General features: G+C 34.8%; 54 protein-coding genes, 1 pseudogene, 1 riboswitch and 3 other annotated features (2 of these 59 cut by a window edge). Of the genes and pseudogenes, 44 read left to right on the plus strand and 11 right to left on the minus strand.

Annotated elements, in window-relative coordinates:
• A protein-coding gene (locus ILS93_RS17250) for a putative polysaccharide biosynthesis protein (protein ID WP_064476445.1) crosses the window boundary here: on the minus strand, nt 1–426 show its 5' portion. 1,209 nt of this gene lie to the left of the window's left edge; only the first 426 of its 1,635 coding nucleotides appear in the window; the start codon lies at nt 424–426; its stop codon lies beyond the left edge, outside the window.
• Between the two features lie 221 nt (nt 427–647).
• Nucleotides 648–870: a binding site (T-box leader), on the plus strand.
• Between the two features lie 302 nt (nt 871–1,172).
• On the opposite strand from ILS93_RS17250, the gene ILS93_RS17255 reads away from it, so the two are divergent.
• Nucleotides 1,173–2,510 (plus strand): sodium-dependent transporter, encoded by a 1,338-nt coding sequence (locus tag ILS93_RS17255; RefSeq protein ID WP_222660976.1) that lies wholly within the window; start codon nt 1,173–1,175, stop codon nt 2,508–2,510.
• A 150-nt stretch (nt 2,511–2,660) separates the two neighbouring features.
• Here ILS93_RS17255 and ILS93_RS17260 read toward each other — a convergent pair whose 3' ends face one another.
• Nucleotides 2,661–3,365 carry a polysaccharide deacetylase family protein gene (locus ILS93_RS17260; RefSeq protein WP_222660978.1) on the minus strand — a complete coding sequence of 235 codons (705 nt, stop codon included), beginning with the start codon at nt 3,363–3,365 and terminating at the stop codon, nt 2,661–2,663.
• 328 nt (nt 3,366–3,693) lie between these two features.
• Between ILS93_RS17260 and ILS93_RS17265 the strand changes: the two genes are divergently transcribed.
• The 5 genes from ILS93_RS17265 (at nt 3,694) to ILS93_RS17285 (ending at nt 7,021) form a co-directional block, all read left to right on the plus strand.
• On the plus strand, nt 3,694–3,957 hold the full coding sequence (locus ILS93_RS17265) for a CD3324 family protein (protein ID WP_064476442.1): 264 nt from the start codon (nt 3,694–3,696) through the stop codon (nt 3,955–3,957).
• 179 nt (nt 3,958–4,136) lie between these two features.
• Nucleotides 4,137–4,823, plus strand: a complete 687-nt coding sequence (locus ILS93_RS17270; protein WP_064476441.1) for a DUF421 domain-containing protein — start codon at nt 4,137–4,139, stop codon at nt 4,821–4,823.
• A 110-nt stretch (nt 4,824–4,933) separates the two neighbouring features.
• On the plus strand, nt 4,934–5,575 hold the full coding sequence (locus ILS93_RS17275) for a FusB/FusC family EF-G-binding protein (RefSeq protein ID WP_222660980.1): 642 nt from the start codon (nt 4,934–4,936) through the stop codon (nt 5,573–5,575).
• A gap of 164 nt (nt 5,576–5,739) precedes the next feature.
• A complete protein-coding gene (locus ILS93_RS17280) occupies nt 5,740–6,624 on the plus strand; it encodes an RCC1 domain-containing protein (RefSeq protein ID WP_064476440.1) in 885 nt (294 codons plus the stop codon).
• Between the two features lie 196 nt (nt 6,625–6,820).
• The gene (locus ILS93_RS17285; RefSeq protein ID WP_222660982.1) at nt 6,821–7,021 is read left to right on the plus strand and encodes a hypothetical protein; all 201 of its coding nucleotides are present in this window, start codon (nt 6,821–6,823) and stop codon (nt 7,019–7,021) included.
• 163 nt (nt 7,022–7,184) lie between these two features.
• On the opposite strand, the gene msrA is transcribed toward ILS93_RS17285, so the two are convergent.
• A complete protein-coding gene (gene msrA / locus ILS93_RS17290) occupies nt 7,185–7,721 on the minus strand; it encodes a peptide-methionine (S)-S-oxide reductase MsrA (protein ID WP_064476439.1) in 537 nt (178 codons plus the stop codon).
• 247 nt (nt 7,722–7,968) lie between these two features.
• On the opposite strand from msrA, the gene ILS93_RS17295 reads away from it, so the two are divergent.
• The 4 genes from ILS93_RS17295 to ILS93_RS17310 are packed head-to-tail and all read left to right on the plus strand — an operon-like array spanning nt 7,969 to nt 13,081.
• Nucleotides 7,969–9,597 (plus strand): multicopper oxidase family protein, encoded by a 1,629-nt coding sequence (locus ILS93_RS17295; protein ID WP_098111632.1) that lies wholly within the window; start codon nt 7,969–7,971, stop codon nt 9,595–9,597.
• Nucleotides 9,598–9,613: 16 nt separating this feature from the next.
• The gene (locus ILS93_RS17300) at nt 9,614–10,858 is read left to right on the plus strand and encodes a copper resistance CopC/CopD family protein (protein WP_222660984.1); all 1,245 of its coding nucleotides are present in this window, start codon (nt 9,614–9,616) and stop codon (nt 10,856–10,858) included.
• Between the two features lie 27 nt (nt 10,859–10,885).
• Complete coding sequence (locus ILS93_RS17305; RefSeq protein WP_064476436.1) at nt 10,886–12,376, plus strand: sensor histidine kinase; 1,491 nt, start codon at nt 10,886–10,888, stop codon at nt 12,374–12,376.
• A gap of 15 nt (nt 12,377–12,391) precedes the next feature.
• Complete coding sequence (locus ILS93_RS17310) at nt 12,392–13,081, plus strand: response regulator transcription factor (protein WP_064476435.1); 690 nt, start codon at nt 12,392–12,394, stop codon at nt 13,079–13,081.
• A 50-nt stretch (nt 13,082–13,131) separates the two neighbouring features.
• On the opposite strand, the gene ILS93_RS17315 is transcribed toward ILS93_RS17310, so the two are convergent.
• Nucleotides 13,132–13,890: an SDR family oxidoreductase gene (locus ILS93_RS17315; protein ID WP_064476434.1), complete on the minus strand. Its 759-nt coding sequence runs from the start codon at nt 13,888–13,890 to the stop codon at nt 13,132–13,134.
• Between the two features lie 260 nt (nt 13,891–14,150).
• Nucleotides 14,151–14,396 (plus strand) — a binding site (T-box leader).
• Nucleotides 14,397–14,463: 67 nt separating this feature from the next.
• Nucleotides 14,464–14,702: a binding site (T-box leader), on the plus strand.
• Between the two features lie 152 nt (nt 14,703–14,854).
• Between ILS93_RS17315 and ilvE the strand changes: the two genes are divergently transcribed.
• The 6 genes from ilvE to ilvA are packed head-to-tail and all read left to right on the plus strand — an operon-like array spanning nt 14,855 to nt 21,752.
• On the plus strand, nt 14,855–15,754 hold the full coding sequence (gene ilvE / locus ILS93_RS17320; RefSeq protein ID WP_088048511.1) for a branched-chain-amino-acid transaminase: 900 nt from the start codon (nt 14,855–14,857) through the stop codon (nt 15,752–15,754).
• Between the two features lie 22 nt (nt 15,755–15,776).
• Nucleotides 15,777–17,489 (plus strand): acetolactate synthase large subunit, encoded by a 1,713-nt coding sequence (ilvB, locus tag ILS93_RS17325; protein WP_064476432.1) that lies wholly within the window; start codon nt 15,777–15,779, stop codon nt 17,487–17,489.
• Nucleotides 17,486–17,716: an ACT domain-containing protein gene (locus ILS93_RS17330; RefSeq protein ID WP_064476431.1), complete on the plus strand. Its 231-nt coding sequence runs from the start codon at nt 17,486–17,488 to the stop codon at nt 17,714–17,716. Before ilvB ends, ILS93_RS17330 begins: the two co-directional genes overlap by 4 nt.
• A 14-nt stretch (nt 17,717–17,730) precedes the next feature.
• The gene (gene ilvC / locus ILS93_RS17335) at nt 17,731–18,738 is read left to right on the plus strand and encodes a ketol-acid reductoisomerase (protein ID WP_064476430.1); all 1,008 of its coding nucleotides are present in this window, start codon (nt 17,731–17,733) and stop codon (nt 18,736–18,738) included.
• A 46-nt stretch (nt 18,739–18,784) separates the two neighbouring features.
• Nucleotides 18,785–20,458: a dihydroxy-acid dehydratase gene (ilvD, locus tag ILS93_RS17340; protein WP_064476429.1), complete on the plus strand. Its 1,674-nt coding sequence runs from the start codon at nt 18,785–18,787 to the stop codon at nt 20,456–20,458.
• A 31-nt stretch (nt 20,459–20,489) separates the two neighbouring features.
• A complete protein-coding gene (gene ilvA, locus ILS93_RS17345; RefSeq protein ID WP_064476428.1) occupies nt 20,490–21,752 on the plus strand; it encodes a threonine ammonia-lyase IlvA in 1,263 nt (420 codons plus the stop codon).
• An 80-nt stretch (nt 21,753–21,832) separates the two neighbouring features.
• Here ilvA and ILS93_RS17350 read toward each other — a convergent pair whose 3' ends face one another.
• Both ILS93_RS17350 and ILS93_RS17355 read right to left on the minus strand, forming a co-directional pair.
• Entirely contained in the window at nt 21,833–22,060 is a 228-nt protein-coding gene (locus ILS93_RS17350; protein WP_033657814.1) for a hypothetical protein, read from the minus strand.
• Between the two features lie 52 nt (nt 22,061–22,112).
• Entirely contained in the window at nt 22,113–23,213 is a 1,101-nt protein-coding gene (locus ILS93_RS17355) for a CapA family protein (RefSeq protein WP_098111529.1), read from the minus strand.
• Nucleotides 23,214–23,429: 216 nt separating this feature from the next.
• Here ILS93_RS17355 and ILS93_RS17360 point away from each other — a divergent pair, with 216 nt between their 5' ends.
• The 3 genes from ILS93_RS17360 to ILS93_RS17370 all read left to right on the plus strand — a co-directional run bounded on the left by ILS93_RS17360 (nt 23,430) and on the right by ILS93_RS17370 (nt 26,398).
• Nucleotides 23,430–24,146, plus strand: coding sequence for a DUF554 domain-containing protein (locus ILS93_RS17360; RefSeq protein WP_064476426.1), 717 nt, complete (start codon nt 23,430–23,432; stop codon nt 24,144–24,146).
• A gap of 18 nt (nt 24,147–24,164) precedes the next feature.
• Nucleotides 24,165–25,016, plus strand: coding sequence for a GNAT family N-acetyltransferase (locus tag ILS93_RS17365; protein ID WP_222660986.1), 852 nt, complete (start codon nt 24,165–24,167; stop codon nt 25,014–25,016).
• 167 nt (nt 25,017–25,183) lie between these two features.
• On the plus strand, nt 25,184–26,398 hold the full coding sequence (locus ILS93_RS17370; protein ID WP_000179291.1) for a multidrug efflux MFS transporter: 1,215 nt from the start codon (nt 25,184–25,186) through the stop codon (nt 26,396–26,398).
• Nucleotides 26,399–26,451: 53 nt separating this feature from the next.
• On the opposite strand, the gene ILS93_RS17375 is transcribed toward ILS93_RS17370, so the two are convergent.
• Nucleotides 26,452–27,213 carry a DODA-type extradiol aromatic ring-opening family dioxygenase gene (locus tag ILS93_RS17375; protein WP_000982936.1) on the minus strand — a complete coding sequence of 254 codons (762 nt, stop codon included), beginning with the start codon at nt 27,211–27,213 and terminating at the stop codon, nt 26,452–26,454.
• Between the two features lie 204 nt (nt 27,214–27,417).
• Between ILS93_RS17375 and ILS93_RS17380 the strand changes: the two genes are divergently transcribed.
• The 13 genes and pseudogenes from ILS93_RS17380 to ILS93_RS17440 all read left to right on the plus strand — a co-directional run.
• Nucleotides 27,418–28,341 carry an alpha/beta hydrolase gene (locus ILS93_RS17380; protein ID WP_001102603.1) on the plus strand — a complete coding sequence of 308 codons (924 nt, stop codon included), beginning with the start codon at nt 27,418–27,420 and terminating at the stop codon, nt 28,339–28,341.
• Between the two features lie 55 nt (nt 28,342–28,396).
• A complete protein-coding gene (locus ILS93_RS17385) occupies nt 28,397–29,002 on the plus strand; it encodes a pentapeptide repeat-containing protein (protein WP_048561151.1) in 606 nt (201 codons plus the stop codon).
• An 81-nt stretch (nt 29,003–29,083) separates the two neighbouring features.
• Nucleotides 29,084–29,728, plus strand: coding sequence for a LytTR family DNA-binding domain-containing protein (locus ILS93_RS17390; protein WP_000389704.1), 645 nt, complete (start codon nt 29,084–29,086; stop codon nt 29,726–29,728).
• 127 nt (nt 29,729–29,855) lie between these two features.
• Nucleotides 29,856–31,370: a succinyl-CoA:acetate CoA-transferase ScpC gene (gene scpC / locus ILS93_RS17395; RefSeq protein ID WP_064476424.1), complete on the plus strand. Its 1,515-nt coding sequence runs from the start codon at nt 29,856–29,858 to the stop codon at nt 31,368–31,370.
• A 230-nt stretch (nt 31,371–31,600) separates the two neighbouring features.
• Nucleotides 31,601–32,044 carry a GNAT family N-acetyltransferase gene (locus ILS93_RS17400; RefSeq protein WP_064476423.1) on the plus strand — a complete coding sequence of 148 codons (444 nt, stop codon included), beginning with the start codon at nt 31,601–31,603 and terminating at the stop codon, nt 32,042–32,044.
• A 27-nt stretch (nt 32,045–32,071) separates the two neighbouring features.
• Complete coding sequence (locus ILS93_RS17405) at nt 32,072–32,431, plus strand: YunG family protein (RefSeq protein ID WP_064476422.1); 360 nt, start codon at nt 32,072–32,074, stop codon at nt 32,429–32,431.
• Nucleotides 32,432–32,484: 53 nt separating this feature from the next.
• Entirely contained in the window at nt 32,485–33,810 is a 1,326-nt protein-coding gene (locus ILS93_RS17410; protein WP_141669141.1) for a bifunctional S-methyl-5'-thioadenosine deaminase/S-adenosylhomocysteine deaminase, read from the plus strand.
• Nucleotides 33,811–33,964: 154 nt separating this feature from the next.
• Complete coding sequence (locus tag ILS93_RS17415; protein ID WP_064476420.1) at nt 33,965–35,593, plus strand: peptide ABC transporter substrate-binding protein; 1,629 nt, start codon at nt 33,965–33,967, stop codon at nt 35,591–35,593.
• Between the two features lie 441 nt (nt 35,594–36,034).
• Complete coding sequence (locus ILS93_RS17420; protein ID WP_000726954.1) at nt 36,035–36,244, plus strand: hypothetical protein; 210 nt, start codon at nt 36,035–36,037, stop codon at nt 36,242–36,244.
• Nucleotides 36,245–36,303: 59 nt separating this feature from the next.
• Entirely contained in the window at nt 36,304–36,684 is a 381-nt protein-coding gene (locus ILS93_RS17425; RefSeq protein ID WP_000771817.1) for a BA_1872 family lipoprotein, read from the plus strand.
• A gap of 45 nt (nt 36,685–36,729) precedes the next feature.
• Nucleotides 36,730–36,960: a hypothetical protein gene (locus ILS93_RS17430; RefSeq protein ID WP_064476418.1), complete on the plus strand. Its 231-nt coding sequence runs from the start codon at nt 36,730–36,732 to the stop codon at nt 36,958–36,960.
• A gap of 51 nt (nt 36,961–37,011) precedes the next feature.
• On the plus strand, nt 37,012–39,057 hold the full coding sequence (locus ILS93_RS17435) for a class I SAM-dependent methyltransferase (protein ID WP_222660988.1): 2,046 nt from the start codon (nt 37,012–37,014) through the stop codon (nt 39,055–39,057).
• 27 nt (nt 39,058–39,084) lie between these two features.
• A pseudogene (locus tag ILS93_RS17440) lies at nt 39,085–39,231 on the plus strand (radical SAM/SPASM domain-containing protein); the annotation flags it as partial.
• 166 nt (nt 39,232–39,397) lie between these two features.
• Here ILS93_RS17440 and ILS93_RS17445 read toward each other — a convergent pair.
• On the minus strand, nt 39,398–39,922 hold the full coding sequence (locus ILS93_RS17445) for a GNAT family N-acetyltransferase (protein ID WP_064476416.1): 525 nt from the start codon (nt 39,920–39,922) through the stop codon (nt 39,398–39,400).
• A gap of 142 nt (nt 39,923–40,064) precedes the next feature.
• Between ILS93_RS17445 and ILS93_RS17450 the strand changes: the two genes are divergently transcribed.
• The 3 genes from ILS93_RS17450 (at nt 40,065) to ILS93_RS17460 (ending at nt 42,811) form a co-directional block, all read left to right on the plus strand.
• Entirely contained in the window at nt 40,065–40,763 is a 699-nt protein-coding gene (locus ILS93_RS17450) for a response regulator transcription factor (RefSeq protein ID WP_064476415.1), read from the plus strand.
• Nucleotides 40,753–41,820, plus strand: a complete 1,068-nt coding sequence (locus ILS93_RS17455; protein ID WP_064476414.1) for a sensor histidine kinase — start codon at nt 40,753–40,755, stop codon at nt 41,818–41,820. Before ILS93_RS17450 ends, ILS93_RS17455 begins: the two co-directional genes overlap by 11 nt.
• Before the next feature lie 82 nt (nt 41,821–41,902).
• Nucleotides 41,903–42,811, plus strand: coding sequence for a M23 family metallopeptidase (locus ILS93_RS17460; protein WP_222660990.1), 909 nt, complete (start codon nt 41,903–41,905; stop codon nt 42,809–42,811).
• Here ILS93_RS17460 and ILS93_RS17465 read toward each other — a convergent pair.
• Complete coding sequence (locus tag ILS93_RS17465) at nt 42,801–44,096, minus strand: Nramp family divalent metal transporter (RefSeq protein ID WP_064476413.1); 1,296 nt, start codon at nt 44,094–44,096, stop codon at nt 42,801–42,803. The two genes, ILS93_RS17460 and ILS93_RS17465, sit on opposite strands and share 11 nt — an antisense overlap.
• A gap of 492 nt (nt 44,097–44,588) precedes the next feature.
• On the opposite strand from ILS93_RS17465, the gene trhO reads away from it, so the two are divergent.
• The gene (gene trhO, locus ILS93_RS17470) at nt 44,589–45,548 is read left to right on the plus strand and encodes an oxygen-dependent tRNA uridine(34) hydroxylase TrhO (RefSeq protein WP_000246220.1); all 960 of its coding nucleotides are present in this window, start codon (nt 44,589–44,591) and stop codon (nt 45,546–45,548) included.
• A gap of 173 nt (nt 45,549–45,721) precedes the next feature.
• On the opposite strand, the gene ILS93_RS17475 is transcribed toward trhO, so the two are convergent.
• Entirely contained in the window at nt 45,722–47,197 is a 1,476-nt protein-coding gene (locus tag ILS93_RS17475; protein ID WP_064476412.1) for a hypothetical protein, read from the minus strand.
• A gap of 174 nt (nt 47,198–47,371) precedes the next feature.
• Between ILS93_RS17475 and panE the strand changes: the two genes are divergently transcribed.
• Nucleotides 47,372–48,316 (plus strand): 2-dehydropantoate 2-reductase, encoded by a 945-nt coding sequence (panE, locus tag ILS93_RS17480; RefSeq protein ID WP_078183608.1) that lies wholly within the window; start codon nt 47,372–47,374, stop codon nt 48,314–48,316.
• A gap of 55 nt (nt 48,317–48,371) precedes the next feature.
• Here panE and ILS93_RS28725 read toward each other — a convergent pair whose 3' ends face one another.
• Nucleotides 48,372–48,500 carry a hypothetical protein gene (locus ILS93_RS28725; RefSeq protein WP_000031869.1) on the minus strand — a complete coding sequence of 43 codons (129 nt, stop codon included), beginning with the start codon at nt 48,498–48,500 and terminating at the stop codon, nt 48,372–48,374.
• Between the two features lie 138 nt (nt 48,501–48,638).
• Nucleotides 48,639–48,785: riboswitch (cyclic di-AMP (ydaO/yuaA leader) on the plus strand.
• 143 nt (nt 48,786–48,928) lie between these two features.
• On the opposite strand from ILS93_RS28725, the gene ILS93_RS17485 reads away from it, so the two are divergent.
• The 7 genes from ILS93_RS17485 to deoC all read left to right on the plus strand — a co-directional run.
• The gene (locus ILS93_RS17485; RefSeq protein ID WP_222660992.1) at nt 48,929–50,755 is read left to right on the plus strand and encodes an APC family permease; all 1,827 of its coding nucleotides are present in this window, start codon (nt 48,929–48,931) and stop codon (nt 50,753–50,755) included.
• A 593-nt stretch (nt 50,756–51,348) separates the two neighbouring features.
• Nucleotides 51,349–52,509 (plus strand): non-hemolytic enterotoxin NHE subunit A, encoded by a 1,161-nt coding sequence (gene nheA, locus ILS93_RS17490; protein WP_046959101.1) that lies wholly within the window; start codon nt 51,349–51,351, stop codon nt 52,507–52,509.
• A gap of 37 nt (nt 52,510–52,546) precedes the next feature.
• Nucleotides 52,547–53,755, plus strand: a complete 1,209-nt coding sequence (nheB, locus tag ILS93_RS17495; protein WP_064476410.1) for a non-hemolytic enterotoxin NHE subunit B — start codon at nt 52,547–52,549, stop codon at nt 53,753–53,755.
• A gap of 107 nt (nt 53,756–53,862) precedes the next feature.
• Entirely contained in the window at nt 53,863–54,942 is a 1,080-nt protein-coding gene (nheC, locus tag ILS93_RS17500) for a non-hemolytic enterotoxin NHE subunit C (RefSeq protein WP_222660994.1), read from the plus strand.
• Nucleotides 54,943–55,175: 233 nt separating this feature from the next.
• The gene (locus tag ILS93_RS17505) at nt 55,176–55,802 is read left to right on the plus strand and encodes a LysE family translocator (protein WP_064476408.1); all 627 of its coding nucleotides are present in this window, start codon (nt 55,176–55,178) and stop codon (nt 55,800–55,802) included.
• Between the two features lie 365 nt (nt 55,803–56,167).
• Nucleotides 56,168–57,115: a DNA-binding transcriptional repressor DeoR gene (locus tag ILS93_RS17510; RefSeq protein ID WP_064476407.1), complete on the plus strand. Its 948-nt coding sequence runs from the start codon at nt 56,168–56,170 to the stop codon at nt 57,113–57,115.
• A gap of 305 nt (nt 57,116–57,420) precedes the next feature.
• Nucleotides 57,421–57,671, plus strand: the beginning of a protein-coding gene (gene deoC / locus ILS93_RS17515; protein WP_064476406.1) for a deoxyribose-phosphate aldolase. It continues 421 nt past the right edge of the window; 251 of the gene's 672 nt are visible here — the first part of the coding sequence; its start codon is at nt 57,421–57,423; its stop codon lies off the right edge, out of view.

Here is a 57,671-nt window from a genome sequence, read left to right on the forward strand (position 1 = left end):
TACGATAATAAGTGCGAAACTTAATGCTCGCATCGTAAGTGTTACATCGGCGATAAATTGTGGATCTGGCGTTTTCGAGCGAATAATAAATTGTGATATGTATGGTGCCCCAATAAATAAAATTAAAAATCCTAAAAAGCCCATAAACAGCATTAATTTTACACTAGAGTTGTATAATTTTTTGCTTGTACTATAATCACCGAGCGCATTATGCTTTGCAACAAATTTGGAAACGGCAATAGGAATACCAGCTGTTGAGAAGCTTAATAAAATACCGTACCAAGAGTATGCATATCCATATAAAGCGACCCCTTGTGTTCCGACTAATAGTTGAAAAGGGAAGAAGTATATAAAACCTAATATACGTGAAATCATTGTTGCACCACTTAATAAAGCAGTACCTTTTAAAACTTTTGAAGTAGACAAAATTCTTTCCTCCTACTCGTGCTGTCTTGCATTTATCGTATACTACTATAAACCTGTTAGAGAAGTTAATATAGTATGGAACATAAATATTCTAATATTATTCATTTAAAAGTCATATTTTACATTTTTTAAATAGAATGTAATACATAAAAATTCAAAATATAAGTTGACACTATTTTTAATGTGTGATAAAAATGATAGTAATCAATTCGGAAAATAATATTTGGGCAATGAAAGGGTATAGTAGTGAATATCTCCCTATTTCAGAGAGCTGATGGTTGGTGTGAATCAGTATATAGATTATTCATGAAGTTCGTCCTGGAGCATCTTTCATAAATCTCATATTTTGAGGAAATGAAAGACGGTAGTTTATACCGTTATCAAATAAAGTGGTGAAGATTGTTTCACAACTAGGGTGGTACCGCGATATTTATCGTCCCTACGTATTTACGTAGGGACGTTTTTTATTTAGGTCCTAACTTTGTTGTGGCTTCATAACTAGGGTGGTACCGCGATAATTTATCGTCCCTACGTATTTGCGTAGGGGCGTTTTTTATTTAGGTCCTAACTTTGTTGTATCTTCATAACTAGGGTGGTACCGCGATATTTTTGTCGTCCCTACGTATTTACGTAGGGGCGTTTTTTTATGATTAGGGAGGAAGTGAACGTATTAGAAAAGAGTATTGATAGAACAATATAAATACTGAACTGAAACAAAGAAAAAGAGACAGAGAGGAGATTAACAAATGAATTCACAGCAATGGACATCAAAATTAGGTTTCGTATTAGCTGCAGCAGGTTCAGCAATTGGTCTAGGGGCGATTTGGAAATTCCCATATATGGCCGGCATCGGAGGAGGCGGGGCGTTCTTCCTTATTTTCATCGGTTTCACATTATTAATTGGTTTACCGCTATTATTAGCTGAATTCGTTATCGGAAGAAGTACACAAAAAGAGGCTGTTGATGCGTATAGAGAAATTGCACCAAAAACACGATGGCCGTGGTTAGGGAAATTAGGGATTGTAACTTGTTTCATATTACTTTCTTTCTACAGTGTTGTAGGAGGCTGGATTTTATTATACTTATGGAATGCAATTACAGGTAGACTATGGGAAGGGAATGGGGCATACGAAGCTACGTTTGGTGAAATCATTTCCAATCCGTATTTAGCAGTTGGATCACAGCTATTATTCATCTTTATTACTATTTTCATCGTAAGTAAAGGTGTACAAAATGGTGTTGAAAAAGTAAATAAATATTTCATGCCAGCATTATTCGTTTTATTCTTTGTATTAATCGTTCGTGCCCTTACATTAGACGGCGCAGGAGAAGGCGTTCGTTTCTTCTTACAACCTGATTTCTCACATGTAACATCAGAAGTTATTTTATATGCGATGGGTCAATCATTCTTCTCATTATCGGTCGGTGTAGCAGTAATGGTAACATATAGTTCATACTTACCGAAGGAAGAAAGTTTACCGCGTTCAGCATTTTCTATCGTAGCTTTAACATTAGTAATTACATTACTTGCAGGACTTGCAATTTTCCCAGTAGTGTTCGCATTTGGTATGGAACCATCTCAAGGACCGGGGCTATTATTTATCGTATTACCAGCTATTTTCAGTAAAATGGCATTCGGAAAATTATTCTTCATCGTTTTCTTATTACTATTCTTCTTTGCTACTATTACATCAGCAATTTCAATGTTAGAAATTAGCGTTGCATCTTTAACTGCAAAAGGTAAAGGGAAACGTGAAAAAATGGCTTTAATTGTAGGATTATTAATCTTCATTGTTGGAGTACCATCAGCATTATCATTTGGTATATTAAGTGATCTGAAGATTTTCGGAAAGACAATCTTTGATTTAGCGGACTATGCAGTGAGTAACGTACTAATGCCACTTGGTGTTTTATTAGTTTCCATCTTTGTTCCTTTAAAAATGAAGAAAGATGTATTAATGAAAGAGCTTGGTGTAAGTAAAAATAAAGGCTATAAACTGTTCGTATTATGGTTATTCTTACTTCGCTTTATCGCACCAATTGCGATTATTATCGTATTCTTAAATGTACTTGGCATTATTTAAAAAGAAAGGTAGCGTATCGCTCTATGATACGCTACCTTTTTATCCCGTATTAACGGGAAGTAAGACCCCCGCCTCAAAACTCAGCGAAAGTGAAGAATTTAGGTGGAGGATCAACTGCCCGTAAAAGCCCCCACTGATTAAAGTTTTACTTTATTTTGCTCTTTTTTGCAGTTCGTTTACTGTTACGAACTGATAGCCCTTCTTAGATAAAGAGTCTAAAATACCTTGAATGGTCTGTAAATTTTCATTAGCCCCATCATACATAGAGTGTAATAAAATGATAGAACCTGGTTTTACATTTTTATTAATATATTCAATTTTATCGGACGCAGATTTATAAAAAGTATCAGGTTCCAGGTCCCATATGATTGTTTCGATATTATTTTTATTTAAATAATAGGGCAGACCAATTAGCTTTTTACCGTTAGGTGGTCTAAAATCAATTTCGCCTGTATATCCTGTTTGGCGGATTAATGCATTCGTTTTTTCTATTTCTTCTTTAATAAAAGAAGGTGTTTTAAAAACCATTCTGTTATGAGAGTATGTATGGTTTCCAATTTGGTGTCCAGATTGTACGATATTTTCTCCTAACGATAAGTTTTTCTCTAGTTCATTTCCGATTAAAAAGAAAGTAGCTTTTGCATTGTATGTATCTAGTAGCGGTAATATTTGTTTTACATTGTTCGTAGGGCCATCATCAAAAGTTAAAGCAATCACTTTTTCATTTGTTTCTACTCGGTTTGTTAAATCTCCAAACAATTGAAAACTTCTTGCGTTCATCAATTTGTATGTTCCGAACAATGCTACAGTAATAATGAATAATGTAACGATTGTAATGATTATTTTCTTTTTCATAAAGTAACCTCACTATATTTTTGGATTGGACTAAAAAGTATTATATCAAACTAAGTAATTTCATGCTTTAAAAAGGATGTGGATGCAAGGGGAAGGGATTTATCATATAATAAAATGCAAAAGGTATATTAGGAGGTGTTTATATGGCGATTACAATTCAATTGCCGGACACTGCAGCGTCTCATGCAAAGCCAAGTATGGAAATGGCGATACTTTGCGTGAGGTAGAAAAGTAATATACAATCGCCTAAAATGAGCTCGTATCATTTTTTTATATTTGGCTTTGCACCTTATTGAAATGAACCATAAAAAATAAGGGGCGAGCAGAAATGAAATACGTTAAAGCTGCGACGGTTTTACCAGAAAGTTTAATTACTGAAATTCAAAAGTATATACAAGGTGAAACAATTTACATTCCAAAACAAGAAACGAAACATTATAAATGGGGTACACGATCTGGAGGAAGAAAACAATTAGATGAAAGAAATAAAACAATTAAAGAAGCGTTTAAAAGTGGAGTTTCCATTCATCAACTTGCAGAGGAGCATTTTCTTTCCGGAGAAACGATTAAAAAGATTGTGTATTCTAAATGAAAATAAAAGAGTCTAGTTCAATTATAAAATTGAACTAGACTCTTTTTTTCTTTGTATATATTGGATATATTGGTTTTAAATGGGAATGATAATAGTAAAAGTGAATCGTGATTGTACGGCATAGAAATGTGAATAGGAATAAAAATGTTATATTTCATATGACAGAAAGGTGACTACATATGAATCATTTAGGACAAATAACGATAGAACTGTTTGTTGGTTTTTTTGTTCTATTGGTTGCGACTAAAATATTAGGGAAAACACAAATATCTCAGTTAACGCCATTTGATTTTATTTCTGCCATTGTTCTTGGGGAATTAGTCGGAAATACGATATATGACCCTGAAGTGAGAGTATGGTCTATTTTATATGCGGTACTTGTATGGACAGTGTTAATTTACGCAATAGAAGTGATAACACAAAAATTTAGGGGGACAAGAAGGTTTTTTGAAGGATACCCTTCTATTATCATTCGAAATGGACGTATTGACAGAGAGCAATTAAAATCGAATCATTTGGATATTAACCAATTACAACAAATGCTAAGACAACAAAAAGATATATTTTCAATCCGAGAAGTTGAGTATATGATTTTGGAACCAAATGGAAACATAAGTGTATTGAAAAAAAGTAAATATGAATCTCCCACTATAAATGATTTAAGTTTAAAACATAAGCCTGTTTACTTACCTATTTCATTAATTAGTGATGGGAAAGTAGTGAAAGATAATTTGAGGGAAGCAGGTTTTGATGAAGGATGGCTTTATAAACAAATAAAGCAAAAAGGGATTACTAAATTTGAAGATGTATTATATGCAGAATGGAAAACAGATGATGGCTTCTTTTGTCAAGAAATGAAGCAGTAGAACATAATTGATGTATGTAATATTCGTTTCTAAGTTATCTTTTACATATCAAAAAGCTGAATCTATGTATACAATAACACTAGATCAACAATTTGTATGGAGTGATAAAGATGGAAGCTTTTATTAGAAGTGATCAATACAATTTTATAAAGTCACAAGCTTATATTTTAGCAAACGGGCATGCAACGGCAAATGATAGAGGTGTAATTCAAGCGTTAAAATCACTAGCGATTGAAAAGATAATACATGTATTTGAGAGTTTAACGGATGAACAAAAAGAGTTAATTGATACGGTATTAACAGTTCAAAATAGAGAAGATGCAGAATCGTTTTTAATGAAAATAAATCCGTATGTAATTCCATTTCAGGAAGTTACAGCGCAAACATTAAAAAAATTATTTCCTAAAGCGAAAAAATTAAAACTTCCTGATATGGAAGAACTGGACATGAAAGAATTATCTTATTTAAGCTGGATTGATAAAGGGTCAAGCAGGAAATTTATTATAGCGAAAAATGATAAAAATAAGTTTGTTGGTCTGCAAGGAACGTTCCAAAGTTTAAATAAAAAGAGTATTTGTTCATTATGTCATGGACATGAAGAAGTAGGGATGTTTTTAGTTGAAATTAAAGGTGATGTACAAGGAACTTTCGTTAAAAAGGGAAACTATATTTGTAAAGATGGTGTAGCTTGTAATCAGAATATGAAATCTCTTGATAAATTGAACGATTTTATCGAACGATTGAAGAAATAAAGAAAAAACCTCTAGTATTTAAACTGGAGGTTTTTATTTTTTGAAGAAGTAGTAATAGGCTTCTTTTATAGCTGTAAATTTATAAAAAAAGTCGGGTCATTTATAATGAAATTAGATAAAAATATCTATTTGGATACAGTTGCTTATATGCAAGGAGGTAAAACATGAATTACGAAGAGATATTAAAAGTGAAACGGTGGCCTAAAGGTACGATAGCGGCAGGTCGTGGTCATACAGTTGCTCTTAAATCGGATGGCACAGTTGTGGCAGTGGGGCGAAATAAAGAAGGAGAATGCAATGTAAGCCGTTGGTGTGATATTGAAGCAGTCGCAGCGGGCAATGTTCATATGGCGACGAACACGGGTAATGCTCATACAATCGCTCTGAAAAGTGATAATACTGTGGAAGCGGTGGGGTGGAATAAGCATGATCAATGTGATGTAAACGAATGGCATAATATTGTATCGGTTGCGGCGGGATGGCGTCGTACCATTGGACTTAAACCGGATGGCACGGTAATAGCGGTGGGGCGAAATAAAGAAGGAGAATGTAATATAAGTAGCTGGAGAAATATTGTGGCGGTCACGGCGGGTGATTGGCATACAGTCGGTCTTAAATTGGACGGCGCAGTGACGGCAGTGGGGAATAATCGATATGGCCAATGCAATGTAAGTGAATGGCGTGGAATGGTGGAGTTGGCCGCAGGTTACCTTCATACTGTTGGTTTGAAAACGGATGGAAAAGTGATGGCGGTGGGTAATAATAAACTTGGTCAATGCGATGTAGGCAGCTGGAGAGATATTATGGTAATAGCAGCTGGTACGAATCATACAATCGGACTTAAATCAGACGGTACCGTGGTGGCAGTAGGCTGGAATGAGTATGGTCAATGTAATGTAAGTGATTGGCGCGATATTGTAGCGGTAGCAGCTGGTTGTGCGCATACGGTCGGTCTTAAATTAGATGGCACGGTGGTAGCAGTAGGTGATAATACATACGGTCAATGCGATGTAGGTAGTTGGCGCAACATTCGATTGCCTGGCAAATAGTTAATGTACAACAAATCATTAGTAATATTATTCTATTTTAGGAGTAATTATGGAATAGAACATGTACATAAGAGTCCCTTTTCAAAAGGGGGTCTTATTCTTTTCCGTAAAATGAAGGTCTAAATGGAGTTTTTAAACAAATCTTATTTCAAAGCTACAGTAGAAGAGATAAATAAGACATAGGAGAGCTGAAGAAATGCTTAAAAAGTTTTTGCTTTCTTTACCGGATGTTTTACTTGTATGCGTTGTTCTCTACATAACATACAAAACTACTTTTAGTTTTGGACAGACATTAGTAATTTCAATTGCAATCGGAATCATTGGTGGTCTTGTTATAAGAATTTGTATGGATGTATTCACGTATATAAGATGGACAATTAAACAGAGGAAATCTTGAATATGTTGTATTGCTATTAGGAAGGAATGAAATGACTAAGAAGAAGAGTAGAGTGAAAAATGAAATCGCACTTTGGACATTGACAGCGGTTGTTCTCATCATTGCATGGTACTTTTTTCAAAGATAAAAATGCATCGTACTTAAAAGGTACGATGCATTTTTATTATTTTTTTTGCCAATTTTCTTTTATAAAGTCTTCACGGCCAGATTCTTTTTGCTCAGTAGCATATTTTTCTGGGTTCTTTTTATAGAAATGTTGATGGTATTCTTCAGCCTCATAAAAAGGTGCAGCCGGGCGAATTTCAGTTATGATTGGCTCTTTAAACATACCGCTTTCTGCAAGAGCTTGTTTTGATTTTTCAGCAAGCTCTTTTTGCGTTTCATTATGATAAAAAATAGCAGTGCGATAAGAGGGACCACGGTCAAAGAATTGTCCGCCATCATCAGTTGGATCGATTTGTGGCCAATATAAATCTAGTAATTTTTCATATGGAAAAATAGAAGGATCGAATGTAATTTGTACAACTTCTAAATGACCAGATGTACCAGCTTTTACTTGTTCATATGTTGGGTTTTCTACATGACCACCTGCATAGCCAGAAAGTACTTTATGAATACCAGGAAGTTCATCAAATGGCTTTACCATGCACCAAAAGCAACCGCCTGCGAAGGTTGCGAGTTCGTATGTTTTTTCGGACATTGTTGTAATCCTCCTAAATATATATGTTTTATATAGTATTATACAATCTTTTTTATTACGCAATAAAAAAGATTTAGAAGTAAAGAAAAATTGAAATATATTTCTTTATAAAGTCTTTAAAATTCCTTCAAAGTTTCTTTTTTTCTGAGTGTTATGATGTAAATCGAAGTGAATATGTGAGGTGATAGGCAATGAATCCACGTATGAAAATTAATAGTTTACAACAAAAAATGAAAGAGAGACTAATATGAAAAAGGAATTTATACAAAGCGATTTAAGAAATATATTGATTGCGGCATGCTTACTATTAGGGTTAGTTATTTTTGGATATTTTTTAATAAATAATTACCCAGGTACAAATGAAAAAAAGAAGTTAACAGATGCAACATCTACTTCAGAATCAATTACATCTATTGCTAATTCAGATGCCAAAAAAAGGGTTACAAAAACTTTTAATATTACGGCGAAAGTAGCAAGTTTAGATTTGGGAGATGGGAAAAAGGTAGATGCATGGACCTTTGATGGAACATCACCGGGTACTCAAATTCGAGTTAAACAAGGTGAACGTATTGTTGTAAATTTGAAAAATGAATTGCCAGAACCGGTTACAATCCATTGGCATGGATTAGATGTTCCTGCGGCGGTAGACGGTGTTCCAGGTGTTACGCAAAATGCTATAAAACCAGGTGAAACATATACATACGCATTTAATGCTAATCAGGTAGGGACATATTGGTATCATTCACATCAAAAAAGTGCAATACAAACGGAACGGGGACTATTTGGAACCATTGTTATTGAACCGAATAAACCAGCTGTAAAATATGAAAAGGATTATACAGTGGCGATCCATGAATGGAAAACAGGAGCCATAAAAACCGGTAAGCATAATGGCGAACAAGATAAAGATTGGGATAGCTATCCTAGCAATCATATTCGAAATGAAAAGGCGCAAACTTTAGAAGGACCGTTAATGATGCCAAGTAATGATCAACTCAAAGATTTATCTGATGGAGATGATTACGATGTATTTACATTAAATGATACAAGTGAGGGACTACGATTGGATGCAAAACCAGGTGAAACAGTACGCCTTCGCTTAATTAATGCTGGGAATAATACGCATTTAATGACATTAGTTGGGGCGCCATTTCAAATTATCGCATTAGATGGTCGTGATATAAAAGGTGGGGACGAGCTAGATAAAGCAATTCTTCCGATGGGAGCTGCACAACGTTATGACCTTGTTTTTAAAATGCCGGAAACAACGAGTGTAAAACTTATTAATGTGGATCCATCTAAGAAAATGAATCGAATGTTAACGGCGACTATTGGGAACGGTTCTTTGCCGAAAAAACCTATTGATATAAAGAGTTATCCATGGTTTGACTTTACGAAATATGGAGAAAAAGAAGTTGGCAAGTTTACGATAGATTCAAAGTTTACAAAGGTCTATGATATGGATTTGGCAGAAGGTGTGAAAGATGTAAATGGACAAGAAAAATGGGTGTATACGATTAATGGAAAGACATCACCTGATATTCCACCCATTAAAGTAGAGAAAGGAGATAAAGTTAAGATTCGCTTTAAAAATAAGGGAGAAGAAATTCATCCAATGCATTTGCATGGACATACATTCCAGGTTATTTCTAAAAATGGTAAACCAATGGAGGGAAGTCCGATTTACTTAGATACAGTTAATGTTTTTCCGGGAGAAGAATATGAAATTGCTTTAGAGGCAAATAATAGTGGACTATGGATGGTTCATTGTCATCATCTCGTTCATGCGGAAAAAGGAATGCATACGATGATGAATTATGAGGGGGTAACTACTCCATTTTCTACCGGAGATCACTCAGGTAATCATCCAGAATAATAATACGGAGGTTTTCATGCTTTATAGAATGATAGTATTTATTTTAACAAGTGTAAGTATATTTTTATTTTCTCATAGTAGTGTATTTGCTCATACAAGTGTTGTAGGAGCCACCCCTAAAGAGGGGGAGGTTCTTACAGTACAACCGGAACAGATTATTCTTGAATTTAGTGAACCAGTTACAGGAAATGTAGTCAATATTGAACTGCTAGATCCAAGTGCAAAGAGAGTGCAAGTATCAAAGGTTGAAATATTAGATAACCCCAAAAAAATAAAAGTGAAATTACCAAACTTAAATAATGGTACTTACACAGTAAGGTGGTCTATGATTTCTGCAGACGGACATCCGAGTGAGGGAGGCTATCCCTTTTCAATTGGAGAAGAATTACAAACTAATGTAGTGGTAGAGGGAAATGCGAGTGGGAGTGGCTCAGTATTTTCAGATGTTATGATAGTAACACTACGCTATATTGTAGAGGGAATGATTTTAATTGGAGCAGGAGTAAAGTGGATCGATATGTTTGTAAAACGTTATAGATTACCTTCCATATTGCAAAGAATGAAGAATATGAAAAAGATTTTCTTCTCTATACTTGTAGTAGGATTAATAGCCGAATTAATAGTATATAAGTCAGTTATTCCGAAGGGAAGTTTACTTATTCATTCGCCATTTTCAGTTATTATTATGATTCAACTGCTATTATTAGTTCTTATGTCTTTACAGCATATGGGGAACGAATGGTATGCGCTAGTTTGGGGATTTCTTGTTGCGAGTTTTTCTTTCACAGGTCATGTATGGATTACGAATCCAAATTGGGCAGCAGTTATAATTAGAATGGTCCACGTTATGAGTATTGCAGTGTGGCTAGGAGCACTTATTTATTTAGCTCTTGTTATAGCGTGGACAACATTATACAAAATTACATTTGATCAAAAGCGTTTCCGTAAACATTTTAGTATTATTGCTGGTATTTCATTTATTCTAGCATTTCTTTCTGGGGAATTAATTGTGTTTTTACAGACGAGGAATTGGGTACTTTTTAATTTTAATTCAATATGGACGAACCTTTTAAATATAAAGATTCTTACTGTATGTATAATTACAATTGTAGCATGGAGACAAACGAAAACATGGGGTAACGATATTGGAACAGTTAATCGCCGTTTATTGCTCTTAGAAATTGTTCTAGCTATACTCGTATTATTAGCTGGTATTTGGATGAGTCAAGTTTCGTTTCCGGTGAATTCTGTAACAAGCTAAAATTATAATGTTCATAGGAGTTCTGTAATGTCAATCCGTATTAGATTGCTGTTGTCGTATGTTGCGATGGTAATTATTCCAATCGTTTTTTGCGGTATAGCAGTTATTTTAATTAGTGTTACTTTATTTGGTGATATTCGTATTGCAAAAGCAATCATTGGTCTTAATCAAAATAGTCATTCTCTCATTGATAAAGAGCAGGAGGGAGCTATTCGTACAAAAGAAGATGAAGATGATATTTTTAGTAGGTTGAAAATTCTTTCATCGTATGCTCCAGATAAATTGGAGGATATAAATTTTTTAAAGGAAACTGATAAAGAATTAAACGATAATCAAGCAGGATTACTAATTCGAAAAAATGATGAGCTTACATATTCATCCCCATATTTTAAAATCTCTTCGTTTGATAAATACCTACCCGCATTTGAAACGGAAGGACAAAGAAAGGGAATGGATGTGAAAATAGAGGGTAATTCTTTTTACTATAAGCAATTTGATTACTACGATGAAGAGAAGGATAAGGTTAGTATTTTTGTATTTGAGTATGTAAATCCTTTAGAAGAAATGATTAGAGAATTTTTCCCGTATTTCGTATTCTCTTTAATACTTGGGTTAATTATTACGAATGGAATATTAACATATTTTATATCACGGAGTATTATTAAACCATTGCATTCATTAAAGCAGGCAACGGAAAGAATTCAAAAGGGTGATTTAGATTTTCAAGTAAAGCCACTTGCGAAAGATGAAATAGGTGAATTAAGTTTATCGTTTGAAGAGATGCGTGGCAGGTTGAAGGAATCGGTCGAGTTGCAAATGCAATATGAAAAAAATCGTAAAGAGTTGCTTTCAAATATTTCTCATGATTTACGGACGCCAATTACGGCTATTAAAGGTTATGTACAAGGAATTAAAGAGGGTATCGCTCGAACTCCAGAACAATTAGATAAATATTTAACGATTATTTATCATAAAGTGTTTGATATGGATCAATTAATTGACGAGCTTTTTCTCTTTTCAAAACTTGATTTAAAAGAGGAACCGTTTCAATTTGAAGAGGTTGAAATTAATCAATACTTATCTGATTGTATAGAAGAACTACAGCTTGAATTACAAGATAAGGGAATTGCAGTGAGATGGGATGCTCAAAAGGATACTTCTATTTTGGTAAAAGGTGATCGTGAAAAATTACGACGCGTTATTACAAATATCATTTGGAATAGTGTGAAGTATATGGATAAAGAAGAGGGCTATATAGGAATTCGCATGACTGAATCTATTGATTATGTAACGATTTACATAAAAGATAATGGGGTAGGAATAGAAGAGAAGGCGTTGCCTCATATATTTGAAAGGTTTTATCGTGCAGATTATTCTAGAAATTCTAAAACAGGTGGAAGCGGACTTGGTTTGTCAATTGCACATCAGATTATCACACAACATGGTGGTGATATTTGGGTAGAAAGCAAAAAAGGTAAAGGAACGACGCTGGCATTTACATTACAAAAAATCAATTAGAAAAAGGAGAGCATCTTGAAAAGAATTTTAATTATTGAAGATGAAGCAATTATAGCAGAGTTAGAAAAGGATTATTTAGAGGTTGCTGGGTATACAGTAGATATTGATTACTCTGGCGAAAAAGGTTTACAAAGAGTTCTTCTGGAGGATTATGACTTGTTAATTTTAGACATAATGTTACCGGGAATAGATGGATATGAAATTTGTAAACAAGTTCGATTGAAAAAGGACATCCCAATACTTATGGTATCCGCAAAACAAGAGGAAATCGATAAAATTAAAGGGTTAGGTTTTGGAGCAGATGATTATATTATAAAACCGTTTAGCCCGAGTGAAATGGTGGCACGTGTAAATGCTCATCTAGCTCGTTATGATCGTTTAACAGGAAAACGAGAACAAATAAAAGATGAAATTCGTATTCGAGGATTGCTTATTGATAAATCGGCCCGACGTGTATTTGTAAATGGAACTGAGGTCATGCTAACAGGAAAAGAATTTGATTTATTAACTTGTATGGCAGAACATCCAAATCAAGTATTTAGTAAAGATCGTCTCTTTGAAACTGTATGGGGGATGGATGTAATTGGTGATGCAGCAACGGTTGCTGTACATGTGAAAAATATTCGTCACAAAATTGAACTCGATCCATTCGATAAATCATATATCGAGACAATTTGGGGAGTAGGGTATCGTTTTACACAATGAAAAAGGCCAGCAAAAGTGCTGGCCTTTTTTTGCGTAAGTAGATTAAGAAATTACAAACAAGATCCTCCGCTCACATCAATTAATTGTCCAGTAACCCAGCGGCTGTCTGGAGAAGCGAGAAATGCCGCGGTATCGGCAATATCTTCTACTTCACCTAAGCGATTAAAAGCGGAAATGGTAGTAGCGTACTGTTTCATCATTGGGTCGCTCAAGAGTTCCGCATTCATATCTGTTTTAATAAATCCAGGAAGTATTGCATTCACTGTTATTCCTCGTGCTCCGAGCTGTTTTGCTAGTGTGAAAGTCATCGTATTAATAGCGCCTTTCGTCATACTATATGCAACGAAATCAGGTAAAGAAATACGAGTGGCAGCGGATGAAATATTAATAATTCGGCTATTGTCACGTAAACGAGATAGAGCTTGTTGGATGATAAAGAATGGTGCTTTTGCATTTACTGAAACCATTCTATCAAAAAATTGTTCAGTCGTTTCTTCAATAAAAGCACCAGGACCAATTCCAGCGTTGTTTATTAAAATATCGAATTTAGTACTACCAGTTCTTTTTTGTAATTCGTTATCTAAAGAACTATAAAGGGTTTCTACACCATGTAAAGATTCAAGGTTTGCACCGATAGAAAAAGCAGATCCGCCATTTGATTGAATTTCATAAACAGTTTCTTCAGCATCTTCTTTTCGATTTCCGTAATGAATAGCAACTAATGCACCGTCGTTTGCTAAACGTTTTGCAATAGCACGTCCAATTCCTCGGCTTGCTCCTGTAACTAATGCCACTTTTCCTTTTAACATAGTTTTCTCATCTCCTCAAAAAATTTTATATGTTATTAAGTTGTTTTTCTTTATGTAGTAATGCGAACATACTTAAGTAATATATGAGTATGTGTAAGAAGTTCATTCCGATTTTGTTTTGAGAAAAAATAAATAAACTTCTCTTGAATTGATTGAATTTTATTTTTTTTCGGAAAAACATGTTGACAATGAAAAGAACAACGTCCTATAATACGTTTAACAAATAAAAGTTAATTAAGAATTTTCCAACTTCATATGTTACATATGCAAAGAAGAGGAAAGTAGATGGTTATGATCGTTTCAGAGAGCTGCTCCTAGGCTGTGAGAGTAGTAACAATCGAATCATTGAAGATCACCTCGGAGCATCGCTTGCGAAAGGGAAACTGAGTAGAGGGCGACGGCATCGTCTCCGATAAAAGGACGGGGGTCTAATTGGACCTACAAAGCTTATATTTCGCGAGAAGTATAAGGAAGCTGAGTGGTACCGCGAAACTCTCGCCTCAGCAATCAAAGCTACTAAATTGTAGTAGTTGATTGCTGAGGCGAGAGTTTTTGTTTTAAAAAATCGAATAAGAGAATGCGTAGAAGAGGAGAGTAAATGATAAAAATTGTTTCAGAGAGCCGCCTAGAAGCTGTGAGGGCGGTAACAATTTCATCATTGAAGATCACCTCGGAGCACTACTTTTGAAACTAGTAAAAAGTAGCGGAGTTGTTTCCGATAGAAAAACAAAAGTCTAATTGGACTTGCAGAGCTTATATTTCGTGAGAAGTGTAAGGAAGCTGAGTGGTACCACGATTCCCTCGTCTCAGCAATGGATTGCTACAAGTATGTATGTAATCGATTGTTGAGACGAGTATATTTTTAAGGTTTATATACTGAATATTCTGTTAAAAATACTCATCTCAGCAATCGATATAGAAATAGATTGCAAAAATAGAGAGAAAAAAAGAGGAGCGATGTGAGATGGGAAACCAGTACATTTATATGAATGGGGAATTTGTAGAAAAGGAAAAGGCAGTTGTTTCAGTATATGATCACGGTTTTTTATACGGAGACGGTGTATTTGAAGGAATTCGTAGTTACGGTGGAAATGTATTTTGTTTAAAAGAACATGTAAAACGATTATATGAATCGGCAAAATCTATTTTACTTACAATCCCATTGACGGTTGAAGAAATGGAAGAAGCGGTTTTACAAACGTTGCAAAAAAATGAGTATGCGGATGCTTACATTCGTTTAATTGTTTCACGAGGAAAAGGTGACTTAGGGCTCGACCCTAGAAGTTGTGTGAAACCGAGCGTTATTATCATTGCAGAACAATTAAAGTTATTCCCTCAGGAATTTTACGATAATGGATTAAGCGTTGTATCTGTTGCATCAAGACGTAATACGCCAGATGCACTAGATCCACGCATTAAGTCAATGAACTACTTAAATAACGTACTTGTAAAAATTGAAGCGGCGCAAGCAGGAGTGCTAGAGGCACTTATGTTAAATCAACAAGGATATGTTTGTGAAGGATCTGGAGATAATGTTTTCGTTGTGAAAGATGGAAAAGTGTTAACACCTCCTTCTTATTTAGGAGCGCTAGAAGGTATTACGAGAAATAGTGTTATCGAGCTATGTGAGCGACTTAATATTCGGTGTGAGGAAAGACCGTTTACTCGTCATGACGTATATGTAGCTGATGAAGTGTTTTTAACAGGAACGGCAGCAGAATTAATTCCGGTTGTAAAAGTTGATTCAAGAGAAATAGGAGATGGGAGACCGGGAAGTGTAACGAAACAATTGACAGAGGAATTTAAAAAGTTAACGAGAGAAAGAGGGGTACGTGTTCCAGGACTGGCGGAGAGCTTACTGTAGATAGGGAGAGGAGTTAATTAAAATGGAGCAGCATACAACATGTGAGAAATTACAGTGTGAAAATGTGACAGGTGCCGGACACGTTATTCAATGTTTGAAAAATTTAGGTGTAACGACTGTTTTCGGTTATCCGGGCGGAGCGATTTTGCCAGTATACGATGCGTTATACGGAAGTGGTTTGAAGCACGTTTTAACTCGTCATGAACAAGCTGCCATTCATGCGGCAGAAGGGTATGCGAGAGCTTCTGGAAATGTCGGGGTGGTCTTTGCTACCTCTGGACCAGGGGCGACAAATTTAGTTACGGGTTTAGCAGATGCTTATATGGATTCGATTCCTTTAGTTGTTATTACAGGGCAAGTTGCAAAACCTCTCATCGGAAAAGACGGATTTCAAGAAGCAGATGTTATCGGGATTACAGTACCTGTTACGAAGCATAATTACCAAGTTCGTGATGTGAATCATTTATCACGTATTGTACAAGAAGCTTTTTATATCGCCGAAAGCGGGCGACCGGGACCAGTATTAATTGATATTCCAAAAGATGTTCAAAATGAAAATGTAACAAATTTTTATAATGAAGTAATTGAGATTCCAGGATACAAAATAGAGCCTATGCCAGACAGTAGGAAGCTTAGAGAGGTGGCTAAAGAAATTTCAAAAGCAAAACGCCCACTTCTTTATATCGGCGGAGGTGTCATTCATGCAGGTGGATCAGATGAACTCATCCAGTTTGCGAGGGAGAATCGTATTCCTGTCGTTTCCACTTTAATGGGAATAGGTGCATATCCGCCGGGAGATTCGTTATTTTTAGGAATGCTCGGCATGCATGGAACGTACGCTGCAAATATGGCAGTAACAGAATGTGATTTATTACTTGCGTTAGGTGTTCGCTTCGATGATCGTGTAACAGGAAAATTAGAACTCTTTTCTCCGCATTCGAAAAAGGTACATATTGATATAGATCCTGCGGAGTTCCATAAAAATGTAACTGTGGAATATCCGATTGTTGGAGATGTGAAAAAAGCATTACACATGTTGTTACATATGCCGATTAATACACAAACAAAAGAATGGCTTACGAAAATCGAGGAGTGGAAAGAGGAATATCCTCTTTCTTACAATCAAAAAGAATGTGAGTTGAAACCACAGCATGTTATTAGCCTAGTAAGTGAATTAACGAACGGTGAAGCGATTGTTACGACAGAAGTAGGACAACATCAAATGTGGGCTGCGCATTTTTATAAAGCGAAAAACCCACGGACTTTTCTAACATCTGGCGGACTAGGAACGATGGGGTTTGGTTTCCCGGCGGCAATTGGTGCTCAGCTTGCAAAAGAAGAAGAACTCGTCATTTGTATTGCAGGCGATGCTTCTTTTCAAATGAACATTCAAGAACTACAAACAATTGCTGAAAATAATATTCCTGTAAAAGTATTTATTATAAATAACAAATTTTTAGGGATGGTAAGGCAATGGCAAGAAATGTTTTATGAAAATCGTTTATCAGAGTCAAAAATCGGATCGCCAGATTTTGTGAAAGTGGCAGAAGCTTATGGAGTGAAGGGATTAAGAGCGACGAATTCAACCGAGGCGAAACAAGTGATGTTAGAAGCAATTGCTCATGAAGGTCCTGTCGTAGTTGATTTTTGTGTAGAAGAAGGTGAAAACGTATTTCCAATGGTTCCGCCAAACAAAGGGAATAACGAAATGATTATGAAGAGGTGGGAAGAATGAGCCATACTTTTTCACTCATTATTCATAACGAGCCAAGCGTCTTATTACGTATAAGTGGGATTTTTGCTCGGCGTGGTTATTATATTTCTTCTTTACATTTAAACGAAAGAGATACTAGTGGTGTTTCTGAAATGAAACTCACAGCAGTTTGTACTGAAAATGAAGCGACATTACTTGTTGATCAGTTGAAAAAATTAATTGATGTACTGCAAGTAAATAAATTATAGGGAGTGTATGGAATATGAAAACGTATTATGAGAAAGATGCAAATTTAGAGTTATTACAAGGGAAAACAATTGCGGTAATTGGTTATGGATCTCAAGGTCATGCGCAGGCACAAAATTTACGTAATTCTGGTGTGGAAGTTGTAGTTGGTGTTCGGCCTGGTAAGTCTTTTGAAGTAGCAAAAGCAGATGGATTTGAAGTAATGTCTGTTTCAGAAGCTGTTCGAACCGCGCAAGTTGTACAAATGCTATTGCCAGATGAACAGCAAGCACATGTGTATAAAGTAGAAGTAGAAGAGAATCTCCGTGAAGGACAAATGTTACTTTTCTCACATGGATTTAATATTCACTTCGGACAAATTAACCCGCCAAGTTACGTAGATGTAGCGATGGTCGCGCCAAAAAGTCCAGGTCATCTCGTTCGGCGTGTATTTCAAGAAGGAAATGGTGTTCCGGCATTAGTAGCAGTACATCAAGATGCAACAGGAACAGCATTAAGTTTAGCTCTTGCGTATGCAAAAGGTGTAGGCTGTACACGTGCAGGCGTAATTGAAACGACATTCCAAGAAGAAACAGAGACGGATTTATTCGGTGAGCAAGCAGTGCTTTGCGGCGGGGTAACGGCACTTGTGAAAGCTGGTTTTGAAACATTAACAGAAGGCGGATATCGTCCTGAAATTGCATACTTTGAATGTTTACATGAATTAAAGTTAATTGTTGATTTAATGTACGAAGGTGGTTTAACGAACATGCGCCATTCTATTTCCGATACGGCAGAGTTCGGAGATTATGTAACAGGGTCGAGAATTGTTACAGATGAAACAAAGAAAGAAATGAAACGAGTACTTACAGAAATTCAGCAAGGTGAATTCGCGAAGAAGTGGATTTTAGAAAATCAAGCTGGGCGACCAACGTATAATGCGATGAAAAAAGCAGAACAAAATCATCAGTTAGAAAAAGTAGGAGCAGAGCTTCGTGAAATGATGAGCTGGATTCACGCACCGAAAGAATTAGTAAAGAAATAGAATAAGAGATTATAAGTGAAAAATACGTAAGAGGGGATTTGACAAGATGAGAAGTGACATGATTAAAAAAGGTTTTGATAAAGCGCCGCACCGTAGTTTATTAAAAGCAACTGGTTTGAAAGATGAAGATTTTGATAAACCGTTTATAGCTATCTGTAATTCTTTTATTGAAATTATTCCAGGTCATAAGCACTTAAATGAGTTTGGGAAACTTGTTAAAGAAGCAGTGCGTGCAGCAGGTATGGTTCCATTTGAATTTAATACAATTGGAGTAGATGACGGTATTGCGATGGGGCATATCGGTATGCGTTATTCGCTTCCGAGTCGTGAAATCATAGCAGATTCAGTAGAAACGGTTGTAAATGCACATTGGTTTGATGGTATGATTTGTATTCCAAACTGTGACAAAATCACACCCGGTATGATGATGGCTGCACTTCGTATTAACATTCCAACTGTATTCGTTTCAGGTGGTCCGATGGCGGCTGGAAAAACATCTAAAGGAGAAGTTGTCGATTTAAGTTCTGTTTTTGAAGGAGTAGGAGCTTATCAATCTGGTAAAATTTCAGAAGAAGAATTAAAGGATATTGAAGATCATGGCTGTCCATCTTGTGGTTCTTGTTCCGGTATGTTTACAGCGAACTCTATGAACTGTTTATGTGAAGTATTAGGTTTAGCTCTTCCGGGTAACGGAAGTATTTTAGCCATCGATCCAAGACGCGAAGAATTAATTAAACAAGCAGCAGAGAAATTAAAGATTTTAATTGAAAGAGATATTAAACCGCGAGACATTGTAACGGAAGAAGCAATTGATGATGCGTTCGCACTTGATATGGCGATGGGCGGTTCAACAAATACAGTGTTGCACACATTGGCGCTCGCGCAAGAGGCTGGATTAGATTACGATATGAACCGCATTGATGCCGTTTCAAGACGTGTACCACATTTATGTAAAGTAAGCCCTGCTTCCAATTGGCATATGGAAGATATTGATCGAGCGGGCGGGATTAGTGCAATTTTGAAAGAGATGAGCCGAAAAGAAGGGGTACTTCATCTAGACCGAATAACGGCTACTGGGCAGACGTTAAGAGAAAACATTGCTCATGCAGAGATTAAAGATAAGGAAGTTATTCATTCTCTCGAAAACCCTCATAGTGAAGAAGGGGGATTACGTATATTAAAAGGAAACCTTGCGAAAGATGGGGCAGTTATTAAAAGTGGGGCAACAGAAGTAAAACGATTTGAAGGACCTTGCGTTATTTTTAATTCACAAGATGAGGCGCTTGCGGGCATTATGCTTGGAAAGGTTAAGAAAGGCGATGTAGTTGTTATTCGCTATGAAGGACCAAGAGGCGGCCCTGGTATGCCGGAAATGTTAGCACCAACATCAGCGATTGCTGGTATGGGATTAGGTGCAGATGTTGCGCTATTAACGGATGGTCGTTTTTCTGGAGCTTCACGTGGTATTTCGGTAGGGCATATTTCGCCAGAAGCAGCTGCGGGCGGAACGATTGCACTTCTCAAGCAAGGGGATATCGTTTGTATCGATGTTGAGGAAAGATTGTTAGAAGTAAGAGTTAGTGATGAAGAATTAGATAAGCGTAAAAAAGAATGGAAACGACCAGAACCGAAAGTGAAAACTGGCTGGCTTGGACGTTATGCACAGATGGTAACATCGGCGAATACAGGTGCAGTTCTAAAAATCCCGAATTTTGATTGAGCCAATTTAAAAGAGATAAGGATGATATGAAATGGTGCAGAAGGTAAAGGAGAGAGTGAAAATTGAAGATATCTTAATGGCTCATAATTGCATGAAAGATATCGTTATTAAAACACCGTTACAACGTGATACAGTTTTATCTGAGAAATATGATTGTGACGTTTATGTAAAAAGAGAAGACTTACAATTAATTCGCTCTTTCAAAATCCGTGGTGCGTACAATTTAATTCAAAGTTTATCGAAAGAACAATTACAAAACGGTGTTGTTTGTGCAAGTGCAGGTAATCATGCACAAGGAGTTGCTTATACGTGCAATTTATTGAAGATTCCGTCAAAAATCTTCATGCCAACAACGACGCCTAAACAAAAAGTATCGCAAGTACAATTTTTCGGTGGTGATTTTGCAGAAATTGTATTAGTTGGTGATACATTTGATAGCTCTTTCCAAGAAGCGCAGCGCTATTGTGAGGATAATAGAATGACGTTTGTTCATCCGTTCGATGATTCGTATGTTATTGCTGGTCAAGGAACAGTGGCAGTTGAAATTATGCATGATATGGAGAAACCAGTTGATTATATCTTTACAGCAATCGGCGGTGGTGGATTAGCATCAGGTGTTGGTACATATGTTAAAGGTGTTAGTCCTGCTACAAAGATCATTGGTGTAGAGCCAATGGGAGCTGCATCTATGAAAGAGGCTTTTCTTCAAAATGAAAATGTCGCATTGGAGAAAATAGATAGTTTTGTTGATGGGGCAGCTGTTAAAAAGGTAGGGAAGTTAACATTTGAAACTTGTAAAGATGTAATTGATGATATTGTTTTAGTACCAGAAGGAAAGGTTTGTACGACGATTTTAGAACTGTATAAGAAAAATGCAATTGTAGCTGAACCGGCTGGTGCACTATCTATTGCAGCGCTTGATTTATATAGAGATGAAATAAAAGGTAAAACAGTTGTATGTACGCTAAGTGGTGGAAATAATGATATTGATAGAATGCAAGAAATGAAAGAACGTTCGCTCATTTACGAAGGGTTAAAGCATTATTTTATCATTGAATTCCCGCAGCGTTCAGGTGCGCTAAGAGAATTTCTTGATAAAGGGTTAGGGCCAGAAGATGATATTACGCGCTTTGAGTATATTAAGAAGCATAATAAAGAAAATGGCCCAGCACTAGTCGGAGTAGAGTTAAAACATAAAGAGGATTATGAGCAATTAATTACTCGTTTTAAAGAAAATAATATTCAATTTATGGAGCTTAATAAAAATCCTGTTTTGTTTGATTTACTTATTTAATAGAAGGAAAGAGTTAGCACCCAAATAAAAAAGATAGATACAAGCGGGGAAATATAATGCTTGTTCTATCTTTTTTAAAGTTAAACTAGATACTCATTAAATTCAAGAAGAATAAAGCTAGCTAACCAAAAAAATATCGCAATGCGAATAATTACATACATTGTAAATTCAAAGGGAGTAAGATTTCGCTCTCGCTTTATTTTTTTAAATAGTCTCACAGAATAAAAGGAACATAAAAGTAGGATTGCTATAGACATTTTATAGATGTTTTCTAAGAGGTTTATATTTTCTAATAAGTCTTTTAGCATATTCATCACCTATCCTCTAATGTATGTTACAGAGAAATTTATCTTGCGCTGTCTAGTTGCGTTTATTTTTTATTTCCCCTGCTTCATCAATTTCTACGTCAGTTGAAATCGTTTGTAAATATTGTAGAGCTTTTTTCTTTTCTTCCTCATTTACAGGGGAAACTTGGTTGTTGCGAATGATGTAAGGATTGAATGACATTTGGACATCCTTTCCTTTAAAAGTTAAAGTTAATACGCCAGTTTCGGCGCTTTTCCCGCTCACATAACTTGGGAATAAAAAGTTTCCTAATGAGTAAGCGATAGGAACTTTATTATAATACTCAAATCCTTGTAGCCAATGTGGGTGACTTCCGACAATCGCGTCAGCTCCTGCTTCAACCATTTTAGGTACATATTGTTTTTGGTATTCTACCGGACGATTGGATTTTTCAACGCCCCAATGCATATAGACGATTAAATAGTCTGCATCTTTCTTTTGCTCTTTAATTGTTTTTGTTACAAGATTTAAATCATATCCGTTCGCAACGCCAGGTTTGTCACGAGCTACCCAATTCGTATCAGGCATAAATCGAACGAAGGAAAGAAATTTGAACTTTTTCCCTTTTACAGTAATTTCTCGTGCGGTATAGGCATCCTTTTCATTCTTTCCGGCTCCAATGTATGGGAACTTTAATTTTTCTACGTGAGAAATCGTGTCTAATAATCCATCTTGCCCATAATCAAGTGTATGGTTATTCCCGATATTTACGATGTCATATCCAGTGTTTTTTATAGCTTGTAGTGTGGATGGATCACTTTTAATCCAAAATAGTTGCCCAGGTGCTTTTTTTTCTCTCGTTGTAAATGCTGACTCTAAATTAACGAAAGAAATATCAGCTTTTGTTATTTCTTCTTTTACATGTTGGAATGGATAATCAGCCCCGTTTTTTTCGATTACAGGACGTAATTGCCAATCGAACATAGTATCACCAGAGAAGGTGAGTGTAATTTCCTGATCTTCTATTTTCTTTTCACTTGTTGAAGCGGTTTTACTAGATTTGTTTTGCAAATCGGGTTTGTCTTTCGCTTTTGAAGTAAAAGAGTAGTTAATTAATAAAACAATTGGTGTAATGCAAAAGGCTATTAACAGAAATCGTTTTAGTAAAGTTTTCATAAATACCGTCCCTTTTGAGTTTATACCGCAATTTGTGGGCAGTAAAACTCGCGCTAGTTAAAGTTTCACTTTATGTATAACTACAAAAAATTGCGGTTTATGTAGTGAAAAACATTTGTTAATATTCTCAATATTAAGTTAACATATAGATAACCTGTAAATCAATGTATAAACCAAAATATAGAAATAAAGAATTCGAAGGGTGAAGAATGAGAAATGGTTATATTAGGAGCAGTTGTAAATGGGGTTTGTATTATATTTGGTACTTTACTAGGTAAATTATTTAGTAGAATTCCAGAAAGTATGAAGGGAACAATTATGCATGCAATCGGTTTAGCGGTTACTGTGCTTGGACTTCAAATGGCATTGAAAAGTGAAAATTTTCTTGTTGTCATACTAAGTTTAGTTATTGGTACCGTCATCGGGGAATGGCTACAATTAGAGGGGAAATTAAAACAGTTAGGAGATTGGCTAGAAAATAAAGTTGGATCGAAAGGGAAAGGGAGCATATCAGAAGGTTTTGTAACAGCTACTTTAATTTTTGCAATTGGTGCGATGGGGATACTTGGTGCACTCGACAGCGGGATTCGCGGCAATCATGATATTTTATTTACAAAGGCGATTATCGATGGATTTATTTCTATTATATTAACGACAACTTTAGGAATTGGTGTAGTATTTTCGGCGATTCCAGTTATTTTATACGAAGGAGGGATTGCGGTTTTTGCAACACAAATTAATAGTTTGGTCCCGAAAGAATTAATGAATCAATTTATAGTGGAAATGACAGCTACAGGTGGTATTATGATAGCCGCTATTGGATTGAACTTACTTGGTATTATTAAAATTAAAGTGGCAAATTTACTGCCAGGTATATTGGTAGTTGGAATAATTGTTTCACTTATTTATGGTTACGGTTTAATAGTAAAGTAATAGGGGGTGGAGATACATATGGAGGAGTATAAATTTACAAAACGTGTTCATAACATATTGAAGATTGCAGCAGAAGAGGCAGAAAGTAATATCATTCAACCAGCTCATCTGCTTATAGGCATGTGTAAAGAAGGTGCTGGAGTTTGCAGCGAGTTGTATATGTATTTGTTTCGTAACGTGGGTACGGATTTTTTAGAAAAACTTTCATTACGAAAACAATACGATTTAACGGATCAAGAGTATAAAAAAATAGGACAATATAAGGTATCTTATAAGGTGCTAGAAATTTTACAAATAGCGAAGAAATTTATGGAACGTTTTCAGCAAGTAATAATGAATGAAGGGCATGTTATATATGCACTATTTCGTGTAAATACGTTTATTGAAAATGCACAAATACAAAGAGATATATTACATATTATAGCTGAGCCAAGAGATTTAGCGGTTGATCTAAAATGTTTTGTTCCTACTTATAATGATTTAACTTGTACTGTTAGAAAGGCTAGCTCTTCTGATTTCGAAAAATTAGCAAGTTTTGTTGAGGCGGAATTTGGTGAACGTTGGCTGCATTCGATAGCGTATGGATTTCGTACATATAAAGATAATTTACCTATTTATATAGCAGAACAAGAAGAAGCGATAGTAGGCTTCGCTTGTTATGATGTAGTGAGAGGAAAGAAGGGATTGTTTGGTCCAATGGGCACAGCGAAACAAAATCGAGTGAAAGGTGTAGGGAAGCAATTGTTACATCGTTGTTTACATAGTATGAAGCAAGAAGGATATGAATACGTAATTATTGGACAAGCAGGTCCGATTGAGTTTTATGAGCGAAATTGTGATGCGCGTTTAATACCGTTAGAGAATAAGTAACCAACTCCATATAGGGGAGTTGGTTTTTTTATGAAAATAATGTAAAGATGTAGTGGTTTTTACTAGAAAATAGCGGGTTTTGTAGTAAATCTTACAAATAAAGCAAATTACTAAACTTTTTACAAGAAAGGGTGTAGAATGGGTATCTAAAGAAAGAAGGTGTGAAAATGGCCAGCTGGAAACGAAATTTAATGATTTGTTGGCTAGGTTGTTTTACCACTGCAGCCGGTATGAGTTTAGTAATTCCTTTTTTATCTTTTTATATTGAGGAATTAGGAGTAACTGGCACTTCTAGTATTGCACAGTGGTCGGGACTTGCATTTGGTATAACATTTTTAATGGGTGCGATCGTATCACCAATATGGGGAAAGCTGGGTGATATACATGGACGGAAATTGATGCTTATTCGTGCGAGCCTAGGTATGGCGATTATTATGACGCTTATGGGATTTGTAACGGATGTGTATCAATTAGTAGCACTAAGATTTTTAATGGGAGCAGTATCTGGTTTCCTTTCAACGGCGATGACATTTATTGCAGCAGAAACTCCGAAAGAACATTCAGGTTGGGCAATCTCCACAATTTCAACAGGTGGCGTGAGCGGTTCTTTACTTGGCCCATTACTTGGTGGTTATTTGTCTGAGTTAATTGGAATGCGCCATGTTTTTCTTGTTACAGGAGCTTTTTTATTCCTTTCTTTTCTCATCGTTTTTTTCTTCCTACATGAAGAGAATCACTCCGCTCAAGCAAAAAAAGTACAACAGAAAAAAGTATGGACGATGGTTCCAGCAAAGCATTTAATTATTAGTTTATTTGTAACAACATTTATTATTCAACTTGCGAACATGTCAATTCAACCTATTATTACATTGTATGTAAAGAATTTAGAAGGCCCAGGAACAGCTCATATTGAAATGATTGCAGGCGCAGTCATGTCTGCGACAGGTTTAGCGATTATTATGGCAGCTCCTAAGTTAGGTAGATTATCAGATCATATCGGTCCTCAAAAAACGTTAGTTGTAGCGTTGTTTGCTGCAGGAATTATTTTTATTCCGCAAGCATTTGTAACCTCAGCTTGGCAACTATTAATTCTTCGCTTTTTATTAGGTATTGCACAAGCAGGACTATTACCTTCCGTACAAACTCTACTAAAACAACATACACCAACCCATGTAACGGGAAGAATATTTGGGTATAATCAATCGTTTCAGTTTTTAGGAAATATGATTGGACCAGTACTTGGTGGACAAATTGCAGCACATGCGGGCTTCCAATATGTTTTCTTTTCTACTTCATCACTATTATTTATTGCGTGCATTTGGGTTTATTTTCACAATAAGAACGAAGAGGTATCAGAGAAACGACATTTGGAAGTTAGTTAACTAAGTGAATGAAAAAGAAAAAGGATGAAGCAACGATTGCTTCATCCTTTTCTTTAAAATTGGAGACAAAGATAGCTTAATGTACCAAGCTCGTAACTACGGTGAATGACTTCACCGTTATTATCGCCACTTCCCATAGCGATAAATAAAGGAACAAAATGCTCTGCTCTTGGTACTGCTAGTTGTGCATGAGGGGCATTTTTCTCCCAATTAAATAATGCATCTTTATCAGTAGTCTGCATATGTTTAATAATCCAATCATCAAATTCAATTGCCCATTGTTCGGGTGTCGTTTGATTCCATTTTAAAGCTCGTAAATTATGAACGGTAACACCGCTCCCGATTACTAAAATATCTTCTTGCCCAAGTCCTTTTAGTGCTTCTCCAATTTCAAATTGTTCTTTTGCAGGAAGGAATGGATTGACTGATATTTGGACGACAGGAATATTTGCTTCTGGATACATGCGGTGCAAGAGTGTCCATGAGCCATGATCTAAACCTCTCGTCATATTATGATGGACTGGAATACCTTTGTTTTTAAATTTTGTTTCTAACATAGATGCAATGTTAGAAGAGCCTTTCGCACGATATTTAATTTCATATAACTCAGGAGGAAAACCTCCAAAATCATAAATTGTTTCATATTCGTTATCTGATGAGGAAATCGTTAATACTTCACTTTCCCAGTGAGCAGTAAAAATAACAATTGCTTTCGGTTTATATGTTTCTCCAAGTGTTTTTAAAAAACTTGTATATTCTGTATCTTGAATAGCAAGCATCGGTGATCCGTGTGCTAAAAATAATGATGGCATCATAATAGAAACCTCCCAAAAATATAATAATTACTTTATGTAAGTTACTATATAATTTTATTTTAAATTCGTCAACATAATAGTTATAGAGCTAATTGGAAAAGTGCAGTATTTGTCATAATGAAAGCAATTGCATATAATACATAATAAGAATAATGAATGGATATTCATTTTTTGATATACATAATAGAGTTGGGGGCTGACGAAATGAACGTACAGGAAAGTTTCGTTACGGCATTGGATGGATCGGAAATTTATTTACGTAAGTGGCTACCAGAAAGAGATCCGCGAGGGATTATTCAAATTGCACATGGTATGACAGAACATGCAGGTGTTTATACAGACTTTATTGCTGCTTTATTAGAAGCAGGGTATGGTGTTTATGCGCATGATCATAAAGGTCATGGGAAAACAGTGAAAAGAGAAGAAGATTATGGTCATTTTGAACCAAATGTAGGTTGGAATGAGGCTGTGTCTGATGTTATTTTTGTATCAGAAACGATAAGAAAAGAGCAGACATGCCCGTTGTTTTTACTTGGACATAGTATGGGTTCTTTTTTATCAAGACGTGCTGTACAACTTAAAGGTGGATTATATGATGGATTCCTTATTTCAGGAACTGGTGGGAACCCGGGATTCTTAGGAGTCATTGGTCATAAAGTAGCGACAATCGAGATGAAACTACGCGGGGCAAAAACGAAAAGTCCGATGCTAAACTTTTTATCTTTCGGAAATTTCAATTCGCACTTTAAACCAAATCGTACGAAATTTGATTGGTTATCTTCAGATAATAATCAAGTTGATAAATATATTGCGGATCCTTTATGTGGATTTATTTGTACAACAAGTTTTTATCGTGAATTATTTTCTGGGGTATTAGAAGTAAATAAACTAGAAGAGTTTAAGAAAACACCGAAAAACCTTCCAATACATATTTTTTCAGGAAATCGTGATCCTGTTGGGGATATGGGGAAAGGTGTAAAAGAAGTATATGAAAATTATAAAAAATGTGGCGTGAAAGATGTAACATTGCGTCTATATGAAAATGGAAGACATGAAATGTTCCATGAAGTAAATCGAGATGAAGTATTTCAAGATTTGATTTCTTGGTTAGATGGACATATTGTATGAGAAGAAACCTCACTTTTTTCAAGTGAGGTTTCTTTAAGGAGACGGAGGAATAGTTATGAGTGAATTTGTAAATAAAGAGTATATAGAAATAGATTTTCAAGATGTTTTGATTAAAGAAGAGGAATTGAAAAATTGTACTTTCATAAAATGCCGTTTTAGAGGGATAGATGCATCGGAAGTTTCTACTGAAAATTGTAATTTTATAGAATGTGATTTTACCGGTGCTCTATTTAACGCTTCTATCCATCAAGGAACTACATTTGCGAATTGTAAGTTTGTTGGTGTGAATTTATTCGTATCGAAGTTTGAAGAATGTAAAATGACTGGCTCTGATTTTGAAGAAGCGAATTTAGATGGAATAACTATAATATCGGGCGATTGGTCATATACGAATTTAAGGTTCGCGAACTTAAGTAAACAAATGTTAAAGGGTATACGTTTAATTGAAGCTGACCTATATGAATGTAATTTAGAAAAAGCAGATTTACGTGAAGCAGATTTAACAGGTGCACAATTAGGTAAGGCGAAACTTAGTGGTGCAGATTTAAAAGGGGCGGTAGTTGATAGAATTGATTTTACAAGTTTTGATTTAAAAAATGTGAAATTAGATATAGCGCAGGCAGTTGCAGTAGCAAGATGTTATGGGGCTAAGGTGAACTAAATAATCTGTAAAACCGTTCAAATTGCTGAACGGTTTTATAAATCATAATAGTAGTATAATAGTAAATGAGGTGTTAATAATATGGAAGATAAAACATTAGGTATACTACTAGATGTTGTTGGGGAATTATTTTCAGATGAAATATCAATCGCCGTTTCAAATACGAAAGAATATATTTACTATCGACCAAGCAAACGAATTGATTTAAAGATTAGCACCGGAGATCCTATTAAGGAAGGGACGATTGCTCATAAAGCAATGATAACGAAGCAAAAAGCCTCTGAGTTTATTAACCGAGATGTTTTCGGTATTCCTTATCATGGAATGGCCGTACCTTTTTCAAATAATGGCAAGATTGAAGGTTGCGTGACGGCAATTTATCCCGCTTTAACGGATGGTAAGTCGGTCGTTACTTTAAAAACAACAGACGGCTGGGTTCCAGTTCCTTTCTCAAAGGTCATGTATTTAGAAGCTAAAGATAAAAAGACGTATGTGAATTCAGAAGAGTTAACAGGAACACATAAGTACTCGCTACAAGAATTCGAATACTTGCTGCCGAAAGATTCTTTTATTAGATGTCACCGTTCTTTTATTGTAAATGTTAATCATATTAAAGCGATTTACCCTGATACGCATTCTACTTTTTTACTTTCTATGGATAACGGAGAGAGGGTACCAGTGAGTCAATCATATGCTAGCTATTTTCGTAAGCTTCTAGGATTCTAAATGTTTCTGCTTTAGAACCTAGATTCGCTGTTTTATCTGAATTTTCGGCATTGTGTAAGAAAATTCCTATTTTGATACTGTTAATGTGTAAAATAATTATGAATATTCATTAAGAGAGGGATTACATATGGAGAATAATTTAGATAGAATTAGGGATCAACGTTTAAAAGATCGAGTAGTTACACCTGAAGAAGCAGCTTCATGGATTGAAAGTGGAATGACTTTAGGTTTAAGTGGATTTACACGCGCTGGGGATGTAAAAGCAGTCCCATTTGCACTTGTAAACCGAGTGAAGAATGATAAATCTTTTAAAGTGAATGTTTATACAGGGGCTTCCTTAGGTTCGGATGTAGATAAATTATTTGCTGAGGCAGGAATTTTAGGGAAAAGATTGCCCTTCCAAGCTGATGCGACTATGCGAAAAGGAATTAATAACGGAGACTTTTTATTTGTGGATCAGCACTTATCTCATACAGCAGAGTTACTCCGTGCTGACGTTATGGATATAGATGTCGCTATTTTGGAAGCGGTTGCGATTACTGAAGATGGCATGATTATTCCAACCACTTCAATTGGAAATTCCTTAGCATTCTCCTTACATGCTAAGTCCATTATTATTGAAATGAATATGGCTCAATCTACGCAACTAGAGGGGCTACATGATTTATATGAACCAGGTAAACAAGGGGAAAGACTCCCAATTCCGCTCGTAAAAACGGATGATCGAATTGGAACAATCGGTATTCCGATTGATGCTGAAAAAGTGAAGGGAATTGTGTTTACGAATCAACTGGATTCGCCATCGACAATTGTTCCTCCAGATGAAGAAACTGTCATTATGGCACAGCATTTAATAGAGTTCCTTCGAGAAGAGGTTAAAGTAGGTCGATTAACAAATCGTTTAGCGCCGTTACAATCTGGAATTGGTTCAGTTGCTAATGCAGTATTGCACGGTATGCTAGATTCGGAGTTTGAAAATTTAGAAGTGTATTCTGAAGTTTTACAGGATGCGGTCTTTGATCTAATGGATGCTGGGAAAGTCAATTTTGCTTCCTGCTGCTCCATCACGCTTTCTGAAGAGAAAATGCAACAAGTATTTTCTAACTTTGAAAAATATCGTGATAAATTAATGATGCGCCCGCAAGAGATTTCTAATCATCCTGAAATCATTCGTCGCCTTGGATTAATCTCGATTAATACTGCTTTAGAATTAGATATATACGGAAATGTTAATTCTACTCACGTTTTAGGTACAAAAATGATGAACGGTATTGGTGGTTCTGGCGATTTTGCAAGAAATGCGCGTTTAGCTATCTTTGTTACTAAATCGATTGCAAAAGGCGGCAACATTTCAAGTATCGTTCCTTTCGTTTCGCATGTAGACCATACGGAACACGATGTAGATGTTATCGTCACTGAACAAGGGTATGCGGACTTAAGAGGACTAGCGCCAAGAGAAAGAGTGGAACTAATTATTGAGAATTGCGTACATCCAATGTATCGTGACCAGCTAAGAGCTTATTTCGAAGAAGCACAAACAAGAGGTGGACAAACCCCTCATGTTTTAGAAAAAGCTTTTTCTTGGCATACGAATTATGCTAAAAATGGAACAATGCTTGAAGCAGTAGTAGAAAATATATAGTTATGTAGTATAAAAATAGTAAAACAAATGACTCTCAATATAATATGCCATAAAGGTTAAAAGAAAAAGAACGTCAATTTTCAGGAATGGCGTTCTTTTTCTTTTCAAAAATTGTTACCTATAATAAAGATTTATAAAAGTAATCTCTTATTTACGGAAATAAGAGGTTTTTTAAATTACTTTTCGAATCATTTTAAGAGTTTATATATTGAATGTGAGGAGAAAGAATCATGAAGATAAGAAAAGCGTTATTAAGTGAAGTAAATGAATTAAGTGAACTCGCACTACATTCAAAAGCAACGTGGAACTATAGCGAAGAATTCATACTTGCTTGTAAGGAAGATTTAACAATTACCGATGAGTACATAAAAAATAATTTTGTATATGTTTTAGAAAACGATAATACGATGATTGGATTTTTTTCATTTTTACGTAATGAAAATGCTCTCGATTTCCTATACATTCATCCTCGTTACAAAGGGAAAGGGTACGGGAAAATACTTTGGGAGTATGTAATAGAAAAAGCAAATGAACTAGGAATAAAAAGTTTTACAATTGATAGTGATCCGAATGCAAAAGGGTTTTACTTGAAGATGGGAGCAAAGTTAATCGGGGAAACACCATCAACGGTTTTTAAGGAGCGATTACTGCCTCTTTTGAAATATGATGTGTAAAACAATTAATAGTAGGAGAAGCTGAAAATGGATCATATAAAGAGAAAAAGAATATATGAAGCACTAATAAAATCGTGGTCGATTGAAACGAGTTCAAAGTGGACAAGTGAAAATCCAGCAAAGGGACAGTGTGGTGTAACGGCTTTAGTCATTCAAGATATATGCGGAGGGCAAATCAAGAAGACAAAAATAGGAGAGGTGTGGCACTTTTATAACTGTATAGATGGGAAGAGGCTTGATTTTACAGGGGCTCAATTCAATAGAGAAATGGATTATATGGATGAGAAATCAAATCGGGAAGAAGCATTTGCGGATACAAATGAAAAACAATATAGCATTTTGAAGGAAAAGATAATGAAAGAATTCAAATTATCTTTTGACTCTTAATCTTTAATAAGTTACTATAATGGTGGTAACTTATTAAAGGGAACTTCATAGAGTTGAAAGGGGAAATACTTTTGAAAACAACTTATGTAAACGCTACAATCGTAACGATGAATGAACAAAACGAAGTGATAGAAAATGGATATATCATTGTAGAAAATGATCAAATTATAGATGTAAAGAGCGGAGAATTCGCTAATGATTTTGAAGTAGATGAAGTAATTGATATGAAAGGAAAGTGGGTTTTACCAGGGCTTGTAAATACACATACACACGTTGTAATGAGTCTCTTAAGAGGTATTGGCGATGATATGTTATTACAACCATGGCTGGAGACGAGAATTTGGCCACTTGAAAGTCAGTTTACGCCAGAGCTTGCGGTTGCTAGTACGGAATTAGGATTACTTGAAATGGTGAAAAGTGGTACAACATCATTCTCTGATATGTTTAATCCAATTGGAGTAGATCAAGATGCAATTATGGAAACGGTATCAAAGAGTGGGATGCGAGCTGCTGTTTCAAGAACTTTATTTAGCTTCGGAAAGAAGGACGATGAGAAGAAAGCGATTGAAGAAGCTGAAAAATATGTGAAGCGTTACTATAACGAAAGTGGTATGTTAACTACGATGGTTGCGCCGCATAGTCCATATACATGTTCTACAGAACTGTTAGAAGAGTGTGCTCGTATTGCAGTAGAAAATCAAACGATGGTTCATATTCATCTTTCGGAAACAGAGCGTGAAGTACGTGATATTGAAACACAGTACGGAAAACGTCCAGTAGAATATGCAGCAAGTTGCGGTTTATTTAAACGCCCAACAGTTATTGCACACGGTGTAGTATTAAATGAAAATGAGCGTGCATTTTTAGCAGAACATGATGTTCGAGTAGCTCATAACCCGAATAGTAATTTAAAACTAGGTTCTGGTATAGCGAATGTAAAAGCGATGCTAGAAGCAGGAGTGAAAGTAGGAATTGCAACAGATAGTGTGGCATCTAATAACAATTTAGATATGTTTGAAGAAATGCGTATAGCGACTTTACTACAAAAAGGTATTCATCAAGATGCAACAGCATTACCAGTTGAAACGGCTCTTACACTTGCGACTAAAGGAGCTGCTGAAGTAATCGGCATGAAACAAACAGGATCACTTGAGGTTGGAAAGTGTGCCGATTTTATTACGATTGATCCGTCTAATAAGCCGCATTTACAACCAGCAGATGAAGTGTTATCACACCTTGTATATGCCGCTAGTGGAAAAGATATAAGCGATGTAATTATTAACGGAAAACGTGTCGTTTGGAATGGTGAATGTAAAACGTTAGATGAAGAGCGTATTATATTTGAAGCGAGTCGTTATAAACGAGGTTTACAAAGATAGGTAATTATATGTAGTTGAAAAAGCTATCCTTTTTTAAAAGGATAGCTTTTTTCTTGAACGAATAAATATTCAAAAGAATGTCGCATCTTTCTGTTCATATTTCTGCTATAATATATAACGCTTTATAATATTTTATACTTAAGGAGAACAATTCATGAAGCAAAAAAAGAGCCATTTAATGGTAATGGCACTTGTTACAACTTTATTATTAACAGCTTGTAATAATAAAGCGAATAAAAGTGATGCAGAAGCTAAAAAACAAGTGTTAAATGTAACAGTATCAGAAGAAATTCCTTCTCTTGATACTGCGAAAACGATGGATGGTACATCAGCGCACGTTATGCAAAACATATTTGAAGGTTTGTATGTATTAGATGATCAAGATCAGCCTATTCCAGCGGTAGCAAAATCGTTTAAAAGAAGTAAAGATGGTAAAAAATATACATTTGATTTGCGTAAAGATGCAAAATGGTCAAATGGAGACAGTGTGACAGCAAATGATTTTATGTTTGCGTGGAAACGTGCAATTAAACCTGAAACAGCATCTCAATATGCGTACATGCTCTTTCATGTGAAAAATGCGAAAGAAATTAATAAAGGAACAATGCCTCTTGATACACTTGGGGTTAAAGCAATAAATGATTATACGTTAGAAGTGGAACTCGAACAGCCAATTCCGTATTTTTTACAGTTGTTAGCACTGCCGATTTACTTACCACAGCATGAATCATTTTTGAAAGAACAAGGAAAGAATTATGCATTGGAACCTAGTAATCTCATATATAACGGGCCATTTGTATTAGAGAAGTGGAAGCATGAACAAGAGTTTCAATTAAAGAAGAATGCTACATATTGGGATCAAAAGAAAGTGAAATTAGACGAAATAAACTTTCAAATTGTAAAAGATACAATGACGGTTGTTAATTTATACGAAGCTGGTGATTTGGATCGAGTGCCTATTAATTCTCAATTTGTAGACAAGTATAAGGGAAGTAAGGACTTACATATGTCGAGCGATTCAGGAATTGCTATGCTACGTTTTAATGAAAAAAATAGTGCGTTAGCAAATAAAAAGGTGCGTCAATCTATTTCATTCGCGTTAAATAAAGAAGATTTCGTTGCTCACTTTATTAATAACGGGGCAAAACCTGCAAGCGAACTTGTACCGGCTGGTCATATAAATGAAGAGACTGGCAAAGATTTTAGAAAAGAAAACGGAGATCTTTCTTCATATGATTTGCAAAATGCGAAAAAGATTTGGGAAGAATCGAAAAAAGAGCTTGGAGTAGAACAAGTAAACCTAGAGTTTTTAACGTTTGAACAAGATAATGCAAAACGTATAGCAGAATATATAAAAGGTGACTTAGAAAAGAATTTGCAAGGATTAACGATACAAATTAAACAACAGCCATTTAAGCAAAAATTACAGTTAGAACAAACAGGAGATTACGATATATCTATGGCAAATTGGGGACCGGATTATAAAGACCCAATTAGTTATTTAGAACTCTTTACGACGGATAATCAGAATAACAAAATGAATTATTCTAACCTTCACTACGATGAATTAATAAAGAAAGCGAAAAGCGATTTTGTACTAGATCAAAAGAAAAGATGGGAAGCATTGCAAGAGGCCGAGCGTATTCTGCTAGAGGATGCTGCAGTTGCACCGCTTTATCAAATGGGATCAGCCTACGTACAAAAGGATTATGTAAAAGGAATTGAGAAGCATCAATTTGGTGGTGTTTATACGTATAAGAATGCTTATATCGCTAATGAATAAATACAAAAAACCTTACTTTTTAAAAAGTAAGGTTTTTTTAAAGAGTACATGGAATAAGGGAATACAGTACAAATCAGCATAAAAACAATCTCTTGTTGTAACTATGTTTGTTTTTAATTATATAAAAAATATTAAATTATATATTTTGTCATTGATATACTTAAAAGGTAAATGAGGTATTAAGATGAATCGATAGCGATGTTTGTGTATAATTATTTGAGTATTATAAAAATAAGGGAGCTTAAGTATTTGAATTGAACGGGCTTTTTCTATATGAATTAATTGGTATGTATAATACTTGGGGATATTAATTTGGGAATCTAGGGGGATCCTTTGAAGCTAGAAAAAGCAGAGTCAAATTCCATGTACCATTAGGTCCTGATGTAGGTTTATGGGATTTGGTTTAGAAGTTAATGTTAAGGAATAAAGGGGATAATTAGTATGAAAAAGAAAATAAAAAGATTTAAATATTTTATGGTTGTATTAGCCTGTATTGCAATTTTGGGTACAATTTTACCTAATGCATTAGATCCAAATGAAACATTAGCAGGTAACATCTCAGTTGCAGTTTTTGGTACAATGGGTACTTGTTTATTATTTTCTATTACTTATTTTATTATAAAAACAGTTATTTTAAGAGGTGGGAAATAAGATGGTACAAAATTTAGAGTTAGAAATTTAATTCATATACATAAAAAAGGAGAATTTCTATGAAATTACTACGTTTATTTATGATTCTCACTCTTGTTGTATTGTTAAGCGCATGCAATACAGCAACACAAGTCACAAAGGTTCAAAAAAATGGCGAAACGACTTTAAAAATTGGTTCGTTGCAAGGGTATTACGATGTGCAAACGATTAAAGCTGAAAAAGGAAATGTGGAAATTCCTTATGAAGCAGCCGTTGAAGAAGGTACGATTTTATTGCAAGTTACAAAAGGTGATAAGGTTATTTATGAAGAAGAAGTCACTTCTCAACAAGAAGGTCTGCTTTCTTTTGAAGCGCCAAAATCCGGATCATATGATTTAATTGTACGAGTGAAGGGTGAAAAAGAGAAAGCAAAAGAAATTCAAATACATACTAAGCTATGAAAAAATGGCAAGTGGAGTGCACCCGCTTGCCGTTTCTATTTTCGGTTGATTCTATCACAACAAATGTTTATTAATGTAAGAAATGCTTCGCTGCGTCCTGCTGTTTATTCCGCCGAAATTCCTGATGAAGTTAAAATAAGAGATGAACAAAAGAATGTGTTACAAACTTGGCATGTTAGAAACGAAATTGATAACTCTCTTTTACATGATAAAAAGACTCGGTTTGATGCATTTGTATTTGAAAGAGATATAGATGGTAAAGGGGGCATAAGGTGATAATCTTTTTAGAGAAGATATCCCAGACCATACTACTGAAATTGATTATATATGGGGGTAAATAAGGTGAAAAATATTGAGATTCTAAATAAATACATTGAAGGGTTTTCTAATATTCTCCCTACGTGGTTAAAGTATCTAATCGAGGCAGAGGAGATACATCAAAACTATGAGAATGTACAAGTACTTGGTGAATTAAAAACAGATGCGGTGTTGTACTATGTACACCGTACGCTGCAAGTGTTAGATGGATTGTCTTTAGATGAAGAAGCGTATCGCATTATTGAAAAAGTACTAACGTATAGTGAGCTTGCAAAGGTAGGCTCTTTAAAACAGCGAGAGAAATGGAAGAAGAACGGAATCAATCTATTGGTACATAACGAGGGTTCTGCTGATATCTTTAGTGATATTCAGTTTATCGAATATATAGAGACAAACTTAAACTCTACTGAGTATTTGTTTGTTCGAGATTTAATTAGAACACATGGATTAATCGGGCAGTATATCCGCGGAGAGGCTCGTTTGAACTCTCATATTGATTTAATTGACACATATAAAGAAGAATACGGAGACGTTAGGTTAAAGGAGATTCTATACTATCTTAATCAATGTATTATTGAAGGTGTATCAAAATCTTTGTGGAGCGAAGTAAAGAACGATGTGAAGATTACAATTGATGGGCTATTTGATGGTTATGTGGAGCCATTTACTTCTCGTGTACATAGACTCACGCCAAAACATAAGGAGTCAGTATTTGAAAAAGATATAATTATGGGGAGCGAGAAGAGAAACGTTCAAACATTTTTATCTGATAAGGATTTGTGGTATGTAGAACCGTCTATGCATGCCCTTAGCTTCGAGGATATTTGGACAGTTTTTGTTATGTTAAAGAACGAGATAGGAACTAGAAAGGTTCAACATATCCATTTCGAGAAATTGATGCAGCAGTTGCACTATGATTTCAAAGGTGAGAAGAAGGACAATGTGTATCGTAAGCGGGTTATTGAGAAGTATCTACGGGAGTACCGTGAGAACGAGAAGCCGGATACAACACATGTTTCTTTTGAGATTAAAGTCGATGAAGATATGAAGACTGCGTATGTGTCGTTTCAGTTTTCTGCTGTAGGTGAGGCGTTAATCATCTTCTGTGTAGAGGCAGAAAAGATAGATATGATGCATGCTCGAGCAAATGTACTGCTCTTTGATTTCTTCGGGTTACGAAAGGACGCATATGATAGATTCCATAACGAAGAAGTGTATTTGGAACATATGAATAGTTCGGCTGATGATAAACGAATTATTCTTGATTATATAAAGGGAGATACGGTTGTAGATGTTGGAGCTGGTGGTGGTGTTATGCTAGACATGATTGAAGAAGAGACCGAAAATAAACGAATCTACGGTATCGATATTTCCAAAAACGTGATTGATACGTTGAAAAAGAAGAAACAGGACGAAGGTCGTTCTTGGGACGTCATTAAAGGGGATGCAATCAACTTAGGTAGTTCGTTTGATAAAGAATCGGTTGATACGATTGTATATTCTTCTATCCTTCATGAACTGTTCTCTTATATCGAGTATGAAGGGAAGAAATTCAATCATGAAGTAATTAAAAAGGGGTTACAGAGTGCTTACGAGGTGATAAAGCCAGGAGGTCGTATTATCATTCGTGATGGCATCATGACTGAAGATAAAATGTTAATGCGTGTGATTCATTTTAAAGATGCAGGTGGAATGAAGTTCTTAGAGCAGTATGTCCGTGAATTTAAGGGGCGTATAATCCAGTATGAGGTACTTGCAGACAATACAGTCAAAATGCCTGTTAACGATGCGATGGAGTTCTTATATACGTATACATGGGGTGAGGATTCCTTTGTTCACGAGGTGCAAGAGCAGTTTGGAATCTTTACGCCAAACGACTATAAGGATTTCGTAAAGGGTATCTTTGGAGATAAAGTAAACATCGTTCAAGCTATGAACTATTTACAGGATGGATATACACAACATCTTAGCGAGAAAATCGATTTTAAAGATGAGTCTGGGAATGCGGTTGTGCTACCGGATAGTACGTTCTTTATGGTTTTAGAAAAGAGGTAATGATATTGAAAACTTATAAAAAGTTTAGTTTGTGGGTTTCGATATGTTTGTGGAGGATCTCGTTCTAAATCATATGCAATGACGGGAGATTACATGGAAAGCGAACCTTTCTGTGTATACATTCCAAAAGCATTGCGAAAACAGAAAAAGAACGTAAAAAAGGGACATGAGTAAGAATATGCTCATGCCCTTTGTTTAGATTATATAATTTATTGTACTTCGCATCAGTCGTATGATGATCTAAGAAATGAAAAACGCTCGGTTTCCCATCTTTCGTTAAAAATCCACTATCTTGATTCATTATGCTGAAACGAGTTTTTACGTATAATTTCTATTAAACTCATTTTAATAAAGAATAATAATTTGTATCATATGGGATATCATCTTGATACATATAATTTTTTAGAACGCCTTCTTTTTCAAATCCTAATTTTAATAGCACTTTATTGGAAGCCTCATTTTCAAGAAAGACAATTGCCCCAATCCGCTTTAAGTGAAGTGTGTGGAAACCGTATGATATAACGTCAGAAACAGCTTCCGTCGCATATCCTTTTCCCCAGTGTTCAGGGAGAAAGGCATAACTTATATTAGCTCGTTTATGCTCAGAAGACCAATCGTGAAAACCAATGGTACCAATGAGTTCTTTCTTGCCTTTTAATTCAATTCCCCACTTTATACCACTTCTTGCATTGTAACTCAGCTTAAAGTTATGAATGACTTGTTTCACATGATCAACATTTTGTAATGGTTTTTGGCCATAATAGCGCAGTACGTCAGTATTAGAAAAGCATTGTAGTATACTCGGTGCATCTTCTTCGGTAAGTTCTCGTAAAATGAGTCGGTCGGTTTTTAATATAGGAAACATACTTTCACTCCATTTCTTCTGAAACTAGAATGTGTTGTTATTATATAATTTAGTCTGAAAATAAAGATTATTCAAGAGGGAAGTATGGTTTTAATTTGTGATAAAATTGATTGTGGAATATATTTCAAAAAGAGGTTTGTATATGGAGAAAAACTCAATTTTAATTGTAGATGATGATCAAGATATTGTTCGATTTGTTAACGCGAATTTAATGCAAGAAGGTTTTAAAGTTTTTAGTGCTCATAACGGAGAAGAGGCTTTAAAAATAATAAATAATAACAGTATTCAACTTGCTATTTTGGATATTATGATGCCACATATGGATGGGATAGAATTGTGTAGAAGGATTAGAGAGAAACATAGTTTACCAATTATGTTTTTAAGCGCGAAATCATCGGATGTAGATAAAGTAATTGGGTTTAGTACTGGGGCAGATGATTATATTGTGAAGCCGTTCAGTACAATTGAATTTATAGCGAGAGTGAAAGCTCAATTAAGAAGGTATACATATTTCAATCAAAATGCTGCCCAAGTAATAGAAATGAAAATAAACATTAGAGGGTTAGAAATCGATGAAGTGTCGAGAACAGTAATGTTATATGGAGAAACAATCAATCTTACGAAAACTGAATATGATATTTTGTACTTAATGGCCGCTGCAAAGAATCGTGTGTTCACTATTGAAGAAATATATGAGAGCGTTTGGAAAGAAAGAGCCTATGAAAGTAATAATACAGTAATGGTTCATATTGCAAGATTAAGAAATAAAATTGAAGCGAATCCAAAAGAGCCGAAGTTTATTCAAAATGTTTGGGGAGTCGGATATAAAATTGAAGATTAAATCATTACAAGGCATTAGAGCTAAGTTTTTTATCGCATTCATATGTAGCATTTTGTTAGCAACTGTAAGTATAATAGCGTTTCAAATTGTAGTTGGAAATATATATAGTCATATTACTGGATTAGAGGAAAAATATTCATTGTTATATTTAATAGCTTTTTTAACTTTTACTACAATATACTTTGCATTCATGACAAAAACAATGATGAAAAGGTTATCTGAAATAAATAAGAACGTGAAAGAAATAAGTAATGGTAATTTAGAAATACATATACCTATTTCAAAAAATGACGAGATTGGTGAATTAGCAGCGAATGTTAATAGAATGGCTAAAAGTTTAAAAGAGTCTATCGAAAATGAAAAAAAATCGCAGGAAATGAAAACTGAAATGATTAGTAATATTTCTCATGACTTACGAACACCTGTAACATCTATAATCGGTTACGCGGACCTGTTAGGAAATCAGCTTCATTCAAATGGAGAAGAATGTGAACAGTATGTAAGTATATTAAAGCGAAAAAGTTATGAATTGAAAAATCAAGTAGATGATTTATTAGAATATTGTCAAATAAATTATAGGGAGATTGAATTAAATAAAAGTGTAGTAAATATGAAAGCGTTCATTGAACAAATCATGATTGATTTTGTACCATTACTAGATGATGCCGATATGAGCTTTTATATTAACGGTGATAAGGAGTTACATGTGGAAGTGGATGTAGCGCTTATGGTGAGGCTGTTCGAAAATGTAATTAATAATAGTATTATGTACGGGAAAGACGGAAAACAGATTTTGATTCAAATTTCTAAAAGAAACATGAATGTTGAAATAGAAATTGAAAATTTTGGACAATGCATTCCGAATGAGAACCTTCCTTACGTTTTTGAGAAGTTTTATCGTGGTGAAAAATCACGTAGCTCTCATACGGGTGGAAAAGGAATGGGACTTGCAATTGCGAGAAGTATAGGGGAACTTCATAAAGGAGATATCACTGTACGTAGTAACGATAAAGAAACGGTTTTCACTATCGTTTTACCGCAGTATAAAGAAATGTAAGAAAGTCGTAAGTATTTCTTTTGTATGTCGTAATTTTCACTTCGTATCATGTAGAACAAAGATATGAGAGTGGGGATACAACATGTGGAAGAAATATGTATTAGTAATTTTAGTTGCGTTTTTAATTATAAGTTGGAGTGTAGTTTATTTAGCTAATGGTGTTATAATAGTCATTTTTTGGTGGATTATACAAGCATTTAGTTTAGTATCAATCTTTATTTTGATAGGTTCAGTATTACTATTTGTGTGGAAAGGCATTTTCAGAAAGCGAATAGATAGAACGCTACTCTTCATCGTTCTTTTCTCTATAATTGGAGCTTGGCCTTTAGGGTGGTTTGCTAACATAGGCGGACTTGCTTACCCAGCAGATGTACATTCTATGAGCCCTAAAATAGTCGTTCGTTTTCCTTTAAATGAACGAGCACTAGTGGGCTGGGGCGGCGATCGGTTAGAAACGAACTATCACGTTATCAAACCAAATGAACGATGGGCGTATGATATTCTTATTCCGCCTGCTGAAGTGAAAAGTAGTATGTTAGAGGATTATGGAATATATGGGGCGGAAGTAATGGCACCAGCTAATGGAACAGTTGTATCAATCAATAATGATGAAAAAGATATAGTTCCGGGATCGGATGATTTCCAGTCAATGGCGGGGAATCATGTTTATTTACAACTAGACGAATCAGGGACATTTATGGTTCTGGCGCATTTAAAGAAAGACTCAATTAAAGTGAGGGAAGGACAACATGTAAATGAGGGAGAGGTTCTTGCTCAAGTCGGTAACTCAGGAAGTTCAAGTGAGCCGCATTTACATATACATCACCAAAGGCAGGATCCATCCAAGGTGAGTATATTTTTCTCGGAAGGATTACCACTTTACTTTCGAACTGAAAAAGGTGCGATAATGCCAGAAAGAGGTACATACATAAGTGGTAATGAAAAAAGGTATTCCAGTTTTATTGGAATACCTTTTTTCATTATCCTATAAATGTTTGATACAGTAAGAAAATATTTAAAATGATAACAAGTGCAGCAATAATCCAAGCGAAAAAGGTTGTTATGCGGTGGTTAACGAGTGCACCCATAATTTTTTTACTGCTTGTAAACATAATAAGTGGTACTAATGCAAAAGCAATACCGAATGATAAGACGACTTGGCTCATGACTAGAGCGTAAGTTGGATTTACTCCTAAAGCGATAATAACTAAGGGTGGAATCATTGTAATAAAGCGGCGTAAATATAACGGAATATGCATTCGAATGAATCCTTGCATAATAATGTCACCTGACATTGTACCGACAGAAGAGCTAGATAGTCCTGCTGATAAGAGCCCAATTCCAAATAAAGCAGCCGATACTGGACCGACTAAAGTACTGAACTGGTTAAAAGCAACATCAAGATCTTCAACATGCAAGCCATTTTTAAAGAATAGTGCAGCAGCAACAATTAACATACTCGCATTAATTGCTCCAGCGATAACCATTGCAATAATGATATCAATAAATTCGAAACGGAAAATCTTTTTCTTTTGTTCGTCAGTTGTTCCAACCACGCGGCGTTGTGTCAATGCAGAATGTAAATAGATTGCATGTGGCATTACTGTCGCACCTAATATCCCTGCTGCAAGTAATATACTGTCTACACCTTGGAATTTCGGAATAAATAGTCCGGAAAGAAGGGGACTTAATTCTGGTTTTGCATAAAAAACTTGGATTCCAAATGCTATTACTACAATAAAAATCATCCCTGTAATAATAGCTTCTAGTGGGCGAAATCCTCTGCGTTGAAACTCAAGAATAATAAATGATCCGACTGCTGTAATTAAAGCAGCTGGTAACATAGGAATTCCAAATAATAAATACAATCCGAGTGCTGCCCCGATAAATTCAGCTAAATCTGTAGCCATAATAACGAGTTCACCTTGTATCCATAAGCCGATAGACACAGGTTTTGGAAAGTGCTCGCGAGCTATTTCAGGTAAATTATTTCCCGTAGCAATTCCTAATTTAGCTGATAAAGTTTGAATTAATACTGCCATTAAGTTAGAAGCGAATATAACCCATAATAGTAAATATCCGTATTGTGAACCAGCTGCGATATTTGTAGCAAAGTTACCAGGGTCAATATAAGCTACGGATGCGATAAAAGCGGGTCCTAAAAACGGTAACAGTCGTTTCCAGCCTTTCGTTTCGCCACTTAAAGCTAAGTGTGCGGATTGAACAGTTGTACTTTGAGAAGGGACTTGTTCATCTTTTGATATATCTTTATTCATAGTAGTTTTCCCCTTTGAAATGTTAACTTGATGAAATTATTGTAAGTATTCTTATTGTTTATTTCAATACATTTAGATGTATTAGATGATATTTTTATTTGAACACAAATGTTTCCTTAGTGCAAATTATATGCCTTGCTGCAATAGATGGTGTCGTGTTATAAAAAATTGGGAGTTTATGGTGTGATGACGTGGGGAAACATAATGAATTAAAGGGCTATTTTTGAAATTTATGTGAACATAAAGCCTATAATACAGCATATTAATTGATGGAATTGCATTTGTATGATATATAATATATTGGGATTACAACTTAACCATAGTGTTTTGATGTGTAATCTTGTTTTTTATTTTTGTTAACTTATAGAAAATAGTATAAAGAGAAGAAAATGGGATGCATAAAACTTTGGATACATTTTCTTATTATATATGTTTTGATATGAACGTTAACTTATACATGATTTTAAAAATTAGATAGGTGGTAGAAATACATTGGCAACTACAAAACCATACAGAGTATTACTATATTACATGTATACAACAATTGAAAACCCTGAAGAATTCGCTGCAGAGCATTTAGCATTTTGTAATTCACTTGAATTAAAAGGAAGAATCCTTGTAGCTAAAGAAGGAATTAACGGAACTTGTTCTGGAACTGTAGAACAAACAGAGAAATACATGGAAGCAATGAACAACGATCCACGCTTTGACGGTATCGTATTTAAAATAGATGAAGAAGAAGGGCACGCATTCAAGAAAATGCACGTACGTCCTCGTCCAGAGTTAGTGACACTTCGTCTAGAAGATGACATTAACCCACACGAAATAACTGGAAAGTATTTAGAGCCAAAAGATTTTTATGAAGCAATGAAACAAGAAGATACAGTTATTATTGATGCACGAAATGATTATGAGTTTGATTTAGGACACTTCAAGGGTGCAATTAAACCAGATATCGAATCATTCCGTGAATTACCAGATTGGATTAGAGAAAACAAAGAAACACTTGAAGGTAAAAAGATTTTAACATACTGTACAGGCGGAATTCGTTGTGAGAAGTTTTCTGGTTGGTTAGTTCGTGAAGGTTACGAAGATGTAGGTCAGCTTCACGGCGGTATTGTAACGTACGGCAAAGACCCAGAAGTACAAGGTGAGCTTTGGGATGGACAATGTTACGTGTTCGATGAGCGTATCTCTGTACCAGTAAACCAAAAAGAGCATGTTATCGTTGGTAAAGACCACTTTACAGGTGAACCTTGTGAGCGCTATGTAAACTGTGCAAATCCAGAATGTAATAAGAAAATTTTATGTTCTGAAGAAAACGAAGCAAAACATTTACGTGCATGTTCTCATGAATGTCGTGTACACCCACGTAATCGTTATATCGTGCAACACGAATTAACTGAAGAGCAAGTAGCTGCTGCATTAGAGAAAATCGAAGCAGGAAAGTAAGATAAATTAGTGTAATAAAAAAGTACTCCAAATTTTATTTTGGAGTACTTTTTTTACTATGCGGTACTTTTTTTGTCAGTTTTTGTCGGTAAGTCGATAGAATTTAAAAATCGCTAATAAAAATTTCATTTACTGAAGCGTACCACGTATTTGTAATTTGAAAATAACCTTCTTTACTTCTTATCATCTTTCTCTTTCACAGCAGAAAGTACAGTTTGTTTTACCCATGATTTTCTTCGTTTATGTTGTAGACTCCATTGGTATAAACTTTGCGCGCCTAAAATAAATGAAATGACTATGCCGCTGATTGCTATTAAAAGTGCGAAAAATTCAAGTGGCGACGAGATTTTGTTTGAATCGGTGTTTCTTAAAAGATCAATCATAGTAAACCCTAACATTTGGCCTACTACAGAGTAGAGCGTTAAAATTAATAGTAAAAGGCTATCTTTTTTAGAAGCGACATTTTCTTGATATTTAAACAAACTATCGAGATTTTGTTTTGCATTCGAGTAAAGTACTTCAATATTAAATAGTTTTCTTAAGCGGAAAAAAATATCTTCACTCTGTGATTGGGATACTAACTCTAAAGAAAAGTAATTCGCTGTAAATGAATTGATTGAATAAATTAATTTCTCTATTTCATTTGTATCTTGATCAATGTTTAGTTCAGCATAAGCGTTTGCCATCTTTAATAAAACAACTTTATGAAATAGATTTAATAACAAAGCGTAATAAAACTCTCCGTACATTTGACTAGCAAGTTTAGCGAATTCGTGTTCATCCTCGTTTGTTATACATGTGAAAATATGTTCTTCCATAATAAAGTAGCGATTAGGAGCCCATCTTTGATAAGAATGTTTTGTTAAATAATCTTGAATATAAGGAACATTATTTGCGCTAATATAGGGCTTGCCATTGTCTGTTAATCCGGAAAGACTGGAAGCTCGGTATACATCGATTACATGAAGGTCTGACTTTTTGTTTATGGATAATAAAGTTTGTACATACATTCGTTGATCTTCAAAGAAGGGGAATGTTTGAAAGTAAGAACTCCGCAATCTCTTTTTCTCAAAGAAGTCTGTTAAGCCATGAAATAAATCGCCGAATATGAGCTTCTCTACTTGTGAATATTGTTTTCCGTTACATTCAATACAGATAGTTTCAGTTGTATCATTTTTAGTTTCAAGGACACGGAAGCGGGCGGCAAATTCGATTGCTTCTGACAATGTCATGTTTGGAGCGGTTTCTACTTCTGTCCGAATTGTTAAGAAGCCAAGCTCATAAGGACAAAGTGTTACGTCAATAGAATGAATTTTGAATGGAACGGAAATCAAATTTGTTGTTAAATGTCCAGTTAAGTTAAGGTCTTTAGAATAGCGCTGCAATCCTTTTTGGTGCTCTGAGTGAGGAAATAGAATTTTATTTGTAAATGAAAGATAGTATGCTTCCATATTTTGATGTGAAACTTGAAACTTTCCGTAGTATGTATTTTCATTTTCAAGATGATCGAGTCGAAAAGGGCGAAAATCATTTTTCTGTAAGAAAGGGAACATATTTTGTTCATATCCGGTTTTAAAAGAAAACGGGAATATAAATTGAAATATAGCTGTTGCTACATCTTTTTCCTCGATTGTCTGTATTGCCTCCATTTACATTGTTTCCTTTCATATATGCTATAAAAACAACATGCCCAAATTTATTTGAAAATAACCACTGTTTTATACTTGATTAAGAATGAAAATTCAGCTTATTTAGTAGAGGACATGTATAATGTTATGTATACTACATGTTATAAAATTGTATTTTGAAAAGGGGGATGTTGTATGCGTATTTTAGTATTAGGAGCTGGTGGCGTCGGAGGATTTTTTGGTGGCCGATTAGTCGAAAAAGGGGAAGATGTTACGTTTCTTGTTCGTAGTAAAAGAAAACAGCAATTAGAGGAAAAGGGACTTGTTATTCGTAGTGTGAATGGGGATTTTTCCTTCCAACCGAAATTAATAACGAAAGAAGATCGAACTTCTCCATTTGATGTCATTTTATTTTCAACAAAAGCGTATCACTTAAACGAGGCGATTCAAGATTTGAAGCCGTTTGTAGGTGAAAATACTGTCATCATTCCATTGTTAAATGGTATTGCTCATGTATCACTATTACAAAAAGAATTTGGTGAAGAGAAAGTGATTGGCGGTCTATGTTTTATCGAGACGACGTTAAACGATCAAGGAGAAATTGTACAAACTAGCGCTGCCAACAGACTTCTGTTTGGAGAAATGAAGTTTCAAGATTCAGAGAGAATACAGCATATTGCTAAAGCATTTGCAGGTACGAAATCTAGTTTTGTTTTAAGTGAAAATATTACGCAAGATATGTGGCATAAATATTTATTTATTACTGTAATGTCAGGTGTGACAACATTAATGCGTGCACCAATAGGACCGATTCGTGAAAGCGAAGGTGGACGTGATTTTATTCAAAACTTATTTGAAGAATGTGTGCAAATCATGAGATATATAGGGGCACCAATTAAGGAAGATATTGCCCAGGAACATATGAAAACAATTGATAAAATTTCGTATGATATGAAGTCATCGATGCAGCGTGATATGGAAAAAGGTTCGTCCATTGAAGGGAAGCACATACAAGGATACTTACTAGATGTAGCAGAACAGTTTTCTATGGAAGCACCATTATTGGGTGCGGTATATCAAAATTTAAAAGTGTATGAAGAAATGATCTTTAACAAATCAGCAATAGAATTGGATGTATGAAAAAATAAAAAAGAAAGCAATATATAAGTGTATTGCTTTCTTTTTTTATGACAACTTATTTATTTCTTTTCGTTCTATCTGTCAAATTTATTTCCTGTTCACGTTTACCGTATAATTGATTAATTTCATTTGCTAATGCATCTAAATAGGAATCGGAAAAAATAGGCTTCTTTTCTTTAGACATATGGGTCTCCTTTATCGTTTTTTAGTATTCATTATGTATATTTACCAGCGGATTATGCGCAATCATTTTATTTTTTTCTTTTTCAAAATTTTTGTTTACATTTTGAAAATAAAGGAGTATTATAATCCACAGTTTCAATTTTCTAAATCGCTGAAACCGCATGGTGCGGGGGACCCGTTCTTATGGATTAGTACTTAATCCAATGGGGTGAATCCTTGAAAAAGGTAGGGCTACTCATAGGCCCGAATCCGACAGCTAACCTCGTAAGCGTTATATTGAGAAGGAAGGTGGAGCTTGTGCGACAAAAAATATAATGTCTACAAGTCTATTTCGTTATGGCTTGTAGACATTTTTGTTTTCTGAAGAAATTGTTTATCCGCTGTAACTAGCAGAATCGTTCGTACAAAATTATTGGAGAGTGGACAGCATTGGTTTCATCTATTAAAAGGTTTTTAATTGGAAGACCGTTAAAATCAACTGAGTTAGGAGAGCAAAAGCTTAATAAAACGAAGGCGTTAGCCATTTTATCTTCTGACGCATTGTCATCGGTTGCATACGGACCAGAGCAAATTTTAATTGCTTTAGCAGGTCTTGGAGCGATTGCTTATTGGTATTCAATTCCAATCGCTGTTGGGGTATTAGTGTTATTGACAGCCCTTATTTTATCTTATCGTCAAATTATTTTTGCTTATCCTCATGGCGGAGGCGCGTATGTTGTATCAAAAGAAAATTTAGGGATGAATCCAGGGTTAATAGCTGGAGGATCTTTATTAGTCGATTATATTTTAACTGTTGCAGTAAGTGTGTCCGCAGGTACAGATGCGCTCACATCAGCTTTTCCAAGTTTACATGCACATAATGTAATCATTGCGATTATATTTGTTATATTGATTACTATTTTAAATTTAAGAGGGGTAACGGAATCAGCTTCCGTTTTAGCATATCCGGTTTATTTATTCGTTCTAGCACTATTTATATTAATTGGGGTAGGGATATACAATATTTTAACTGGTCACGTTTCACCGACTTTACACACGCCGATTGGAACGCCGGTTGCGGGAATTAGTTTGTTCTTACTGCTACGAGCATTTGCATCGGGTAGTTCGGCTTTAACAGGTGTTGAGGCAATCTCTAACGCAATTCCAAACTTTAAGGATCCTGCACCTAACAATGCAGCGAAAACATTGCTTGCAATGGGTGCATTACTTGCCGTTTTATTTTCAGGAATTGTCTTTTTAGCTTATTATTACGGAATTAATCCAAGTAAGGAAGTAACAGTTGTTTCACAAATTGCTGAACAAACTTTTGGACGTAATTTCATGTACTATTTCATACAAGGTACAACTGCTTTAATATTAATTCTTGCTGCTAATACAGGTTATTCTGCATTTCCACTATTAGCAGTTAACCTTGCAAAAGACAAATTTATACCGAGAATGTTTACGATTAGAGGAGACCGCCTAGGTTACTCAAACGGTATTATTATACTTGGGATAGCTTCGATTATTTTAATTGTAGCTTTCCAAGGGCAAACAGAACATTTAATCCCGTTATATGCAGTAGGTGTATTTATTCCATTTACACTTTCTCAAACGGGTATGGTATTAAAATGGCTTCGTGAAAAACCTGAAGGATGGGCTTTGAGATTAACGGTTAATTTAATTGGTGCAGTTATTAGTTTTATCGTAATGAGCATGTTCTTTTTAACTAAATTTGCACAAGTTTGGTCAATCATTATTTTCTTACCTGCCATCATCTTCTTGTTCCATAGAATTAAGAAGCATTACGATGCAGTGGGCGATCAATTGAGTTTAAAAACTTGTGAACCACTTGTTCCAATTGAGGGAAATGTAATTGTCGTTCCTGTAGCGGGCATGACTCATGTGGTGGAAAATTCATTGAACTATGCGAAGGCTCTTTCTGCAGATCAAGTTATCGCTGTATATGTTGCTTTTGACAGAGAGGAGGAAAAGAAATTTGAAGAGAAATGGAAGAAGTGGCAACCTGAAGTAAGACTTGTTACCTTACATTCTCACTATAGAAGTATTATTCAACCGCTAACAAAGTTTATTGATACAGTGCAATATAAAGCGAGTGAATCAAATTACCGAGTTACTGTCGTTATACCACAGTTCATTCCGAAAAAAGGTTGGCATAACATTCTTCATAATCAGTCTAGTTTACTCATTCGTGCGTATTTACTCTATAAAAGAAATGTTGTTATTACAACAGTTCCATATCATTTGAAAAAGTAAGAAGATTTTTTAAGGATAGCTTTACGAAAGTGAAGCTATCCTTTTTGTGTATACGCTATGCATAATTGCATATGAACCTAAAAGATATATTGATATAATTTTTATATCTATAAGTGAGTAGGAGTTTTTGTTGTGATATATGGATATTTCAATTGAAAAAGTGAAGTGGATTATATTTTGAAATAAGGACAGGAAAGCTTGAAAATAAAGGGAATGAAAATACTTCTTTACGATAGATAAATAGCTGTGTTTAAATGACCTTACAGTACAAAACTTACATGAAAACAAAACGAAATTTCATATTTGCGTACGTTATTTAGCTTAAAATGAATAATATTTTTATGTAATATATTCACTGTGTGAATGTGGAAATGGCTATGAAATAGAAATTTTATACAATGTTATTCATACTAATCACATATGAAATGTTTTAGAACGATAAGTGAGTACTGTAGCAATAAAAGTTGGGAGAGATGGTTCGTATATGAATCACGGTAAGAACGTTCTCTATTTTAACCATCTCAAATTACGTGCAAGAAAATAGAATAATAAAATGCGATAGTAATAGTTGCTAATACATAGGAGGAGTTAAAGTGAAAAAGACTTTAATTACAGGGTTATTGGTTACAGCAGTATCTACGAGTTGTTTTATTCCTGTAAGCGCTTACGCTAAGGAGGGGCAAACAGAAGTGAAAACAGTATATGCACAAAATGTAATTGCTCCAAATACATTATCCAATTCAATTAGGATGTTAGGATCACAGTCACCACTTATACAAGCATACGGATTAGTTATTTTACAACAGCCAGACATTAAGGTAAATGCTATGAGTAGCTTAACAAATCATCAAAAGTTTGCAAAGGCAAATGTACGAGAGTGGATTGATGAATATAATCCGAAGCTAATCGACTTAAATCAAGAGATGATGAGATATAGTACTAGATTTAATAGTTATTATAGTAAGCTCTATGAACTAGCAGGAAACGTAAATGAAGATGAACAAGCAAAAGCAGATTTTACAAATGCATATGGAAAATTACAATTGCAAGTACAAAGCATCCAAGAGAGTATGGAGCAAGACTTATTAGAATTAAATCGATTTAAAACGGTATTAGACAAAGATAGTAGCAACTTATCACTTAAAGCTGATGAAGCAATAAAAACACTACAAGGATCAAGTGGAGATATTGTGAAGTTAAGAGAAGATATTAAAAGAATTCAAGGGGAAATTCAAGCGGAATTAACGACTATTTTGAATAGACCTCAAGAAATTATTAAAGGTTCTATTAATATCGGTAAACAAGTATTTACAATTACAAATCAAACTGCGCAAACGAAAACAATTGATTTCGTTTCTATCGGTACTTTAAGTAATGAAATTGTAAATGCTGCAGATAGCCAAACGAGAGAAGCGGCTCTTCGCATTCAGCAAAAGCAAAAAGAGCTATTACCACTTATTCAAAAGTTATCACAAACTGAAGCAGAGGCAACACAAATTACATTCGTTGAAGATCAAGTAAGTAGCTTTACAGAACTAATCGATCGTCAAATTACAACTCTAGAAACGTTATTAACGGATTGGAAAGTTTTAAACAATAATATGATCCAAATTCAAAAGAATGTTGAAGAAGGCACATATACAGACAGTAGTTTACTTCAAAAACATTTCAACCAAATTAAAAAAGTAAGTGATGAAATGAATAAACAAACGAATCAATTTGAAGATTACGTTACAAACGTTGAAGTACATTAAGCAGAAAAATAATTAGCGATATAGGGAGAGAAGAAAAATGACAAAAAAACCTTATAAAGTAATGGCTCTATCAGCACTTATGGCAGTATTTGCAGCAGGGAACATTATGCCGGCGCATACGTATGCAGCTGAAAGTACAGTGAAACAAGCTCCAATTCATGCGGTAGCAAAAGCTTATAATGACTATGAAGAATATTCATTAGGACCAGAAGGCTTAAAAGATGCAATGGAAAGAACGGGTTCAAACGCTTTAGTAATGGATCTGTACGCTTTAACAATTATTAAACAAGGGAATGTTAACTTTGGTAATGTATCGTCTGTTGATGCGGCTTTAAAAGGGAAAGTAATTCAGCACCAAGATACAGCTAGAGGAAATGCGAAGCAATGGTTAGATGTATTAAAGCCACAGCTTATTTCAACGAATCAAAATATCATTAACTACAATACGAAATTCCAAAACTATTATGATACTTTAGTCGCTGCGGTAGATGCGAAGGATAAAGCGACTCTTACGAAAGGGTTAACTAGATTATCAAGTAGTATTAATGAAAATAAAGCGCAAGTAGATCAGTTAGTAGAAGACTTAAAAAAATTCCGAAACAAAATGACGTCCGATACGCAAAACTTCAAAGGTGATGCAAATCAAATTACATCTATTTTAGCTAGTCAAGATGCTGGAATTCCGCTTCTGCAAAATCAAATTACAACGTACAATGAAGCAATTAGTAAATATAATGCAATTATTATCGGTTCATCTGTTGCAACAGCACTAGGCCCAATTGCAATTATCGGTGGTGCAGTAGTTATTGCTACAGGTGCAGGAACGCCGCTAGGAGTCGCATTAATTGCAGGTGGTGCAGCAGCTGTAGGTGGTGGTACAGCTGGAATCGTATTAGCGAAGAAAGAGCTTGATAATGCACAAGCTGAAATTCAAAAAATAACAGGACAAGTTACAACTGCTCAATTAGAAGTAGCTGGGTTAACGAACATTAAAACACAAACGGAGTATTTAACAAATACAATTGATACTGCAATTACAGCGTTGCAAAACATTTCAAACCAATGGTACACAATGGGATCAAAATACAATTCTTTACTTCAAAATGTAGATTCAATTAGTCCGAATGACCTTGTTTTCATTAAAGAAGATTTAAACATTGCGAAAGATAGCTGGAAAAACATTAAAGACTATGCAGAAAAGATTTATGCTGAAGATATTAAAGTAGTAGATACGAAAAAATCTTAATCAAATACGAAGCGTTAGAGCGTTACGTATTGATGAAGGGTTTGAAGCTCCTGTTCAGTTGTGAGCAGGAGCTTTTTATCCCCTTATAAAGAAAATAGGTGAAAAAAATGCAGAAAAGATTTTATAAAAAATGTCTTTTAACGTTAATGATTGCTGGGGTGGCAACGAGTAACGCATTCCCTTTACATCCTTTTGCAGCAGAACCAAATGCAAAGGTGCTACAAGAAAATGCGAAAAACTATTCTCTCGGACCAGCTGGATTCCAAGATGTTATGGCGCAAACGACATCGAGCATATTTGCAATGGATTCATATGCAAAATTAATTCAAAATCAGCAAGAGACTGATTTGAGTAAAATAAGTTCCATTAATAGTGAGTTTAAAGGAAATATGATTCAGCACCAAAGAGATGCAAAAATTAACGCGGCGTATTGGTTAAATTATATGAAGCCTCAAATTATGAAAACAGATCAAAATGTTATTAATTACAATAATACTTTTCAAGCGTATTATAATAGCATGCTAATAGCGATTGATCAAAAGGATAGCGTAAAGTTAAAAGCGGATTTAGAAAAGTTGTATGCGGATATTGTAAAGAATCAAAATGAGGTAGATGTATTATTAAGGGATTTGAAAGCTTTTCGCGATAGAATGGCGAAAGACACAAATAGTTTTAAAGAGGATACAAATCAATTAACAGCGATATTAGCAAGTACGAATGCTGGTATCCCAGCTCTAGAGCAACAAATCAATACATATAACGATTCAATCAAAAAGAGTAATGATATGGTCATTGCTGGTGGCGTACTTTGCGTAGCACTAATTACATGTCTTGCAGGTGGACCGATGATTGCGATTGCGAAAAAAGATATCGCAAATGCAGAAAGAGAAATAGCCAATTTAAAGGATAGAATTTCTGGCGCACAAGCAGAAGTCGCAATTTTGACAGATGTAAAAAATAAAACAACAAACATGACTGAAACAATTGATGCAGCAATTACAGCACTGCAAAATATATCAAATCAATGGTATACAGTAGGGGCAAAATATAATAATTTACTGCAAAATGTTAAAGAAATCAGCCCTGAAGAATTTACCTTCATAAAAGAAGACTTATATACAGCAAAAGATAGCTGGAAAGACGTAAAAGATTATACAGAAAAATTACATGTAGGTGTGGCGAAGTAAACAGTGGACTAGTTCCGCTGTTTATTTTTTATCCTGTTTTTTGTGAGAGTTGGACTTGTAATTTGATATTTAAATTTGTCATGTTTTTTATTCATATAGTTTTAGGGTAATGTTTAATCAAATCGATACTAATATACTAGATAAACTTCTGATCAAGCTTTTTATATGTAATGTTTTAATGAAAAAAGTTATACTGTAAGCAAAACTAAAAATTGGAAAGGAAATACTAGAACATGGAAAATTATTTGTTATTTATCCTTACAGCACTGTTAATCATAATAATGCCTGGTCCTGGTTTTGCACTAGTTACAAAAAACACTATCTCGCATGGTAAAAATGGTGGGATAAAGACTGTTTTAGGAACGATATCTGGAATGATGATTCATACAATAATGGCCACGCTAGGACTCTCTGCCATCCTAATGAAATTTGCTATGTTATTTACATTTATAAAATATGCTGGGGCTTTTTATTTAATTTACTTAGCTGTAAAGTCAATTAAAAGTGCCTTATATAAAAAAGAAGCTATGTCAGGTTCAGTAGAAATGGACTCTAAGGATATTGGAGCAATTAAAAGCTTTAGACAAGGATTTACTACGGCAATTTTAAACCCAAAAACTGCTGTGTTTTTCCTTAGTTTTTTACCCCAATTTATTGTGAGTAATCAAAATCATTTCCTTCAATTTCTTTTATTAGGAGTCACATTTACGACTTTGACAGCAATATGGTATTTACTTTATATCTCACTCATACGTCAATTAAGAACTTTTCTAAGAAAAGAAAGAGTGAACCGTACAATAGAGGGTATTACGGGCGCAGTATTATTAGTATTTGGAGTGAGGTTGTTTTTCCAAAAATAAATAAGTAAATAAGAGAAATAATCAATAGTGGTTATTTCTCTTATTTACTTATTCTAAAACTACCATTTTACAATTGATTTCATACCTTCATACAAATTTTACACACGTATCTAATTTGAACTTAAAAAATAAGTTCCTCAATAACCTGACCGGTTTGCTTTATAAGAAAAAATCTTACATTATGAGGGTCGGGCTGATAATCGGTAGGGGGATGGACAAAAAACCATTGATTAAAGTGTCATTGCATACATTAAGTGAAGTAGCAGTATAGGCGGATAAAATTCGGTAGTCGAAATTTCTTGCATAAAGCTGTATAATGCTTGTAACGAAAAGGAAATACAGGAAAGGATATGTAACGAGTTGCTATGGATAAAGATAAACAACAATTAAGCGTTGAAGTTGCAAGGTTATATTATCAGTCAGATTATAGTCAGCAAGAAATTGCTAACAAATTAAATATTTCAAGGCCGACTATCTCTAGACTATTAAAGTACGCGAAAGAAAAAGGATTTGTTCAAATTAGTATAGCCGATCCATTTGCTGATTTAGATAACGTTGGGAATTTACTAAAAGAAAAGTACAACTTGTTAGAGGCACATGTCGTATTTTCTCCAGTGCCAGAATATGCAACGATTACAGAGTATATTAGTAAATATGCAGCTGAGTATATGGGAAAGACGGTTAAAAATGGTGATATCGTTGGTGTAAGCTGGGGAATGACGATGTATGAAATCGCTAGAAAAATTGTACCACAACATGTAAAAGGTGTAGAAGTTGTTCAGTTAAAAGGTGGTATTAGTCATTCAAGTGTAAATACATATGCGAATGAGACTATTGCTTTATTTGCAGATGCTTTTCAAACGACGCCAAGAAATCTACCCCTTCCAGTTATATTTGATAATGCAGTGACAAAAGAATTAGTAGAGCAGGATCGACATATTCATCACATTATCGAAATGGGAAAACAAGCGAATATTGCTATTTTCACTGTAGGAACAGTGAGAGACGAAGCACTATTATTCCGATTAGGTTATTTCGATAAGGATGAAACGAGTTTACTCAAAAAACAATCGGTCGGTGACATTTGTTCACGATTCTTTGATGGGGACGGAAATATTAGTAGTGAAGAAATTAATCAGCGGACCATTGGAATTGAGCTAGAAGAACTGAAATTAAAGAAACGCTCTATTTTAGTTGCTGGTGGTAATAGAAAAATAAAAGCAATTGATGGTGCGTTACGTGGCGGGTATGCAAATGTATTAATTATAGATCAGCATACAGCGAAGGAATTGTTACATTATCAAAAAGATTAGAAATAAAAGGCTTTCTCAAGATTTTAATTTTGAGAAAGCCTTTTATTTTACTATGTATGAATTATGGGAGTGTTTTTGAATACAAATTGCCTTTTTAAAAATAATTATGGATATTGAGATACATACTACCATTGTTAATATAAAAGTTTTCATTTTATATATGAAGTGTTTCTTAGTTAGAATGCGCTTTATTTACTACAAGAGATTCCTTCTAAAAAAGAATGAACAAAATTTCAAAAGTATATTTACATTTGTTCAACTAAGAGTTAGAATGAAGTTGTTAAAAGATATGAGGAGTGAAGATAATGAATATTGCAAAGTTAATTGACCATACAATTTTAAAAGCTAATACTACAAAAGAAGATGTTATGAAAGTAATCGAAGAAGCAAAGGAATATAAATTCGCTTCTGTTTGTATTAATCCTACATGGGTAAAGCTAGCTGCTGAAGAATTAGCTGGACATGGTGTAGATGTTTGTACTGTAATCGGTTTCCCATTAGGAGCAAGCACGACTGAAACAAAAGCTTTCGAAACAAAAGATGCTATCGCAAAAGG

It is taken from the genome of Bacillus sp. 16GRE42 (assembly GCF_019837435.1).
In the GTDB taxonomy this organism is placed as follows: domain Bacteria; phylum Bacillota; class Bacilli; order Bacillales; family Bacillaceae_G; genus Bacillus_A; species Bacillus_A wiedmannii.

Coding starts and splice junctions, on each gene's coding strand:
- ILS93_RS17255 (WP_222660976.1), top strand. CDS start 1,173: ATGAATTCACAGCAATGGACATCAAAATTAGGTTTCGTATTAGCTGCA.
- ILS93_RS17260 (WP_222660978.1), bottom strand. CDS start 3,365: ATGAAAAAGAAAATAATCATTACAATCGTTACATTATTCATTATTACT.
- ILS93_RS17265 (WP_064476442.1), top strand. CDS start 3,694: ATGAAATACGTTAAAGCTGCGACGGTTTTACCAGAAAGTTTAATTACT.
- ILS93_RS17270 (WP_064476441.1), top strand. CDS start 4,137: ATGAATCATTTAGGACAAATAACGATAGAACTGTTTGTTGGTTTTTTT.
- ILS93_RS17275 (WP_222660980.1), top strand. CDS start 4,934: ATGGAAGCTTTTATTAGAAGTGATCAATACAATTTTATAAAGTCACAA.
- ILS93_RS17280 (WP_064476440.1), top strand. CDS start 5,740: ATGAATTACGAAGAGATATTAAAAGTGAAACGGTGGCCTAAAGGTACG.
- ILS93_RS17285 (WP_222660982.1), top strand. CDS start 6,821: ATGCTTAAAAAGTTTTTGCTTTCTTTACCGGATGTTTTACTTGTATGC.
- msrA (WP_064476439.1), bottom strand. CDS start 7,721: ATGTCCGAAAAAACATACGAACTCGCAACCTTCGCAGGCGGTTGCTTT.
- ILS93_RS17295 (WP_098111632.1), top strand. CDS start 7,969: ATGAAAAAGGAATTTATACAAAGCGATTTAAGAAATATATTGATTGCG.
- ILS93_RS17300 (WP_222660984.1), top strand. CDS start 9,614: ATGCTTTATAGAATGATAGTATTTATTTTAACAAGTGTAAGTATATTT.
- ILS93_RS17305 (WP_064476436.1), top strand. CDS start 10,886: ATGTCAATCCGTATTAGATTGCTGTTGTCGTATGTTGCGATGGTAATT.
- ILS93_RS17315 (WP_064476434.1), bottom strand. CDS start 13,890: ATGTTAAAAGGAAAAGTGGCATTAGTTACAGGAGCAAGCCGAGGAATT.
- ilvE (WP_088048511.1), top strand. CDS start 14,855: ATGGGAAACCAGTACATTTATATGAATGGGGAATTTGTAGAAAAGGAA.
- ilvB (WP_064476432.1), top strand. CDS start 15,777: ATGGAGCAGCATACAACATGTGAGAAATTACAGTGTGAAAATGTGACA.
- ILS93_RS17330 (WP_064476431.1), top strand. CDS start 17,486: ATGAGCCATACTTTTTCACTCATTATTCATAACGAGCCAAGCGTCTTA.
- ilvC (WP_064476430.1), top strand. CDS start 17,731: ATGAAAACGTATTATGAGAAAGATGCAAATTTAGAGTTATTACAAGGG.
- ilvD (WP_064476429.1), top strand. CDS start 18,785: ATGAGAAGTGACATGATTAAAAAAGGTTTTGATAAAGCGCCGCACCGT.
- ilvA (WP_064476428.1), top strand. CDS start 20,490: ATGGTGCAGAAGGTAAAGGAGAGAGTGAAAATTGAAGATATCTTAATG.
- ILS93_RS17350 (WP_033657814.1), bottom strand. CDS start 22,060: ATGCTAAAAGACTTATTAGAAAATATAAACCTCTTAGAAAACATCTAT.
- ILS93_RS17355 (WP_098111529.1), bottom strand. CDS start 23,213: ATGAAAACTTTACTAAAACGATTTCTGTTAATAGCCTTTTGCATTACA.
- ILS93_RS17360 (WP_064476426.1), top strand. CDS start 23,430: ATGGTTATATTAGGAGCAGTTGTAAATGGGGTTTGTATTATATTTGGT.
- ILS93_RS17365 (WP_222660986.1), top strand. CDS start 24,165: ATGGAGGAGTATAAATTTACAAAACGTGTTCATAACATATTGAAGATT.
- ILS93_RS17370 (WP_000179291.1), top strand. CDS start 25,184: ATGGCCAGCTGGAAACGAAATTTAATGATTTGTTGGCTAGGTTGTTTT.
- ILS93_RS17375 (WP_000982936.1), bottom strand. CDS start 27,213: ATGATGCCATCATTATTTTTAGCACACGGATCACCGATGCTTGCTATT.
- ILS93_RS17380 (WP_001102603.1), top strand. CDS start 27,418: ATGAACGTACAGGAAAGTTTCGTTACGGCATTGGATGGATCGGAAATT.
- ILS93_RS17385 (WP_048561151.1), top strand. CDS start 28,397: ATGAGTGAATTTGTAAATAAAGAGTATATAGAAATAGATTTTCAAGAT.
- ILS93_RS17390 (WP_000389704.1), top strand. CDS start 29,084: ATGGAAGATAAAACATTAGGTATACTACTAGATGTTGTTGGGGAATTA.
- scpC (WP_064476424.1), top strand. CDS start 29,856: ATGGAGAATAATTTAGATAGAATTAGGGATCAACGTTTAAAAGATCGA.
- ILS93_RS17400 (WP_064476423.1), top strand. CDS start 31,601: ATGAAGATAAGAAAAGCGTTATTAAGTGAAGTAAATGAATTAAGTGAA.
- ILS93_RS17405 (WP_064476422.1), top strand. CDS start 32,072: ATGGATCATATAAAGAGAAAAAGAATATATGAAGCACTAATAAAATCG.
- ILS93_RS17415 (WP_064476420.1), top strand. CDS start 33,965: ATGAAGCAAAAAAAGAGCCATTTAATGGTAATGGCACTTGTTACAACT.
- ILS93_RS17420 (WP_000726954.1), top strand. CDS start 36,035: ATGAAAAAGAAAATAAAAAGATTTAAATATTTTATGGTTGTATTAGCC.
- ILS93_RS17425 (WP_000771817.1), top strand. CDS start 36,304: ATGAAATTACTACGTTTATTTATGATTCTCACTCTTGTTGTATTGTTA.
- ILS93_RS17435 (WP_222660988.1), top strand. CDS start 37,012: ATGGGGGTAAATAAGGTGAAAAATATTGAGATTCTAAATAAATACATT.
- ILS93_RS17445 (WP_064476416.1), bottom strand. CDS start 39,922: ATGTTTCCTATATTAAAAACCGACCGACTCATTTTACGAGAACTTACC.
- ILS93_RS17450 (WP_064476415.1), top strand. CDS start 40,065: ATGGAGAAAAACTCAATTTTAATTGTAGATGATGATCAAGATATTGTT.
- ILS93_RS17460 (WP_222660990.1), top strand. CDS start 41,903: ATGTGGAAGAAATATGTATTAGTAATTTTAGTTGCGTTTTTAATTATA.
- ILS93_RS17465 (WP_064476413.1), bottom strand. CDS start 44,096: ATGAATAAAGATATATCAAAAGATGAACAAGTCCCTTCTCAAAGTACA.
- ILS93_RS17475 (WP_064476412.1), bottom strand. CDS start 47,197: ATGGAGGCAATACAGACAATCGAGGAAAAAGATGTAGCAACAGCTATA.
- panE (WP_078183608.1), top strand. CDS start 47,372: ATGCGTATTTTAGTATTAGGAGCTGGTGGCGTCGGAGGATTTTTTGGT.
- ILS93_RS28725 (WP_000031869.1), bottom strand. CDS start 48,500: ATGTCTAAAGAAAAGAAGCCTATTTTTTCCGATTCCTATTTAGATGCA.
- nheB (WP_064476410.1), top strand. CDS start 52,547: ATGACAAAAAAACCTTATAAAGTAATGGCTCTATCAGCACTTATGGCA.
- nheC (WP_222660994.1), top strand. CDS start 53,863: ATGCAGAAAAGATTTTATAAAAAATGTCTTTTAACGTTAATGATTGCT.
- ILS93_RS17505 (WP_064476408.1), top strand. CDS start 55,176: ATGGAAAATTATTTGTTATTTATCCTTACAGCACTGTTAATCATAATA.
- ILS93_RS17510 (WP_064476407.1), top strand. CDS start 56,168: ATGGATAAAGATAAACAACAATTAAGCGTTGAAGTTGCAAGGTTATAT.